Source organism: Demequina lignilytica (assembly GCF_030418375.1).
Lineage (GTDB): Bacteria > Actinomycetota > Actinomycetes > Actinomycetales > Demequinaceae > Demequina > Demequina lignilytica.
In genome coordinates, this window is sequence record NZ_JAUHPZ010000001.1 from 513,485 (window position 1) to 571,155 (window position 57,671).

Consider the following 57,671-nt stretch of genomic DNA (forward strand, 5'->3'; position numbering starts at 1 on the left):
CCTGCGTGGCCCCCGACCCTCTGGATTTGTGAGGCAGGCTTAATCACCATGATCGCTGTTCTCTGTCCCGGACAGGGTGCGCAGGCACCCGGCATGCTGGCTCCGTGGCTCGAGCTCCCGAGCGTCGCGGCGCGCCTGGGCGAGCTCGCCGAGGCCTCCGGCGTCGACATCGTCCGCCACGGCACCTCCTCGGACGCCGACACCATCCGCGACACCGCCATCGCCCAGCCCCTGCTGGTCGCCACGGCGATCGCGACGGGCCGCGAGCTGCTCGGCGGCGCCGTCCCCGCGCTGACCGCGGGCCACTCCGTCGGCGAGCTCGGCGCGGCCGCCCTCGCGGGAGCCCTCACCGACGCTGACGCGATGCGCCTGGTCACTGTCCGGGCGAACGCGATGGCCGAGGCCGCCGCATCGTCCGAGCCGACCTCCATGGCCGCCGTCCTCGGCGGCGTCGAGGAGGATGTCGCGGCCGCGCTCGCCGAGCACGGCCTCACCCCCGCCAACGTGAACGGCGGCGGTCAGGTGGTGGCCGCGGGATCCAAGGCGGCCATCGAGGCGCTCGTCGCCGCGCCCCCGGCGCGCGCCCGCGTCATCGAGCTCCAGGTGGCCGGCGCCTTCCACACCACCTACATGGCCCCCGCCGTCGCGGCTCTCGACGCGGCCGCCGGCGTCACCACCCCCGCGGACCCGGCGGCGATCCTGCTGTCCAACGCGGACGGTGCCCAGGTCGCGGACGGCGCGGACGCCCTCGCCCGCATCGTCCGCCAGGTCGCCAACCCCGTGCGCTGGGACCTGTGCATGGAGACCATGCTGGAGCTCGGCGTCACCGGTATCGTCGAGGTGGCCCCGGGCGGCGTCCTCACCGGGCTCGCGAAGCGGGCCATGAAGGGCGTGCCCGCCGTGGCGCTGAAGACGCCCGACGACCTTGCCGCCGCCCGCGAGCTCCTGGAGGCCTGAGAGTGACCACCCTGAACGTCCGTCGCGGACCCGAGTTCACGCGCATCCTCGGCCTCGGCGTCGCCCGCGGCGAGAACGCGGTGCCGAACGACGACCTGATCGAGCCGATCAACTCCTCCGACGAGTGGATCCGCAAGATGACGGGCATCGTCACCCGCGTCCGCGCGAACGAGGACACCTCGGTGATCGACCTCTCGGAGGCCGCCGCGCGCGACGCGCTCGCGCAGGCCGGCATCGACGCGTCGGAGCTGGACGCGGTGATCCTGTCGACCATCTCCTACCCGCGCATCACCCCCGGCGGCGCGCCCGTGCTGGCGGACCGCATCGGCGCGACGCCGGCCGCGGCCTTCGACATCTCGGCGGCCTGCGCGGGCTACTGCTACGGCATCGGCCAGGCCGACGCGCTGGTGCGGTCCGGGGCGGCCCGCAACGTGCTCGTGGTGGGTGCGGAGAAGCTGAGCGACTTCGTCGACCCCGCCGACCGGTCGATCTCGTACCTGCTCGGCGACGCCGCGGGCGCCGTGGTCATCGGCGGCTCCGACACTCCCGGCATCGGCCCCACCATCTGGGGCTCGGACGGCGGCGCCTCCGAGCTGATCAAGCAGAACCACACCTGGCTCGAGATCCGCGAGGACCGCGACCTGCCGTTCCCCACCCTGCGCCAGGAGGGGCCGTCCGTGTTCAAGTGGGCGTCCTTCAAGATGGCGCCCGTCGCGCTCGAGGCGATCGAGGCCGCCGGCCTCACGCCCGAGGACATCGACGTGTTCATCCCCCACCAGGCCAACCTGCGGATCATCGACCAGATGGTCAAGCAGATCGGGCTGCCCGAGAGCGTCGTGGTCGCGAAGGACATCGTCGACTCCGGCAACACATCGGCCGCGTCCATCCCGCTCGCCACCGAGCGGGTCCTGCGTGACGGCGTCGCGAAGTCCGGCGACGTCGCCCTCCAGATCGGCTTCGGCGCCGGGCTGGTGTACGCCGCGCAGGTCGTGGTCCTGCCGTAGCCGCGGCACCCCCAGTAAGTTCATATCCGTTCGCAACGAACACGGCGCACCGTGCGCCGCCGACATGAAGGAGAAGCACATGGCACTGTCCAAGGACGAGGTCCTCGCCGGTCTTGCCGAGATCGTCTCCGAGGAGACCGACATCGACACCGCCGAGGTGACCCTCGACAAGTCGTTCACCGACGACCTCGACATCGACTCGCTGTCGATGATGACGATCGTCACCCTCGCCGAGGAGAAGTTCGACGTCCGCATCCCCGACGAGAAGGTCAAGGACCTGGTGACCGTCGACGACGCGGTGTCGTACATCACCGAGGCGCAGGCGTAAGCCTCCGCCTCCTGCGCGTCCCATCCCCCTCATCACCTTCGGAGATCCCCCCATGAACGTCGTCGTCACCGGACTCGGCACCACCTCGCCCCTCGGCGGGGACGTCGCCAGCACCTGGGAGGGTGCCCTCGCGGGCCGCTCGGGCGTGCGCACGCTCGAGAACGACTGGGAGGAGAAGTACGGGATCCCCGTCACCTTCGCCGGCCAGCTCGTGGTGCCGCCGTCGGAGGTGCTGTCCCGCCCCGAGACCAAGCGCATGGACCCGTCCGCCCAGATGGCGATCGTGGCCGCGCGCGAGGCCTGGGCCGACGCGGGATCTCCCGAGGTGGACCCCGAGCGTCTGGGGAGCATCGTCTCCTCCGGCATCGGCGGCGTGTGGACGCTCCTGACGGCCTGGGACACGGTGAAGGAGCGGGGCGCCTCGCGCGTCCTGCCCCTCACCGTGCCCATGCTGATGCCGAACTCACCGACCGCGTACGTGTCGCTCGAGTTCAAGGCGCGCGCCGGCGCGCACGCCCCCGTCTCCGCGTGCGCCTCCGGCGCCGAGGCGATCGGCATGGGCTTCGAGATGATCCAGTCGGGACGCGCCGACATCGTCATCTGCGGCGGCACCGAGGCGGCGATCCACCCGCTGCCGATCTCCGCCTTCGCCTCGATGCAGGCGCTCTCCAAGCGCAACGACGACCCCGCGGGCGCGTCGCGCCCGTACGACGTCAGCCGCGACGGCTTCGTCATGGGCGAGGGCTCGGGCGTGGTGATCCTCGAGTCGGAGGAGCACGCCCAGGCGCGCGGCGCGAAGGTCTACGCCCGGCTGCTGGGCCTGGGCATGACGGCCGACGCGCACCACATCGCCGCGCCGGAGCCCAACGGCGCCGGCCAGACCCGCGCGATGGAGCTCGCCCTCGAGCGGGCCGGGCTCACCACCGCCGACATCTCGCACGTCAACGCGCACGCGACCTCGACGCCCGTGGGCGACATGATCGAGGCGCGCGGCATCCGGTCCCTGCTGGGCGCGCACGCGGACCAGGTGCTGCTGTCCGCGACCAAGTCGATGACCGGCCACCTGCTCGGCGGCGCCGGCGCGCTCGAGTCCGTCTTCACCATCAAGGCGCTCGAGACCCGCACCGCTCCCCCGACCATCAACGTCACCGAGCCCGACCCCGAGCTCCAGGTCGACCTGGTCCGCGACGCCCCGCGCGCGCTGCCCGAGGGTCAGACCGCGGCGATCAACAACTCGTTCGGCTTCGGCGGCCACAACGTGGCGCTGGTGTTCGGCACGGTCTGACGCCTCCCCCCGCAGCGTGCTCTGCACGGATCCGCGGGCGACACGCCGCGGACGTCGGGACGATGCGTGGCGCGCCTCAGCGTGTCGCCGCCCGATCCGTGCGGGGCATCGTGGGTCGGGGTGGCCCGGTCCGGTCCGGCGCCGGCTACGCGAGCCCGGCCTGCAGCCGCACCAGCGCCTGGTCGACGACGTCCGCGAGCGGCTCCTCCGACTTCTTCGCCCACCACACGGACGCGGCGAGCATGCCGGCGAGCACCGCGTAGGCCGTGGTCCACGGCTCGAGGGGCATGCCCTCGCCCTCGTGTCCTCGCGCGAAGTGCTGCGCGAGGGTGTCGCGCACGTCGCTCATCGCCGCGATGCCCGCGGAGAACACCTCGGGCGAGTCGCCGATGATGCGCAGGCGGATGCGCGCGTTCTCCTCGGCCCCCTCGGGGATCGCGAGCCCGTCGCGCATGACGTCACGCAGCCCGGCGATGCCCGGCGCGGGCGGCGACTGCTCCATCCGCCGGGAGATCCGCTCGTAGGTGGCGAAGAAGTCGCGCCACACCAGATCGTTCTTGGTGGCGAAGTGGCGGAAGAGCGTGCGCCGCGAGATCCCGGACGCGGCCGCGATGTCGTCCATGGTGACCGCGTCGAAGCCGCGCTCCGCGAACAGGCCGACGGCGATCAGCGCGATCGCATCCGGATCGGCGATCTGCGGTCGCCCGGGGCGGCGGTGCTCGGTCACGACTCCACCCTAGCGCGCAACGTCGTGCCTGGTCAGGTGGGCGTCGGCGTGGCCTGGTGAAAGCGGATGCGCCAGGCGTCGGTCAGCACCCAGAGCGACGACCGCAGCGCCGCGCCGCGCACCCCATGGTCCGGGGTCGAACGGTAGGTCACCTGCGCGACACCCGGCACCACCTCGACGGCCGCGAAGTCCTCGAGAGGCAGCCGCACGTCGATGTCCATCGGGTCCAGGTCGAGCGTCTCCGCCCGGGTCCACCGACGTCCGGAGTACCCGATCTCGACGAACAGGGGATCGAGGATCCGCTCCATGAATGCGTGGTCGAACCGGGTCTCCGCGCGCCACATCGCCTCCTCCAGCGCGTGGAGGGTGAGCGTCTGGTCGCCGGTCAGCGCCATGGTGGGGCCATCACCCGACCCGGTGGAGCCACCTCACGGGGGCGCCGTGCCCGGCGTAGCGGAACGGCTCCAGCTCGTCGTCCCACGCGGTGCCCAGCGCCAGGTCCATCGCGCGCTTGAAGTCCGCCATCGACCCGCCGACCTCCAGGGTCGCCCGGATCCGGTCCTCCGGCACCACGATGTTGCCGTGCACGTCGGTGACGGCGTGGAAGATGCCGAGCGACGGGGTGTGCGACCAGCGTCCGCCGTCACATCCGAACGACGGCTCCTCGGTGACCTCGTAGCGCACGTGCTCCCACCCGCGCAGCGCCGACGCGAGGCGCGCGCCGGTGCCCTGCTGGCCCTGCCACGACAGCTCGGCGCGGAGCAGGCCGGAGCCGGCGGGCTGGTCGGTCCACTCGAGCGAGGCGCGCGAACCCAGCACTCCCTGCGCGGCCCATTCGATGTGCGGGCACATCGCTCGAGTGGCCGAGTGCACGAAAAGGACACCGCGGGTGATTGCTGCCATGAGCCTTTTCCTTCCTGTGAGGTGCGTCTTCCCCTACGACCTCGAAGGAATCGAGCTGCGGCCACCGTGGTGTACGTGACCTATCGTGCCTCACGATCGCCGGTTTCGCCAGCACCGTGGCACAGTGGCGCCATGGCCACCACGAACGCCGTGATGACGGTCGCCCAGATCCGGGCGGCCGAGGAGCGGACGATGCACGCGGTGGCGGAGGACGCGCTCATGGACCGGGCCGCGGCGGCGGTGGCCGCCGAGGTCCGCCTGCTGGTGGCCGGATCGGACGGGCCCCGCGTCGCGGTGCTCGCCGGCTCGGGCAACAACGGCGGCGACGCGCTGCTCGCCGGAGCCCTGCTCGCCCGCGAGGGGGCGGAGGTGACGGCGGTCGCGCTCGGGTCCTCGGTCCACCTCCGCGGCCGGACGTTGCTGGAGGCCGCGGGTGGGCGCATCGTCCCGCTGGGAATCGAGGCGGACGCCGCCGTCGCGGGCGCCGACGCCGTCGTCGACGGCATCGTCGGGATCGGATCCCGGCCCGGCCTTCGGGACGATGCGGCGGCCCTGGTGGCGCGCATCGTCGCCCCGGTCGTGGCGGTCGACCTGCCCAGCGGGCTCGACGCCGACTCTGCGGCCGCCGACCTCGCCCACGTCCGTGCGGACGTGACCGTCACGTTCACGGCGCCCAAGCGCTGCCTGGTCGACGTTCCCGCGCGGGCGGCGGCGGGACGCGTGGTGCTCGCCGACGTCGGGATCGAGCTCGGCTAGCCCTTCGCCTCGAGCGACTCGCGCAGCTCGCGCATCGCCTTCTTGCGCACGTCGCGCTTGAGGCGGTCCAGGTAGAGCTTGCCGTCGAGGTGGTCGACCTCGTGCTGGATCAGGCGGGCCCAGATCTCCTCGCCCTCGATCTCGACCTTCTCGCCGTCGAGGTCGGTGCCCACGGCTCGCGCGTAGAAGGTGCGCTCGCACGGGTACCAGAGCCCGGGCACCGACAGGCAGCCCTCCTCGCCGAGCTCCTGGAGCTCGGTGGCCACCTCGACGATCTCGGGGTTGAGGATGTAGCCGATCTCACCGTCGATGTTCCACGAGAACGCGCGCAGCGAGACGCCGATCTGGTTGGCGGCGAGGCCGGCGCGACCCTCGTGGTCCACGGTCTCGACCAGGTCCTCCACCAGCTGACGCACGCGGTCGTCGATCTGGGCGATGGGTTCGCACGGGGTGCGGAGGACGGGGTCGCCGATCACTCGGATGTCACGCATTGCCATGCCGGTATTGTTCCATGCCCCCACAGGGGGCGTATCGTCGGAATATGACGCTCGAGACCGCGAGACTCCTGCTACGTCCGTTCGTCGCCGACGACGCCGACGACGTCCACCTGTACGCATCGGACCCCGCCGTGTGCCAGTTCACCGACTGGGGGCCCAACACACGGGAGCAGACGGAGCACTGGGTGGAGGGCGCCGCCGCGGCCGGCCTTCCCGCGCATTGGGCGGTCACGCTGAAGGACGATGCGCTGGGCTCGCGCGGCACGGTGAGGGCAGGCAGCGTCGTGGGCGGCATCGGCGTCTACGGCGAGGACCGGGCACCGATCCACGAGACGCCCGAGGTCCGCGAGCTGGGCTGGGTGATCCGCCGTGACCTGTGGGGCCGCGGCCTGGCGACGGAGGCGGTCCGCGCCGTGATCGACGCCCTGATCGCCGATCTCGAGATCCGCGAGGTGCACGCCCGCTGCCGACCGGAGCACCGCGCCTCGGCCAAGGTCATGGCGCACCTGGGACTCGAGCACGTGCGCCGCATCGAGCGCGACCTCGAGCGCGACGGCCGGTGGATGGACTCCGACCTCTACGCGCTGATCATCGAGCGATGACCGCGGCGCGTCGCTGGGAACGTGCCGACGTCGCCGCGTCCTGGCCCGTGCCCGGCGCCGCCGACGACAAGTACTCGCGCGGCGTCCTCGGGGTGATCGCCGGGTCCGAGGCGTACCCCGGCGCGGCTGCGCTGGTCGTGTCGGGCGCCGTCCGCGCGGGCATCGGGATGGTCCGCTACGTCGGCCCCCCGCGCGTGCAGGACCTGGTGCTGCGGCACCGTCCCGAGGTGGTGGTCCACCATCCGTCCGACGTGGCCGAGAGGCTCCCCCGCGCGGCGGCATGGATCCTCGGGCCGGGCGTGACGGACTCGCCGGAGCAGGAGGCGGCGATCGGCGCCGCGATCGCCGAGGGCTCCCCGCTCGTGGTGGACGCGGGCGCCCTGACGCACGTGGCGCGGGCGCGCGCCGCGGGCGCGAGGGCGATCGGCGCGGACCGCGTGCTCCTCACGCCGCACGCGGGCGAGCTGGTGCGCACGCTCGACTCGCTCCGTCATGACGTCACCCCCGCGGACGTCGAGCGCGACCGGGTCGGCCACGCGCGGCTCCTCGCCGAGGCCGCCCGCGCGACGGTGCTGCTCAAGGGCGCGGTGACCATGATCGCCTCGCCCGGCGGAGGCGTGATCGAGCTGCCCGAGGCGCCGGCGTGGCTGGCGACGGCGGGCGCGGGCGACGTGCTCGCCGGCATCGCCGGCGCGCTCCTGGCCCAGGGGGTCGCGGCGCCCGAGTCGGGCGCCTGCGCGGCCTGGGTCCACGCGCGCGCCGCGGAGCTGGCGTCCGGCGGGGGTCCGATCGCGGCGCTCGACGTCGCGGACGCGGTTCCCGCGGCCGTCGCGGACGCTCTCGACGGCCGCAGGTAGCCCGCCACGTTCGCGTCGGCGGCTCGCGAACCCCTGGACTCAGGAGCCGCGACGCGTGGCGATCCTGCGTGCCACCGCGGCGGCCATCGCCGCTCCCAGCGCCGCCGGGCCGATCACCCCGACAAGCACCGACAGCAGCGTCGCGACGATCTCTCCGTCGCCGAGCAGCGACATGACGACCATCGTGATCGCGAACGGCGTCGCGAGCGCCGACGCTGCCGCGGATTGCAGCAGGACGTGCCGGGACGGCTCGAGACCGGCGGCACGGTCGGCGTACCGTCGTCCGAAGACGACGGCGGCGAGCGGGACCACGCTGACGAGCGCGACCAAGGCGACGAGTCCGTCGACCATGGCGAGTATCAGGGCGCTCGTATCCGCCATCGAGTCGCCCGAGAGCGCCGCGTACAGCAACGCGCCGAGCGGGACCAGAACCAGGGTGGCGAGCAGATAGGAGAGCATGCCGACCGGCAGCGCCAGGCTCCTCAGGTCGTCAGGAGAGACACGTCGGACGGTTCGGCTCCCGTGCGCGAGGGTGTCCATGATGCACCTCCTCAGCGGCGGCGCGGGACGGCTGCGCCGTCACCTCCATCGTCCCACCACAGCGGCTGTCGGGCGCGCTCGCGACGGCCCGCCTACCGCCCGATGCCGAACATGACGACGGCCGTCCACCCCAGGACCACCACGTACCCGAGCACCCCCACCCAGACGGCCGTGCGGCGCGCGAACGGCGACTCGAGGATGCCGGGCAGCACGGCTCGCGTGAGGCCCGCCGTCAGGCCGCACGGGACGCCGACGGCGATCGCGGCGTAGAGCCCGCCCACCACGTGGAGCGGCTGCCCCATCGCGATGAACACCACGGGTACGACGGCCAGCAGCGCTCCCATGATCGCGAACGCCCGGCCGGCGGCCATGGGCGCGAGCCCGCGGGTGCGGGAGAACAGGACACGTCCGGCCGTGTGGGAGACGAGCACGATCCCCAGCAGCGCGATCGCGACGTTGGTGAACGCCACCCCGATGAACACCCATGAGTGCTCCTCACCCTGCGCATCGGGGGCGAGCGCGCTCACCACGGGTCCGCCCACGTAGGACAGGATCAGCGCGGACGCGCCGTAGACCGGGATGCCGATCGCGGTCGCGAGCCAGGCCGCGCTGGTCGCGCCGACGCTCGCCACGGGGTCGGGCGGGGACTGGAGCTCGGACACGGTGGCCTCCTCGGGTCGCCGTCTGCGGCGTTCTCGGCACCAGTGTGCCAGCGACCTCGATGCTGCGACAGGGGTCAGGACACCGGCGTCACGGTCACCGTGACGCGGTCACCGTTCGCGATCGCCTCCGCGCGCAGGATCGCCTGCTTGACCGGGAGCACGAAGGTCTTCCGCTCCTTCGACGGGAAGATGCTGGTGCGCCACCGCGATCCGCCGAGCGCCACGTCCACCTTGACCGCGCCGAATCCTCGGCGCGGCCCCTGCTGGGCGTCCTCGATCTCGTCGGCGACGTCGAAGGGCAGGTCCACGAAGGTCCACGCCGCGGACTGCGCCTCCCACCGGTAGAGGGTCGCCTCGAAGGTGTGCTCGGCCATGTCGCGAACCTAGCAGCGGGATGGGACCTCCGTCCCGGGCGGGACACCCCTCCGGGCATAGCGTGGAGGGAGCGGGCGTCACCGACGACGTCTCCGCGCGACCCACGCGCGAGCCGCCGGCGACGCCCCTGGAGGCGGGCGCATGACCCAGATTCGCATCCACGGACGCGGCGGTCAGGGCGTGGTCACCGCCGCGGAGATGCTCGCCCGGGCGGGCTTTCTGGCGGGCCACGAGGTGCAGGCGATCCCGAGCTTCGGCTCCGAGCGGACCGGGGCGCCGGTGGTCGCGTACTGCCGGTTCGCCGACGTGCCGCTGCGCACGCGCGAGCCGGTGCTGGAGCCGGACGTCGTGCTGGTCCAGGACCCCACGCTGCTGGGTCCGGCGCAGCCGTTCGCCGGGGTCCGCCCCGGCGGTCTCGTGATCGTCAACACCACCGAGGACGCGCCCTGGGTGCGCGAGCACGCGGGCGTCGGCGAGGTCGACGCGACCGTGGTGACGGTGCCCGCCACCCGGATCAGCCTCGACACGGTGGGGCTGCCCAAGCCGTCCGCTGCGATGCTCGGCGCGTACGCCGGGCGCGCGGACCACGTCACCCTCGCCGCCGTCCAGCAGGTGTTCCGTGACCGCTTCCCCGGCCGGGTCGGGGAGGCCAACGCGACGGCCGCCGCCGTCGCCTACGCCCACGTGCGCGGCGAGCCCGACCCGCGCATCGTCCCGTCCGCGGAGGTGTCCCATGCGTGAGGTGCTCGAGGGTTCTCAGGCCGTGGCGCGCACCGTCGCGCGGTGCCGTCCGGGCGTGGTCTGCGCGTACCCGATCTCCCCGCAGACCCACATCGTCGAGGCGCTGTCCGTGATGGCGCGCACGGGCGAGCTGCGCGACTGCGAGTACGTCAACGTCGAGTCGGAGTTCTCCGCGATGTCCGTCTCGATCGGCGCGTCCGCCGCAGGGTCGCGGGCCTACACCGCGACCGCCTCGCAGGGTCTCCTCTACATGGCGGAGGCCGTGTACAACGCCGCCGGGATGGGGCTGCCGATCGTCATGACGGTCGCGAACCGCGCGGTGGGCGCGCCCATCAACATCTGGAACGACCACTCCGACGCGATGGCGATGCGCGACTCCGGCTGGCTGCAGCTGTACGCCGCGGACAACCAGGAGGCCGCCGACCTCCACGTGATCGCATTCGCGACCGCCGAGGAGCTCGGCATCCCCGCCATGGTGTGCATGGACGGGTTCGTGCTCACCCACGCCACGGACGTCCTGGAGCTCGCGACGCAGGAGCAGATCGACGGCTTCCTGCCGCCCTACTCCCCCACCCAGGTGCTCGACATCGACCGGCCGACCACGATCGGCACCATGGCGGGCCCGGAGTCGTTCACGGAGACGAAGTACCTGCAGCACCTGCGGTTCCTCGACGCCGCCGACGTGGTCGAGGCCTGGTCGGACCGGTTCACCGAGGCGTTCGGTCGTGAGGCCGGAGGGCTCGCGGTCCGCTACGACCCCGACACGCTGGACCGCGACCGGTCGGCTCCCCCGGCGGGCGCCGAGGACCTGGTCGTGGTGGCCATGGGGTCGGTGATCGGCACCCTGCAGGAGGCGATCGCGCCGATGCGCGCCGAGGGCCTGCCGGTCCGCCTGGTCGGGATCTCCGCGTACCGGCCGTTCCCGCGGGAGGCGCTCAAGGCGGCGCTGGGCGAGTCGCGGCACATCGTGGTGATCGACCGGGCCCTGGAGCTGGGCTCGGGCGGCGTGCTCACGGGATGCGTCGGCCGCGCCCTCGCCGGCACGGGCTCCCGCATCCACTCCGTGGTCGCGGGGCTCGGCGGTCGCCCGATCCTCGAGGGCTCCCTGCGCGACGTCATCGCCCGGGCGCTGGCGGGCGAGCAGCGCGGGCTCGAGTTCCTCGACCTCAAGACGGGCGGCGTCCCCGTGCCGCCCGTGGGCGCGACGGAGGTGGCGCGATGAGCACGGTCCACATCCCGTTCCTGCAGACCGGCACCCTCGCCGTGGGCGGGAGGCTGCTGGACGATGCGGAGCGCTCGGTCCAGTCGCAGGCCGACCGACCGTCCTCGCTCACCCGGGGTCACCGTGCGTGTCAGGGCTGCGCCGAGGCGCTCGCCGCGCGCTGGGTCATGGACACGGCGGTCGAGGCGGCCGACGGCAGGCTGGTGGTCGCGAACGCGACTGGCTGCCTCGAGGTGTTCTCGACGCTCTATCCCGAGAGCGCCTGGAAGCCGCCGTGGATCCACTCGCTCTTCGCCAACGCCGCCGCCGTGGCGACCGGGATCGCGTCCTCCCTGCACGCGCAGGGCCGCGACGACGTGCGTGTCCTGGCCCAGGGCGGCGACGGCGGCACCGTCGACATCGGGCTCGCTGCCGTGTCCGGCATGTTCGAGCGCAACGACGACGTGCTGTACGTCTGCTACGACAACCAGGGCTACATGAACACGGGCGTGCAACGCTCGTCGGCCACCCCGCCCTCGGCTCGCACCGCGACCACGCCGGCCGTGGGCCGCCAGCCGGGCGCGCCCCAGGGCACCGGCAAGTCGATGGTGAAGATCGCGATGGCCCACGAGATCCCCTACGTCGCGAGCGCCACGGTGGCGGACCTCCGCGATCTTGAGGCCAAGGTCCGCACCGCGATGTCGATCCACGGCGCGCGGTACCTGCACGTGCTGGTGCCGTGCCCGCTGGGCTGGGGATCGAGCTCCTCGGAGTCGATCTCCCTGTCGCGGGCCGCCGTGCAGTCCGGGATCTTCCCCGTGGTCGAGGCGCGCGCGGGCGAGCTCACCGACGTCCAGCGCATCCGCGAGCGCATGGACGTCGAGGCGTACCTGCGGCCGCAGGCGCGCTTCGCGCACCTGTTCAAGCCCGGCGGCGAGGACGCCCTGAACCGCTGGCGCGCGCTCGCCGAGGCGAACATCCGTCGCTACGACCTGCTGGGAGGACGACCATGAGCGGCCACGACGCCCCTCCGACCCTGGGGCTGAGCACGGGTCCGGCGACCTCGCTGAGCTATCACACGGGCACGTGGCGCACCGAGCGGCCGGTCTACGTCGACCTCGCTCCCCCGTGCTCGCTGGCGTGCCCCTCGGGCGAGGACATCCGCTCCTGGCTGGGCTCCACCCAGGAGGGCGAGGCGGGCTTCGAGACCGCGTGGCGGCGCATCGTCGCCGCGAACCCGCTGCCCGCCGTCATGGGTCGCATCTGCTACCACCCCTGCCAGGCGGCCTGCAACCGCGGCGAGGTCGACGAGGAGGTCGGCATCAACGCGGTCGAGCGCTTCCTGGGCGACACCGCGCTCGAGCGGGGGTGGGCGCTGCCGGTGCCCACCGCATCGTCCGGACGCCGCGTCCTGGTGGTCGGATCCGGACCCGCGGGGCTGTCCGCGGCGTACCACCTGCGGCAGCGCGGGCACGACGTCACGGTCCGGGAGGCGGCCGCCGAGCCGGGCGGAATGATGCGCTACGGCATCCCCGCGTACCGGCTGCCGCGAACGGTGCTCGCCGCGGAGATCCGCCGCATCGAGGCGACCGGCGTCCGGATCGAGTGCGGCGTGCGGGTGGACAGCCTGGACGATGCGCAGGCCGAGTTCGACGCGGTGGTCCTGACCGTGGGGGCCGGGGTCGCGCACCACGTGGACATCCCCGCGGGCGCGGCGGCGAAGATCGTCGACGCGATCGACGTGCTCCGCGACGTGGCGTCGGGCAACGCTCCGCTGCTGGGTCGCCGGGTCGCGGTGTACGGCGGCGGCAACACCGCGATGGACGCGGCGCGCACCGCCCGGCGCCTCGGGGCGTCCGACGCGGTCGTGGTCTACCGGCGCACGCGCGAGCAGATGCCCGCGCATCCGACGGAGCTCGAGGACGCGGTCGGCGAGGGCGTCCGGGTGCAGTGGCTGTCGACCATCTCGGAGGTGTCGGGGCCGACCGTCACCATCGAGCGGATGGAGCTCGACGAGTCCGGCCGCCCGGTCGGAACCGGGGTGTTCGAGGAGCTCGACGCGGACACCGTGATGCTGGCGGTGGGCCAGGAGGCGGACCTGTCGCTGCTGTCCGGCGTGGACGACGTCGACGTGCGCGACGGCGTGATCGCCGTGGACCCCGGCACCCTGATGACGGGGCGCGACGGGGTGTTCGCGGCGGGCGACGCCTCGCCGGGATCCCGGACCGCGACGTTCGCGATCGGGCGGGGGGCGCGGGCCGCGGCCGCGGTCGACGCGTGGCTGGCCTCGCGCGTGCTGCCGGCCGAGCCGGTGGTCCGCGAGGCGGAGGCGTCCCGGCTCAACGCCTGGTACTACTCCGACGCCCCGAAGCAGCACCGGGCGGAGCTCGAGGCGGCCCGGCGCGTCACCGGTTTCGAGGAGGTGCTGGCGGGACTCGACGCGGAGCACGCGGTGTTCGAGGCGCGGCGATGCATGTCCTGCGGGTCGTGCTTCGAGTGCGACAACTGCTTCGGGATGTGCCCGGACGACGCGATCCGGAAGCTCGGCCCCGGGATGAGGTACGAGATCGACTACGACTACTGCAAGGGCTGCGGGATCTGCGCGGCGGAGTGTCCGTGCGGAGCGATCGACATGATCCCCGAGGAGCGGTAGCGCGATGCGTCCCGGGAGGAGATGAGGGTACGGAATCGGCTGATTCGTACTCTCATCACCTCACAGCGCGCGGCGGAGCGCGGCGAGCGCCGCGGCCACCACGGCGTCGGGTGGCAGCGTGGCGTCGACCGCCGTACCCGCCTCGTCGTCGTCGAGCGGCTCGAGCGTCGCGTACTGCGACGCGACCAGGCTCGCGGGCATGAAGTGCCCCTCGCGCGACGATGCGCGACGCAGGGCCTCCTCCTCCGTCAGGTGAAGGTGCAGGAAGGACGCGGTGGGAGCGCCGGCACGGATGCGGTCGCGGTAGGCACGACGCAGCGCCGAGCATGCGAGCACCAGGCCTCCGGATGCCTCCGCCTCCGCGAGCGCGGCACCGCAGGCGTCGAGCCAGGGCCAGCGGTCGTCGTCGGTGAGGGGGACGCCGGAGGCCATCTTGGCGGTGTTCTCGGCAGGGTGGAGGTCGTCGCCGTCCACGAACGGCACCCCGAGCGCGGCGGCGAGCGCGGCCCCGATGGTGGACTTGCCGGTCGCGGACGGGCCCATCACGACGATGAGAGGGGCATGCTGTGTCGTCACGTCGCCACGACTCGGAACTGATGTACCAGGCATGCAGGTACCGTACCGGGAGCCCCCGTCCATACCCGTTCTGCGTACAGTCCATCTGCGGGCCACGGGAGCCATGTGCACGTCATCGACCAGGCCTGCAAGTGGCTACTCGTGTTCAGGCAGCCGCGGCGCGGACCATCCAGGGTCACGACCGATGAGCGCGGCGCGCGTGACGGCGGCTGAGCCGAATCGATCGCGGACCGCGTCGAGGGCGGTGTCGATGCGCGCCCCGTCATGCCAGTCGATCGCGAGCTCGGGCTGCACCGAGCCGGCGCTGGTCAGCTGCGCGAGCGAGACGCCGATGAGGGTGACGCCCCGGCCGGAGATGTCGGGACCCGCCGCCGCGAGCAATCGCTGGGCGACGCCGAGCAGCACCTCGGTGCGATCGGTAGGCGCGGCGAGCGTGCGCGATCGGGTCGCCTTGGTGAAGTCGCCGTAGCGAAGCCTCAGGACCACGGTGCCGCACGCCGATCCGCGATCGCGCAGGCGCTTTGCGAGGCCGTCGACGATCTGCGTGAGGATCAGCCCGAGCTCACCAGCGGTGCACGACCGATTCCCAAGCGCGCGCTGCGAGCCGATGGATCCGTGGCGCCTGGTCGTCTCGACCGGCCGCGGGTCCCGGAGCCGGGCCAGCGCGTGGAGATGCGCACCGGCCGCCTTGCCGAGCCACTGCTCGGCGGTCGCCGCCTCGAGCTCAGCCAGCTGCCCGACCGTGTAGACGCCGTTGCCGTGAAGCTTCTCCGCGGTCACCGCGCCCACGCCCCAGAGCCGTTCGACGGGGAGTGGATGAAGGAACGCCTCCTCGCTCTCCGGCTCCACGACGAGGAGACCGTCGGGCTTGCTGACCGCGCTCGCCACCTTCGCGAGGAACTTGGTTCTCGCGACGCCCACCGAGATCGGAAGCCCGACCTCGGCACGTACGCGCTCTCGCAGGCGCACGGCGATCTCCTCAGGAGTCCCGACGAGACGGCGAAGCCCGCCCACCTCGAGGAACGCCTCATCGATCGAGACGCCCTCCACGTACGGAGTGGTGTCCCGGAAGATCGCGAACACTGCACGGCTCGCGGCCGAGTAGGCCTCCATGCGGGGAGGGACGACGATGGCGTCGGGGCAGAGCGCACGCGCCCGCCGCACCCCCATCGCGGTGCGCACGCCCCGGGCCTTCGCCTCATAGCTCGCGGCCACCACGACACCGCCGCCCACGATCACAGGACGTCCGCGCAGTGCGGGCTCGTCGCGCTGCTCGACCGAGGCGTAGAACGCGTCGAGGTCGGCGTGGAGCACCGTCGCTTCGCCGCGCATCCCACACCTCCCGTCGCCACACGCGCTTCCCGGAATGGTCTCACCCGGTCCCGACACCGCGTGGGTGCGCCGCAGCAACGGTCGACTCTGACCGCCACGAACACCGGTCAGTGCGGGAAGGATCTCGGCCGTGCTCAAGTCCTATCCCGCCGAGTTCCGTCGTGATCTCGTCGCGGTCACCCGTCAGGGCGGCTCGATCGCGCAGATCGTGAAGGACCCCGGCATCGCCGAGTCGTGCCTGCGTGTGGCCACGACTCGGAATTGACTGACCAGGGGCTATGCCGCGGCGCGGGAGTCCCCAGTCCATGCCTGATCTGCGTACAGTCCATTTCCGGACCCAGCACACTTGACGCATCTCATCTACCAGGCACGACACGTCCGCCGTGGATGCGCGCGCAGGCACTGGCGATCGAAGGACGCGGCACCCGCACCCGCGGTCCATGGGCTCCAGCGCACGGCGCACCGACCTGCCAGGCCTACCCGCATCAACTCACGCGTCACTGGGCATACCCGGCGATCCGTGGCGGTCAGCGTCAACGGATGCTGGGGCACACCCCGTCACTAGCGCTCCGGCCGCCAGCCTTCCAGGTACTTGTCGACAAGCAGAACGAGGGATGACCCGCCGTCCACCGATTGAAGCGTGTCCCGAGCCGAGCGGAGCGCATCTTCATCTCCAAGCACCTCTAGTAGCGCATCCCACGAGAGATGCTCTTCTTGCCGAAGGTTGCGCGACCCGAACGACTGAGACTGAGCCACAGACCTAGCCGAGAGAAACAGCGAGCGAATCTCGTCCACATTGGTGAACGTGAGCACCTCGTCGGAATCGTCCCCGTACTGTTTCAGGCTCCAGTACACGCGCAGCAGGTCCCACTCCTCTGACGGCACTGAGGACCGCGCCGCCGAAACACGCCCGAAGAACTCGGCCTCAAGGCGCTCAGCGAACTCTTCACTGACCAATTTGTGGCCCACGTGTTCGCGATGTCCTACGAACTGGATCAGTTCGAGTTGAGTCGAGTAGGACCGGAGTTCGGGGAAAATCGATGACACTGCTGCCTCGCGTTCCGCCTCGTCTTCGATTCGCTGGAAGAGTCGAAGCACGACGCGACCGACCACGATTTCCGGCTTATTGATATCCGTAAAGCCGCGCGGTGCGCGGACGGGGAACAAGGCAATCGCATTGAGGAGTGCGACGGAGGCCGGGACCACCATTTCAGGGGAGAAATCTGCGGAGTAGACCTCAAGCCCCTCAACCGTATCCTCCAAGTCTTCGGGCGCAAGTCCGTTCAAGAACCGTGCAAGTCCGTACTGGTCGGTGAGTAAGGTCGCCGCTCGCTCCGACTTTCGGAATGCGACGATGCCGCTCGGCGCGACGCGCTCGAAGTACATGGCAAGGAAGTCAATGTGCGCGACGCGGTGGTTGCGCCTCCAGACGGCCTGCCAGTCGTAGCCAAAACGGTTGTTCTCGATGTACTGGCGCGCGGCTGGGAACGTCTGCTTGATCAAGCTTCTTACGAGCTCCGCGTCGTCGCCCGCATCGTGGACGAGCGACTCCACCTCTGCCTTCTGTCGGCTATCGTCCCGTCGGCCCATGCCGAATGAGTCGTTGGTCTCCGTGAGTGTCGTTCTCATGGCCTGCAGTCGCTCGAAGATCTCGGGACGGAATACTCGGATGGCTTCTAGCACGACGAGGTCGACTCCCTCCACGTCACCGCCAAGCGCTCGAAGGGTCGATCGAGCCGACAGCTCTAGTCGCGTGACATCGCGCATGTTGGAGATCAGGGGTTCAACCACCTCGAAGAACACGTCAGACCAGGCGTCCCTGTTGAATCGGAGGTCCTCGACGTCTTCCAATACGCGGTTGAGGGCTTCGAATATCTGCGACCGCAGCACGTCGCGGGGGACGATTGGGAGATCAAAGTTCAGCTGGACGATCTTCTCGAGATATGCGCGGCCAGGCACGTTCGTATCGTCGAGTGCGGCTTCAACTCTTAGGCGATCGAATGCGAGGACGTAGATCACGTTGGGGAAGCTAGCGGTTAGTCGGACAAGTCTGAAGATGTCTCGGATCTCGTCGGTCGAAAGGCGATCGATATCGTCGATGACGATCACGACCGGGTCGTCGAGTTCCTCAAGGGCCTCAGCCACCTTGGTGCGGATTGGCTGGGCGCCGCGTTCCTTCCACCACTTGCGTGCGGTCTTGTATGACTTGTGGGCGCGATCCCACCACCCGCCGACGATCGGGAGAATCGCGATCGGGCTGAGCACGTCCCCGTACTCATCGAGGGCCTCCGCGATATCACCGAACTTGGACGTGCTGTTGACACGAAGTTCGGAGGCGATCTCCTTAAAGAACACGTCGACTAGTTGCTGCGCGCCAGAGAACATCCAAGGGTTGAAGTCGACCACCGCAAGCCTCGGCTCGGCGGCAAAGTCTTCCTTCATGAGGTTGACAAATGAAGACTTTCCGGATCCCCACGGTCCCAGGACGCCAACTACGGCACCCTCGGAAAGGTCGAGCCCGCGAAGGTCACGTGCGAAGGCGTGGGCAAGTTCGGCCCTGCCAAGGCGGTCATCCTTGGAGGACTTGATCGGGTTGTCGACGGGTGGCTTCTTCGCGTCACTCAACTTGGGCTCCTCTTCAGTGTTGAAGTGGTCTGGATTCCGTTCCGCTCAGTGAATCAGTCCGACAGCCGAAGCCGCGGCGTTTCGCCGGCGGCACACGCGCGCCGCGTTGCACAGCCAGGACGCCTAGGCACCGTTGCCTTTCACGATGTTGCAGATGAGGTGAGCTGGTTGGAGGTTCTGTCGCTCGTGCAACCCGCCTGAAGCTACTGGGTCGATGTGGTCCAGGGTCTTGCTGCGCGGGTCGGGCCATTTCAGGTTGGCGTCGATTGCGTCGCCGCAGATTCCGCAACGCCAGCCGGCCTCCTCGAATACCTCGAGCGGGTCCACCGATTCGGCAGCGCCCTCTGCAAGGCCGAGTGCTCGCATTCGCGCGAGGTATGCATTGCGTGCGGCCGTCGCTCTCTTCCGTTTGTTCGAGAGGGCGAGCCGTTCGGGTGTCCAGAGTTTGAGCACGGGGAATGGCGAGAACGCGTGCGCTTCCCACGTGAAGGTGCGGCCAGATGTGTCTACGTCGCTGATGAGTTCGATCCCGAAGTAGAGCTCGGTACCGTCGTCAAAGGTGAACGGGCGACCATGGGGCCAGGTGAACGCTCTGGCGTCGAGCGAGAATGCTCCAAGGAAAGCCTGGATGGTCTGCCGTCGGCGTCGGTCACCATGAGCCCGGTGAGACCACTCTCCAGATGGCGAGCGGCGAGGACACGATCGGGGTCGACCTCAAGCCGACCCAAGTAGGCCTCAACGTCGGTCGCGATGTCAGGCGCTTCAGCGAAGGCGAAGTACGCCGTCACATGGCCGTGCCGCTCGACCATGTCTCCGGCCTTGGGCCACCGCCCATGCTCGTAGGGAAAGGGTTCGGTTTCCAGGGTGCGAAACGTGCGGGGCGCTCGCGCGCTTCCTTCGGCGACCTCCGCCAAAGCGCGTGAGTCGGGAGCGAACTTGGGAGCGTCGCCCCGTTCTACTCTTCGCTTCCATCTCCGCACGAGCAGTGAGTTGCAGCGCAGAGAGCATACGTGGCGATCTCGATGCTTCCAGTGCGCCCTGGCCGGTATGGGCGATTCACATACGAGGCATGGTTCGCCGCCACGTGCGCGCGAAGCCTGCTTGAGCTCGCGGTCCATCCAACGGAAGTGCGCTTCCTCGGCGTCTATGTCCGGAACCTCTGGACCCATGCCCTTGTCTCCTATCGATGCGCCGGCGACAACCGATCCGGAAGCCGTCGCGGACGGTCCTAGCGAGCGCGGGCTGGGCGCGCGGTGGGCGGAGGCACAGCCGGCTGGAGGTAGTCGAGCATGATGGCGAACTCCCCTGGCGCGACACGGCGCAGGCCCAGTTCGCGTGCGCGGGCGTCTTTGGTGCCGTGGAAGCTGTCGTCGGTGATGAGCATGCAGGTAAGCCGTGAGACGGAGCCGATGACGCGAACACCGGAGTCTTTGGCACGGCGTTCGAGGTGGTCGCGTTCATGGTCGTCGCAGCCCGTGAAGACGACCTTGTCACCCACGTGAAGAGGTTCCCCCAGAACCCAGTCGGCAGGCAGGGGCCTGAGGTTCTCCCCCATCGCCCGATGGCGGGCCTCAAGCGCAGAATCGAGCAGTCGTTTGACTGAAGCCTTGGTGACGCCGAGCAGTTCTGCGATATCGGCGAGCTCTGCGCGCTCATCACGTGAGACCACGCCATCTTCGAGGGCGAGGAACGTCATTGCCCGCATGACGGCCCCGTGGCACGCGGCTACGTCGTCGGGGGTCATCTCTTGGGTGTCGATGAGCTCCGTCAACGCCTGCGCTTCGTCTGCGTCGATCACGCCGTCAGCGAGTGCATCACACAGGGTCTGCAGGTAGGGCAGGCACGTTTCGGGTGCGCCTTCGTCGAGCGCTTCAGCGACGAGAGAGCGGGAGAGGCGGGAGTACAGCGGTGTCGCCGTCTCGAGTTGGGCACGGCGTGCTGCGATGTTCTTGGCACGGCGCGCATGCACGTGAGGATCGACGGGAGTCGGCCGGCTCGCGGCGTGGCGCTGCTTGCGGTGGGCGGCACCCCAGTCGAACTCGGTCGTCTCGTCTGCAAGGTGTCTGACGGCGCGCCAAAGCGCAACGGTGGCCCGTGCGTCACCGAGCGCGGAGTGCGCACCGTCGTGGCGGTGGCCGACCGCTTCCGCGCATGTCGACAGGCGGTAGTTCGGTACGTCGAAGTTGTGGGCTCGTGCGAGCACGAGCGTGCAGTACCCGGTGCCGGACACATCCGCATTGGGATCCAAACGGAGGATCTCCTCGGCAAGGAAGCTGGCATCGAAGGTGATGTTGTGCGCGACCATCTCGGTGCCCTGCACCCGAGAAGCGAACTCCGGGAAGACCTGCCGGAAGTCAGGGGCATGACGCACGTCGGCATCCGTGATGCCGTGTACAGCACTCGCGCGAGGGTCTATCGGAACACCCGGGTTGATGCGCGTGGACCACTCATCGACGACCAATCCGTTGCCATCAACGCGGATGACGGCGATCTCGATGATCCGATCGCGCCTCGCGCTCAAGCCCGTGGTCTCGACATCGACAATCGAGTACGCCGGCGCGCCAACCCTCACCGAGGTCGGTCGCTTCTGCAGCTCGGTCTCGGGCATATCCGAGCTCCGACGATTGCGCCGGATCCAATCGAAGGCCATGGCTGACTCCCCCCGTCACCACCAGATTGCTCTCACCCTAGGTGGTACGCCCACGACTACCCGGGACCACGGTCACAGCGCGCGGCGGTCGTGCAGCGCCCCGGCTGCTCCAACGATGCGGACGGTGAGACGGTTCGGCTCATGCCGACGGTGTACCCGCAGGCGTGGGCGTGGACGTCGTGCACTCGCTCGCCGCGTAGGCGAGCACCTGCTTGCCCGGGATGTCACCGCCAGACGTGTGTGCAACGACGTCGTAGGCGCCCGGGGGTGCAGGCGGCGCGACAAACTGGAACCACAAGCTCAGAACTTCGTGGGGGCGTGGTCAACGGACAAGTGACATCCGATCTGTGGTGCCGGATGGTGCTTCCGGAAGGATGTGAGCTGCGCCCAAACCTTACCCCCGGTAGTTCCGTCGTGATGTCGTCGCGATCTGTGCGATCGACCCGCACTGACGGGCGACCGCGACGACATCACGACGGAACTCGGCCGGATATGTCTTGGGCACGGAGAACTTCGTTCCAGCACGGACCTAGATCCGTGGCGGTCAGCGTCAACCGATGCCGGAGCAGACCCCCGAATCCGCGAGGAGCTAGTGGCGCGACGGAGGGGCTTTCGTCGATGATGCGATAACGCCATGATGGTGTCAGCGCTGGGGCAGGTCGCGGTGGGGCGGCCTTTCTCGGCGACAGTCTGGGGGGCTGATGAAGGTCGCGTGGTGGCAGGTCGCCGTAGCGTGTGGGGTTCTGGCCATAGTCGGCGTGCTCGTCTTCTTCGCGCTGCGGGGTGACAGCCCCAGCGTGGCAGCCGCCTCAGCGTCCCCCACGCCGCACGCGACAGGGCCCTCGGCAAGCGACGCACCGCTGGACCGGCTCGCCGACCTGGAGTCTGGTCTGGTGTCGCAAGACCCTGCCGAAATCGAACAATGGCTGGCCCCCGATGTCGCCGAAGCGTGGCAAAGCGAAGGCGGCACACCCCTCCTGGCGGCGGGCTCGACCATGTCCATCGACGCGGCGACGTGGACCGAGTCCGACGGGTTCGCCTCCGTCGACGCGACCATCAGCGGCCCCGAGCCGATGGTGTCGACGCTCTTCCTCGTCGATGTGGACGGCCGATGGCTGCTCGCAGGCACCGAGGAGAACTGACATGACCAGGCTCCTACTCGTGCTGACCACCCTCGTACTCACCGCCGCCGCGATGGTGGTGCCGGCAAGCAGCGCGTCGGCAAGCTACCGCCTGTACTGCAACCCTGACGGCGACTCGCGGCAGATCGTCGTCCTCGTCCACGGCTTCAACTCATCGCCTGGCACTTGGGACGACACGTCAGACGAGATCCTCACCGGCGGCGGCGACGACTCATGCGTGGTGAAGTTCGACTACGCCGACTGGTCGACCAACTGGGTCACCAACAGCCACATCGGGCCAGAACTGGCGACCTTCATCGAGACCTGGTCCTCGACGTCTTCCGCTGGCGGCGGAACCGGCAAGGTCGTCATCGTCGCCCACTCCATGGGCGGACTCGCGGCACGATGCGCACTCGACGTCCAATGCAGCGATGGCCACGACGTCGCCGACAAGGTCGCACACATCACGACCCTCGGCACCCCCAACACCGGATCCTCACTACGCGGCAGCGACCTCACCCCCACCGCGAATCAGGTAGCGAAGGGCCTGTCCGCCCTATGCAGACTCCCCAACCTCGCCGCCGTCGCCGCCAACCTTGTCGGAATCTGCCAGCTGATCGAAGACCTCGGAACATCGGAAGCGACCAAGGCCTTCACCCCCGACTCGCCCGAACTCCGTGCCCTGCCACACCTGCCAGACAATTTCCCGCTCTATGCGATGGCCGGCCAGGTCAACCTCCGCACCTCCCTGTTCGGACACGTCGTCGACAATGTCGGCTCCATCGGCGACCTCGTCGTCGGAGTCACCTCCGCCCACGACGAAGCCACCACCGTCACCACGGGGACCGACGCCGACACCGCGACCATCGCCTGCGGCAACCTCGACATCCCTTCAACCGCATCGCTCCTCCTACTCGGTGGCACCTTCGCTGCCGCCGACATCTGGATCGACATCAACTGCCACCACGTCAACGAAACCACATCCGACCTCTTCCTCTACCCCGCACGCCACCGCATCCAAGACACCATCGACGCGACGGCTCCGACCATCGTGTTTGGGCCCGGCGCAAGGATCAACGGCGCGTTGCTCACCGAAACCGACGCGGTAGCGCTACTGACGAACACAATCGGCAGCGATTTCGAGCAGTTCGAGGAGTACTGCCAAGGTCCGATCACGTTCTACTCGTGGCGCTCACAGGGTGTACTTCTTGAGGCTTACGCGGAGGAACCCTACGTCTCGTCGTGGACCCTGTCCGAGCCGTCTGAACCGGCCTTGGCCGACTTGGTAACGGCAGATGGGGTGCGTGTCGGCGACAGTGAATCCAAGCTCGTGTCTCTCTACCCCGACATCCCCCCCGGAAAGGGCTTCTTCGACTACTCACCGATCGATGGCCGCTCGTACTTCCCGGACGGCTACTACTACTTCGTCACCGTGGACGGACTTGTAGAAAGCGCAGCAGGCGGCGGCCTGTGCACATGGGGATGACGCGACCCCATAGCGACCGCGTCGGCGCGCGCTAGGCAACGAGTTGTCGCGCATGTTTGGCGCGGTGTTCCGAAGTCTGGGTCCCTGGCACCGTCGACCTCGGCCTCGATTCGGGGTCGCTCCGTACGCGCCTGTGCCTGAGTGCGTTCGACGTCCGCGCGTTGGCTCACCACGCCCAGCCGCTCCAACCGCCCTCGACTTGTGTGCACTTCCGAGATTCGACGGCATCACGCGTGCCCGCCGGGCTGACGAGCCTGCGCCACTTTGCCCCGAATCGGGCCGTGCCGGAGTCACGTCGTAGCGGCACGGGGAAGCCGTCAAGGAGTACGTCACCCATAGTGCCAACGCAGTCATTGTCGATCAGGCCCAGCGGCGGAACCTCAGTCGTCGACCCCAGGATGTTGAGGCCGATGACCGTCTCGCGGGACTCGTCTCCCATCCAGTCGACGCGTGCGGGCGGGTCGTCGCGCACCCAGCTCGGCCCGAGCGTGGCGTCATCCACGGACAGTCGACCGATGCGCGAATACTCGATGGTTCCGCCGTCCACCAGTGCACCGTCCAGCTGCAGTGTGTCGATGTCGCACTCCCTGATGGTGACCTGGTCCGCCTCCACCTCGGTCAGATCACAGGTCGAGAGCCTGGCGCCTCCGACCTGGAGGGCCTTGACCGTGAGGTGCTCGAGGTGGAGTGCGACCCTGGGTGCGTCGTGATCCAAGGCCATGCCGACGATGGAGACGTCTCCGTGGACCGTGCTCCTCGAGATGTCCACTGAATCGGCCTGAGTTTCGTTCCACTCAGTTTCCCTGTCCGGCAGGTACCGGCTGGGGTGATTCGAGGTCAGCGTAGTAGGCCTCCTCGACCTCGAGCGGTGTCCACATCCCGAGCTCGCCGTGCAGGCGTCGATGTCTCCACCACGTCATAACGGAAGGGTCTGCCCCGGGCGCCCGTTGCGGTACGTCGGACGTCGCGCGCCGTCCCTCGTTGCGCGGAACAGGCTGCATGCAGTTGGCGACGGCGAAGATACGCTAGAGCGCACGTAACGCTGAGGGGAGCCTACGAGCGCATGGAGGACAGCAACGCCGCATCGCCGCGCGAAGAAGAATTCGCGACTGCCGTGGGCAAGATGTACCTCGCGGCGACCAAGGAATGGCGTAGCGCGCTCATTGACGTCAGCGGCAACAACCGCCTCTTGTACTTCCGCAAGACGCAGTCGATGATCGACCTGGCCGAGGCGCGACCGGACGGTGTCCAGAAGCTCCTCACGGGCGCGGCTGTCCGCCTGGCGGACCTCTTCCCGGCGGGCCCACAGTTCGATAGCGCGAAGCGTGCGTGCGCCCTGCTGGAGCGCAAGCAGCGTGAGTCACGCGAGGAGTACGGCGTCTCGGTCGCCTATATCGCCGTCGGCCTCGCATCGTGGGACCTGTCAGCCAGCCCTGCGATGACCAAGGCGGAGTCCGACGACGTCGCCGAGCCCGTCGCCAGGCTTCGCGACCGCCGTCCTTCTGCTCCCGTCATACTCCGCCCGCTGGAGTTGTCGATACGCCGCGGCGCTCAAACCTCCTGGGAGCTTCGACTCGACGAGGAGTTCCAACTCAACGGGGTCCTCCAACACGTCATCAACGCCGACAAAGTCCGCCTGCCCGATGACGATACCTACGGCATTGACGACCCCGCCCCGGGCGCAGTCGACATCGCCCTCAACACGATCCGCGAGCGCTGCGCCGACATTGCCGACTTCACCATCGACGACGAGATATTCCTGGGCACCTTCAGCTACATGAAGCAGACCATGGTGAACGACGTCGACGACGAGACGGCAATCGCCGTGTCCGACATCGTCGCCGCGCTGGCCGGAGACCGTCACGCTAGCGACCGTGCCCGCCATCAGGCAGGCGACATTTCCGAACGACAGCCCGACTACGAGCCCGTCGCCTCCGAGTTCCTTGTCCTCGACGCCGACTCCAGCCAGAGCTACGTCATCAACGCAGCCCGCGCGGGCCGCAACATGGTGGTCGAAGGTCCACCCGGAACAGGCAAGAGCCAAACGATCGCGAACCTGATCGCGTCGCTGACAGCGGACGGCAAGCGAGTGCTGTTTGTGGCGCAGAAGCGCGCCGCTATCTCCGCGGTCTTGGATCGCCTCGACCGGGCGGGGCTGGCGCACCTCGTGTTGGACATGTTTGCCTCCACGGGGTCGCGACGCTACATCTCGGCGGAACTGCGCCGCGTCCTCGACAGCCAGCACTCCATCGGCCGACCTGACGTGTCGTCGCTCGAGTTCGCACTCGACGCTGCACGGGGCCAACTCGTCGGACACCACGACGCACTGCATCGCGACGACCATGCGTGGGGCGTATCGGTTCACGAACTTCGCTCCGCCACCGCCGCCACCCCTGAGGATGCGAAGCTGGACGTGCGCCTGCCCGGCTCACTGTTCAACTCCTGGACCGCGACTGACCTCGACCGGTTCTGCCGCGAGGCTGATGACCTCGCAGCGATCGGAGCTCTCGACCCCGAATGGGCGGCCGACAGCATGTGGAGCCGCAACTACATCACGGGCACAGACCAGCTGCAGTGGGTCACCGAGACCGTGCAGCGCCTCGCCGGCATCGACATCCCCATGATTCGAGCCGACGCCGAGCGGTGCGCCCGCGCCATCGGGTACGCGCCTCCCACCACGTGGGAGCAGGCCCGCGTCGCCATCGGACAGAACGAGCTCTACCAGTCCCTGCGCGCTGATGCCCCACAACTGTTCGACCCGTCGGTAAGCGCCGACGACCTCAACGCGATGAGCGCCGCCCTAGACCGTGGCGAGCGCAAACGCCTCGGCATCGCCCTGAAGTGGGGCGAGCGCCGCACCCTCAAGGCTCGCGCCGCTACGCTGACCCCAGACCTCGACAGCCGAGCACGCAAGAGCGTCGTCAAGAGCGCGGCCGCTTACGTGAGCCTGTGCCGCGCCGCCGGTACGGCACCGACGCCACCGCAGCTTCACACGACCACATCCTCCGTCGACGACACGCTCAACGGTCTACGCCTGCTCCAAGCCGCAGTCCCCGGGGTGACGCTCGAGGCCCTCTCGCTCGATGATGCGATCGCTACCCTCAGCCGCGCTGCCGCGGACTCGCGCCGCGGCCAGATGCCACGCGTTCATGCCATCGAGCAGGACTTCCACACTGCCGGCCTGGGGGTGCTCCTCGACGCGCTGCGACGCGAAGCCGCCACACGTGTGCCGCGGTCGACACCGCCGAGCACCACGGTCCGGTGGGCCGTTCAGCGCGCCGTGCTGGAGATGGCCGAGATGATGTCGCCGTGGTTGTCGAGCTCGAACGGCACACTCCTCAACAACGCCACCGCCGAGTTCCGCGTCAACGACGTCGAGCACCTGGTCGCGAACGCCGCACGGATCCGACGAGTCGCTGCCGAGCGGTTCCGCGACGCACTCGACCGCTACCCCGAAGAGCACCAGCTCCTCAAGACCGAGGTGACCCGCAAGCGCAACTTCCGTGCGGTCCGCACCCTGTTCCGCGAAGCACCTCACGTGGTCCAGGCGGCCAAGCCAGTGTGGGCGATGAGCCCCCTGCAGGTCTCCCGCGTCCTCCCGCTCGAGCAGTGCTTCGACGTGGTGATCTTCGACGAGGCGAGCCAGGTCCGCCCCGCCGACGCCATCCCCGCACTCATGCGCGCTTCCCAGGCCATCGTCGCTGGCGACAGCCGGCAGCTCCCGCCCACCGAGTTCTTCACCAAGGTCCTCGAGGACGACAACGCTCGGGAGGATGAGGATGAGACCGCCTCCCTCAGCGACAGTGCGGTCGCCGAACGTCCCCAGATGCGTAGCGAGACCTTCACCCGCGACGCCGAAAGCATCCTGTTCGCGATGGACCGTCTCCTCGCCGGTCAATCGCGACGCCTGCTGTGGCACTACCGGTCACGCGACGAGCGTCTCATCGCTGTGTCCAATGCCGGTGTCTACGACCACTCGCTCACCACGTTCCCCGCCGCCGACAGCTCCGACGTCATCCGCCATGTCACCGTCGAACCGTCCCCCGGCATTCGCAAGACCACCAACAGCCCCGAACTAGAGGTGGCAAAGGTCGTCGCACTCGTACGTGACCACGCGACAGCGCACCCGGACCGCACCCTCGGCGTCATCACCTTCGGTGTGCAACACCAGCGCCGCATCGAAGACGCCCTCGAGGCCGCCGCCCTCAGCGACGCCACGCTGAGGAACCTGCTTGACCAGACCTCGGATGAGCCGTTCTTCGTCAAGTCGATCGAGCGTGTCCAGGGCGACGAGCGTGACTCGATCATCCTGACCGTCGGGTACGGCAAAGGACTCGACGGCAAGCTCCGCTACTTCTGGGGCCCGCTCCTTCAAGAAGGCGGCGAGCGCCGCCTCAATGTGGCGATCAGCCGTGCCCGCGCCCACATGACACTGGTTACCAGCTTCGAAGCCGACGATGTCGCCCCCGATGCGCACCCGTCAGCGGGCTTCCGCCTCATGGTCCAGTTCCTGCGCTTCATGGCAAGCGGCGGACAGGACATAGGCGACCTGCCCACCAAGGACGTCGCGCTCAACCCGTTCGAGATCGACGTCCGCGACCGCCTCACCCGCGCAGGCATCCCCCTCGACTGCCAAGTCGGCGTCGGCGGCTACCGCATCGACTTCGCCGCCCGCCACCCCGACAAGCCCGGCAAGCACGTCCTCGCGATCGAAGCCGACGGAGCCTCCTACCACTCCGGCCACACCGCACGTGAGCGAGACCGCCTCCGCCAATCTCTTCTCGAAGCACGCGGATGGCGCTTCGTCCGCATCTGGAGCACCGACTGGTTCCGCGACCCCGACGCAGAGGTCGAACGCATCCTGACCACCTACCGCGAGGCAGTCGACGATGGCACGGCAGCGACCGACGAGCCGCCAGGACCGATCGCGGAACCAGCCAACTGGAGCGAGGACACCACCCGGGCGACGGTCACCAAGCCTCGCCTGGTTCGCGGCCAGCCCATCACGGACTACTCCCATCAGGATCTCGTGGCGCTAGTGCGCTACTTGAGAAGCGACGGCGTGCTGCGCACTCGAGACGACGAGTTCCTCGCCGTCATGCGAGAGCTCGGCTTCACCCGGCGCGGTACCCGCATCACCACAGCGATCACGGCCGCGCTGGACGACCGCGCCGGCTTCGCAGCAGGCGACAGTGCCGGCAGGGTCGCCCACATGACGGCGAGACCCGGCGCAGGAGCCCGGAAGGAGTCGAAGCCAGCGCCGTCGGGAGCGTCTGAGCGCTCCAAAGCCACCGCGCCACAGACTCGAGAGGTGCCCCGACGGCCCGGCGCACCGACCACCACCAGAGACGTAGAAGTGCCAGGAACGGACGACCTCTCCCGGGCATGGCGGACCGGCGAGGCGTACAAGCTCACTTTCGACGGAGTCGTCACGCCCCTCGAGGGCGGTCAAGCATTGACGGAGGCCGTCAGCCGAAACGTGGCAGTCCGCGTGCTCGCGCGCATGCGAGCGATGCGACCCGATGGCGGAAGGTTCAAGGTCGACCGATCAGGCCTGATGGTCACACTGGTCGACGACGAGGTGGTCTTCGTCACGCGCGTCACCCGGGCTGACTGGTTTCCGTCTCACTGGGCCTAGATGAGCCTGGGGTGCCAGAGCGGAACCTGGTCTCGCTGACTCCACGTTGGGCGCCGGCGAGGGTCCTGCGGCCGTCTTCGCACCGTCGCCGAAAAGTAAGGGTGCACGGCGGTGCACCGAGTGTGGCGCGCGCATCGGCGGTGATGTGTTCTGGCATTGCCCAGATACAGATCACGGAGGTGATTACGATGAACCCCACAATCCTCATCGCGATTCTCGGAATCGCGGTGTTTGCGTTGCCGTACCTGCGGAGCCATGTCTATCCGGTCATTCGCACGTACGTATCGGAGCTGGCTGGCGCATCGCGGCCGTCGACCCCGCCCCGTTGGAAGGCGAATGCCGACACGCGATCCGCGGTCGTTCACGCGATGACCGCGTCCCTTGCGGATGCAACCGAACTCGGCTTTGACGGCGCCGTCATCCTCCCGCCGGTGTCGCTCAACCTGACGGCGCCACTCCCGGTGGCAAACGTGCTGAGGGACAACGAGCAAAGGAACGAACTCGCACGTCGAGTCAATGCCATGCTGCCGGGCGCGCTGCGGCAGCGTCACGGACGGCGCCTCGTAGGCGACCAGGACCTGGCGGGCCGCTGGACCCTCGAGGCGGTGACTGTCGGGACGCTCGCAGTGGCGGTGTCTGAAGTCTCTCCTTCACCGGATCCGCATGTCTCGTCGGGCGCGCAGCCTCACCGACGCGAGGACCCTGGCCACCAGGTCGCGCCGTCCGGTACTCGAACTGGGGCGCCCACGAGCCGCACGAGTACCGCCCCGCCCTTGACGCCCGGCTCTGACCAGGAGAGGTTCTTCGCCGAGGTGCGGCAAGCCGGCCGCGTGTCGCGTCGTTCAGGCGTGGTCCGTGGAAAGTACGTAACCATCGGCCGGCGCGGCGAAGCTGACATCGAAGTGCCGTCGTCGCTCCCGCACGGAGTGGCGGCGCAGTTCGTGGTCGATCGTGAAGGTCGCATGCGGCTGGACGATCTCACACCTTCGGGCGCCGTGATCGTCGATGGTTCCCCCGTCGCGTCCCACTCGATCCACCACCTCGACAGCCCCGTCGAAATCACCTTCGCCGGCGCGCCCGAGTTCGCGGTGCGTGTCGCCCACGCCGTGCAGTCAACGAGGCGGGAGGCGCGGCAGACCGAACGGTATGTGGCGTCGTGGGAAGGTGCCAACGACTAGGACGTCGACCCATCCTGGTGGCGGTCGCGACGCGGTAGGCGTCGAGGCCGCCACCGCCACGATCGAGCCCATTTCTCGGACAGCGGCGGCCCGAAAGGGCTTGGGACACCGCTTCGGGCGATCACCGCTGCTGCTGCGCCGAGGTAGCCGCCCGGCGGTAGAGCACGAACAGCCACCTCCAACCGTGCCACGGAAGCCGGGCGCGACGCGAGGACAGCGGCCGTCTCGTGCGGAAACGACACCAGCAGTTCCGCAGCCGCTCCTTCGATCCCATACAGCGGGGCGTCCCCCACGGTCCAGAACTCGCGGACTACGCGGTGCGCCGATCCTGCCCACCGGCCGGTCGCCAGCGCGAACGCCCATGGATCGGCGAGAATCGTGGCTAGTTGAGTGCGGCGAGCATAACGGGTCATGTAGGTGTCGAAGTAGTCCGCGAGCATCGCCAGTTCGGCTGGCGTCGCACGACCCACGTCCGGCGAGTCGCTGTCGTAGCGCCGCGAAAGACTCGACAACATCGCGTCGTAGATCTGGTGCTCGTCAGCGCCGCTCCGACGCGCAAGCGCGACAGCATCGCCGCGACTTTGGACAGTCGGGTCGCGGAGCAGCCGCGCCGCCAACGACGCCGTCCAGTCAATCGGCAGGGACCGCACGTACGAGTCGTCAATCTCACCACGCACGACACGCTCGGCGAGCGAGTCCATGCACAAGTCAAAGCGCAGGCCCGTTGCACGGCGGGCCGCTCCAACAAGCTCAACCGTGCCTAGACTCATGGGATCGCGTGAGTCCTCGTCCCTGTGTCGCAGCCAGGCAAGCAGTTCTGAGACAGAGCCCACGTCACTTTCTGCGGCTGGTTCATTGACGATCGACTCGGCCGCGCTGAGGTAGGCACCGTAGCCCTCCGAGTGTGGAGAAGGCGTGCCGCCGAGCACTAGCGCGGGACCTGACGTGAGAGGAGCCAAGTTCTGAGTGGCGAAGGAGACACCCTCGACTAGCGGTGAGGGAAGTATGGCCAACGCGGACGCCAGCTCGCCTGCAGAGAACCGAAACGCACCCACTCTATGAGTGCTGAGGACCTGCAGAACCTGGGCCACCGCCTCGGGGCTCACTCGCGATGGCGCGGTGGCCGCTGCGGTCGGCAAGTGCAGGGACGTGGAGGGGGCTGCGTCGACGGGCCAGTCGAGGGTGTCCGCGAGCCGGCAGGCATAGTTGATTGCATCTACGGCACGGAGTTCACCGTTTCTGGCGCATACGACTTCAGCGACGTATCTGCCGGGCCTACCTGCCGGGTCGTTGCCAAGATAGCGCTTCATCACCAGGATCGGGCCATACGCGTGATCACGGACATATGCGTACGATGCCTCGCCGTTGCCGGCACCGTCGCGTCCGACAACCCGCTCGAGCGGTGTGGCACGGATTGACCGCGGGTGCGGCCAGCCGTCCGAGACGCCGACGACTCCGAATCCGCTTCCCTCGAGGGTCTTTGTGGCCCACGAGTAGACCAGCACTTCCAGCCCTGGCAGATCAGTCTCAGTCATGGTCCGCAACCCTGTGGCGCATGAGCGCGATATGGATGAGGTCGACCGCCCGTCGCGAACCGTCGGGGTCGGGCGCTGGCCGCACTTCGTCCACCGCCACGGCTTCGTCGTCGCGCGCGTCCGCTCCCGCGCCAGCGATCGAGCACAGGAAGACGGGTCGCGCGATACCTCCGGCAGCATCCAACAAGGGCGCTGCTTCACTTCGGACAAGGAAGGCCGCCAACTGCTGTTGCTCGACCGCAAGGATGTCCTTGCTGCCCGCGGCGCCACGCCTGTTCGCGCGAAGTTCCCGCGGAAAACCGGTCGACACGGGGTACCGGTCGCACTTCGTCAAGGCGAGGACTACGGTCTGGCGGAGCGTTGCCAGTCTCATGTGCTTTCTCACCATGGCGATGCCGTCAGCCATAGTCTCAGGGTCCTGGACACCTATCGAGTCGACCTTCTCGCGGTAGACGCCGAGCTCTGGGTGGAGGTAGAACCTCGGCAACGCCGGGGGCGGCACTGCGAACACGATGACGTCCGTCTTACCTAGCCAGTTCAGACCGACCTTGTTCTCCGCAGTAGGCCAAACCTCCTCACCGCCGGTGTTGTAAACCCATACCGATCCTGGAAGCTTCGCGGATCCCTTCGGGCGGACTTCAACTCGCAAGACCTGCCGACGGTCGAGCGGGCTGGTGATGTCGGCGTTACGACCCCATCGTTGACGATCGATCGGATCCGGCTCCAAGCTGTACGTCGTGGTGCCGGCGCGGGAGCAGTCGCTCGCGATGGCCTTGATGATGTGGTCTTTGCCCGACAAGTGGGGACCGACTATGGCCATCACGACCGCGTTGTGGGGCGGGATCGGATGCGGAATCGAGCCACTGCAGTGGGGGGAAAGCCCAAGACGATGCCAGTCGGCGTCTTCGTCAAGCGTCATCGCGGCAGCGGGCTTCGCCTCGGCTCCGTCGTCGCCCAACCAGACGATCCCGTCGAGTCCGTCAGCGCTGAACCGGGCGTCGCATTGAATACATTCCGTGCGCTTACGAGGCATTGGCGTCCCCCGTCATATCGACCGGAGCATTATCAAAAAGCTTGATTCCCTGTGCCACGGACTGAACTAGGTCAGTGGCGAACCAATCATTGGTCAGCATGTTCCCGTCCGAGTCTGTTGCCCACAGCACCAATGACCACGAGTCATCGGTGGTCTCGCCTGCGAATTCTGCGATGACAAAGCCATCCCACTTGGGCACGTCCGCGCCGTCCTCGAACGTCCACCATGCCTGCCATGTGTCGGTCTCCCATGCGTAGGGTTCCTCGGTCTCTGGTCTTGCCGATGACCCCGCGGGCTGGTGGCGCAATGCCAACTGGAGCGACCGAATCTGACCCGAGTCGAACCCCTGCTGGAGGTAGATCGGCCAAACACAATCGGTCCACTCGAGGACCCTCGGTCTGCCGTCAGCGGCGAGTGGCACCTCCATGCTTTGAGCCACAGCGCCGAAATCGGCATCTGCGTCGCATGCGTCTCCAGCGGCAATTGAGTAGAGCGTTGAGTCGACGACGTCACTCGTCGCTCCCTCGATCGCTCCTAGCAGCACGAACACGTCGGCATCGATGGCAGACCGATCAGTCTCGTTGCAGGACTCTTCGACGACCTGCACGATGACATCGGTCGTGCCGATGCCCTCGACTGATGCGAGCGCCCGTTCGAATCGTATGCGGGCGTTGTCTGGGACGGATGTGAGGACGAAACTACGCTCACGACTGTAGCTGTCGTCGGGTCCGTCGCTCCATGTGGAGCTCTCCCACGTGCGACTGCCCGAGCCGTAGCGGACAGGGGTGCCACGCTCGCCATCGGGGACCAGCACCCGATCGTCGCCCGCCACAGCTTGTGCGTGCTCGGAGGGCGCATCAAGATTCTGGGATGCTGAGACGCTTGCAGCGACGCACTCGTACTTCAGGTTGCTCAGTTCGACCGCTCGTACGCCCTCGCCAACAACATCCGTGTCGCTCCCCTGGGCGGAACTGCTGGCAACTGCCCAAGCGGTGTCTGCCGCGTCCTCGATACATACGATCGAGGACGCGGGAACACCGGCAATTGGATTGGCGCACGCGAGACTCGCATCACTCGCATCAGCCACATCAGTCGAATCATCCGCGCTCTGCGCGGCGGAGTCGCGGACGCTCGTGAACACGTACGACGACTCTCCGAGCAGGAGCGTATCCAGCCCAGCGATGCCCACGACCATGACTAAGAGCGCGGCAATGCCAGAGTAGAAGGCCTTGACCATCCGGGCCGTCCACGTCGTCATGCGCCGCTGGCGTGGACTCCGCCGGATCTCGCGCACAAGCATTTCGCAGGCCGGCGCCAAGGCCACGAGCACGACCACCGTCATCGCGAGTTTGTGCAATCCGCCAATCTTGCTCAGCTGCCACGCCGCCACGCTCGTGTGCGCGGTCCACCAAGGCCAGGCAAGCGCGACCATAACTCCTACGACAACGATGGCCGGCACCACAGTGGCGAACCAGACTCCGAGCGGACGCGTCCGCGCACCGACCCTCAGCCGACGCAGCAGCGGGACGCGCGGCGGCGCGAAGTCCGCAAGCGTTGCCAGCAGGTGGTTCTCATTCAGCTCAGCGAGGGCTTCTTCGACTCGCAGGTCCTCGTGGGTGCGGACCTCAGACGCACCGTCGTCGCTCGCCTGAGGCAGAGCATCTGCCATTGCGCGGGCGTGGGACTCGACGATGTTGCGAACTTGCTCTCGATGTCCGTCGCTAGCGACCTGCTGGCGGCGCCATCCCGCATGGCCGTCAAGAATCGCGTTCAGGGTGGCCACCAAGGCATCGGTCGTCGCATCATTTGGCAAGGTGTCGAGGAGCCGATCTGCGGCGCGCTCCGGGAGACGCCAAGAACGGTAGGCGTGCGCGACGTGGCGCAGGTATTTCACCGGCTCCCCGGAACCTTCATACACCAGAGGAGTTTCGACTCCGCCCGTAGCGATCACGAACGCAGATACTGCGACGGCGTACGCCTCGTCCGGGAGGCCACACGGCCGCTCCCCACGGAGCACGTCAAGCGGCGTGACGAGATCCAACCCATGGGTCATGCCGTCGGTCTCTGCGGCGCCCGACGCGACCCAGGCGTGGTCGAAGTCGACGAGCGTCACGGTTGCCCGCCTGCCGCGAACAAGGTCGCGGGGGAGCAAGAGATTGTCCGGATGGCAGTCTCTGCTCGAAATGTCGACGCGCTCCGCCTGAAGGATCGCCTGCAACCCGTCGCGCAGGACGATCGCAGCGAGTTCCTTAAGCGCTTCGCGCTTCGCCTCGTCATCGAGGGCGTTTCCATCGCGGATGGCTTCAGCCTGTTCGAGCGCTGACTTCCCTAGTGCCTCGAGGACGAAAACGAGTTCCCGCACCGATCCTGGGTCAGCGGGGTCTGCGAGGTTGAGTATGCCGAAGCACTTCGCGAGGCGCGACGGATGCGTGGTGCAGTTTCTGAGCGCGCGGTACGCATCAAACTCCCGGCCTGCTTGCCGTCGAGCTTCCGCGTGAGCGAGGTCGAAGCGCTTTACCATGACCGGTCCGTAGATGGTCTCGAGTCCTGAGTCTTCCGGCCATTCCGCTGGCTGAATGCAGGTACCGTCGCGAAAGCCGCTGATGTCCTCCCAATCGAAGTCGACGACAGAATCGTTCGGGAATCGCGGGTGGGGCCGGAGAACAGAGTCTCGGGCGGGTGCGGGCCGCCCGCCGTTGCCACCTGTGGTCACATTTCCTCCACTACTGCCACCACGATCGTGGCGTTGTCTCCAAGGTCGCCCGATTCGCTGGGCAGGTGCTCTGCGGCGGCGAGCACGATCGCTTCGGGCGCCCGATGCCGACGCACCGCTTCAAGGAGAATCGGCATCGTCAAATACGGCAGGAAACCGTCGGTCGCCAGCACAATCACGTCTCCGGGGAGCGCCCGCTGCACTTGGATGTCGGCGGCACCCACGGGGCCGGACAATCCCATGAACCGCGTGAGGCGTGCTTCGTCGCCCAGGGCGGGCACCCCGCCCTGGAGTGACTCTTGCGCAGCGCGGTTGTGGGCGGCGCTTTGAGCGAGAATTGACCCCCCTCGGATCGAGGTGGCAACCGAGTCACCCAGTGAGACCATCCACAACATGCCCGTGGCGTCGACCGCCGCCGCCAGGAGCGTCGTAGCAGCTGCTGGAGTGACGTCTCCTCCCGAGTAACGGAACACCTCAAGTCCGCGTGCGACCTCGATGGCGGTCAGGCCTCCTGATGCAGGCGGCGACAGTACTCGTGCGGCGTGATCCACGACCGCGTCAGCTAGCGCACGCGCCTCAGAGCTCGAGCCTGCACCGTCGGCGAGCGCCACCACGTTCCTCGTGAGGAGGTATGTGTCGTTCTGACGAGTCCGGACACCCTTGTCCTGCACTGCACTCGAACTGAAGCGCCACCCGCTCATGAGTTCACGCTCCTTTCGAAGGCGTAGGAACGACGCCTCGCTGACGGAGCATTGAGAGTGCTCGACGCCGCGCGTCGGGACTCTGCATGGCCGCGAGAGCGCTGTCGTACTCGTCCTCGCCTTGGTGCGGGTCAAGGCCAAGGTAGGCACCGACGCTGCACCTCTCATCGTCGACTTCAGCGTCGCGGAGCACGCCGTACACGACGCGGACGAGTTCATGCATCTCTCGGAGCTGGCCGCCGCCGGGCCCAGCGGGATCCTTCCGCTTCTCAACCGCGGCGAGCATGGCACCGAGGTCCCGCGCTGCGCCCTCATCTCCGTAGAGCCGACCGCGCAGTTGTGAGTTGACCTCGTCGAGGAACTCGACGTGCAAGGCGAGGCGCATGCTCGCCCGATCAACCGAGTCGTGCGAGAGCGCCCCCATCTTGAGCATCTGTTCGCCGATGCGACCGAGGCGGACGACACCTCGATCCTCGATGTCGAGCCCGAGGTCGTTGACGGGGATGCCGAATCGCTGGCAGGCGTTGGTGAGGTAGCGGTCGACGCTACCTTGCCTGTACGCGGCATTGCTCTTGAGCCCGAGGACGCCCTCCATGAGCCGCACGACGGGCCACTCCTCGCCCGCTACTGCCCGGTACTCGGGCTCGAGGCGGCGCGCGGCGACCGCCCCCGAGATCGCCGTGGCGAATTTGGGCCTATTAACCTCGAGGTCATCGCGGAAGTCAGCGATTCGTCCCGTGTCGTCTCGCCGGGTAGGAATACGGCTCGACCGCTGAACGATCTTCGCTGCCAGGGGCGAGTCGCCCTCGTTGCCGATATCGCTGACGGTGCATCGGATTCGCTCGCCGAGAGTCGTCCCGCTACCGGTGACGTAGCCCGCGACAACCTCGTCGCCCGCGCCGACCAGAACCGACGCGCGCGAATCGAACTGGCCGCGCAGATCGCCGGCGCCTGTGCGATACCCGACCCTCCAATCGTCGTGATGAGCCTGATGGCTGGCGCGCGCCCTGGTGTCAGAGAGTTCAAGCACAAGCGCGATCCCGGGCGCCAGTCGCTCTCCGGGGCGTCCACGTCCGTCCTGCCCGAGGTACTCGATCACTACGGTGTGGCGCTCGCGTGCGACCCAGGGCTCGCTTCCGACGACGAGTGTGACGTCGGGTCCTTCAGCGATGGCAAGCTCAGGCTCCCAGGAGCCTTTCACCTTGCGCTCGAAGGTGAAAGTAGCGCGCCGCGGCCCCGCGACAGGACCCGGTTCGACCCGCAGTCGTCGCTCCGCGCCATCGACCGGTTGGCTCTCCCAGCACGAAGCCCGGGCCAGAGCCTCGATCCACTCGCCACGCTCGAATACTTCCAACGTCACGACGTACGGCACGGCGGTCAGAGCCCCTTCCCGCATGCCAGATCGGAGACCTCAGCCGGCATGCCCCCCAGCAGGTCGGCGATGGCTACTGTCGCTGGGTTCGCGCCTCCGTACGCGACATCACGAATCTGGACCACCGTGACCTTGTCTCCCACCACAGTAGCGGCCCAGTACACCACTCGTGAAGAGGAAACTTCAGCACTTACCTGCGCTGTTCCGCTCTTGCCTGCCACCGGGAACCCCAGGGCTCTGAGCGCCTGCATGGTGCCGTATTCGCCCGCCACTGCGCGCGTCATGCCGTCGAGAACCTCGCGCGCGACGTCTGCCTCAAGATCTCCCGAGCCGAGCACCTCTACGGCACTTTCTTGAAGTCCGCTTGCCGTGCACTTCCCTGCCACCAGATGCGCCTTAGGCGCGTCGCGTTCCCCGGCCGCGGCGGAGATGACGGACAGACTCGAAGCGATCGACAGGGGCGTGGCACGTACTGACTCCTGCCCGAAGCCCGTGCGTGCCAGCCCCCCCGCGGTGACGCTGTCGCTGATGCCGGACGTGACACCCGTGGCAACCCCCGCGTCGTACGACAGGGCCCGATCGACTCCGAATACTTCGCTGAGCGAGAGTGAGAGCGCGTCCGCGCCCATCTCGACTGCGAGCTGCGCGAAGACGGTGTTGCAGCTCTGCTCAAGCGCTCCCTGCACGCTCGTGTCCGCGCAGCGGGAGCCGTCGATGTTGCTCACGCGCTCGCCATTGACGACGTACTCGCTCGCGACGTCGCCACGGGTTACTACGCCCGCTTGCAGTGCAACCGCGGCGACGAGCGGCTTGAATACCGAGCCCGGAGCGACTGCTTCGTATGACACCTCGGACTCTGGAAGGTTCTCCGGGTCCCAGGTAGCTGGATCCGCGAGGCTCGTATCGACGAGCGCCAGAATCTCGCCGGTGACTGAGTCGAGCACGATCGCAGAGCCGTGTTGGCCAGCAAGCGAGTCTGCCGCGGCCTGCTGCCAACGCGAATCGATCGTCGTGACGACGTCCGCGGGCTCGCACCTGTGGGGCGTGACGGCGTCGGTCATCCAGTACCACCACTGTGAGTCCGCACCGCACGTGAGCGTGGCGCGCTCAGCTCGTTCCAGTCCCGCCGTGCCGCGGGTCCCGAAGGATGCACCGGTGACCGCGGCCGCTTGCGCCCCCCAGGGGTAGATGCGCTGCCCACGGCTGCCGTCAGCCGTATAGTTCGTGGTCGCCAGGACCTCACCATCACGGGTGACGATGTCGCCGCGTGCTCGGAAGTCGGAAAACGCCGCGCGCGGCGCGACGCTCACATAGCTGACGAGCGCGCCGACCAGCACGACAGCAACAAGCGCCGTCACGACGCGCACCGGCTCGTTGCTCGGTAGGGCGTCGTGTGAACTGGCTCTGTCCCCGACAGATGCCGCAGCGATGGCCACGGTGATCACGGTGGACATGAGCGCAGAGCCGGTGAAGGCCAGGAATGGCACGCTCATCCCGGTCAGTGGAAAGACACCCCACGCTCCCAGCGCCATCCACGCTGCTTGAACTGCTGCGCCGACGAGTAGTCCTGTCGACACGAAGTCCAACATGTGACGCGCCACATTCCGCATGATCAGCACCCTTAGGGAAACGAGCAGCGTGATCATCGCGACGACTGCAGTTGCCACGCCCAGGTCGGCATTGATCACCGCGACGGCGTAGTCAGAACGCGCCGCAGGAATCGATGCGGCGAGCGCGGAGCTCCCCCATCCACCCCCGACAAGGCCACCCTCATCGGCTGCCGCCTTAGCGATGGCGAGCTGGAAGCCGGGGTCCTCGACTTCATCGAAGCGCGACAAGGCAAGCGCCGCGGCGGTACGAACGGGCGCGACGTAGGTCCAGGCAACGGCGACAGTCAGAACCACTCCGGCGAGCACCGCTACGATCGGCCACTTCCGTCGTCGGGCCGGGACCCCAGAAGCGAGCACCCCGCCGACGACGGCCACCACGGTCACCAACGTCGGTCCGATGTCTGCGACGAGTGACAACACGATGTAGAGGCCGCAGATCAGGCCGGCAATATACACGCGCAGGCGGTCTGCGCTCGATCGGTACCGCAACGCGCCCGTCATCAAGAGAGACCACAGCACGATAGCGACCCCCACAATCATGATCCGAGTGAACTCGCCAACCTGGACCGAGAGCATGCCCAAGTCCAGGCGTCCGCTGCGGACATCGCCGCGCCACAGCGGCGCCACTCGAGCCAGCAGCGCGACCGACGCGGCGACAAGCGGGATCCACGTACTCATGGACGCATCGATGCGGGGCCGAACGTACGCCGCAGTCAAGGCGACCAATGCAAAGAAGAGCCCTGCGGCCAACACGAGCCTCGCAGCGGCACCAACCTCCACGGCGCCCAGCCTCAGCTGGACAGCCGCACCCAGGACCGCGAGGCTCCACAGGGCCGTCACGGGTCCGTGTGCTGCGCGCGCGAGCACAGTGAGCGACAATGCCGTGGCGACGACAAATGCTCCCGCCAACAGTGCCCTGCCGGAACCGTCAAGGTCCGGGACGATCAGGACCGCCAACGCACCCGGAACAATAGGCCATGCCCCGACGGCAGTCATCACTCTGTGCTGCATGAGCGCCCTCCTCTCGTTACATTGCGAGAATCTCGAGCGCACGGGTCAGTTGTCATCGCCGCATGCACCCCGGTGCACGAGCGCGCGGACATTGCGGGCTCGCTTCCCAAGAGCCCACCAACAAGCGAGCCCCACCGGGGATAGGGCGCTTGCCTCAAGGCGCTCCAACGGCTCTGCGACTTGTGTGCATGTCCAAGATTCGACGGCATCACGCGCGCCCGCCAGGCTGGCGAGCCTGCGCTACTTTGCCCCGGACCGGGCCGTGCCGGAGTCGCGTCGGAGCGGCACGGGGAAGCCGTCAAGAAGGAGATCGCCCATAGTGCCAACGCAGTCGTTGTCGATCAGGCCCTGCGGCGGAACCTCAGTAGTCGACCCCACGATGTTGAGGCCGATGACCGTCTCGCGGGACTCGTCGCCCAACCAGTCAACTCGTGCAGGCGGGTCGTCGCGCACCCAGCTCGGCCCGAGCGTGGCGTCATCCACGGACAGGCGACCAATGCGCGAATACTCGATGGTTCCGCCGTCCACCAGTGCGCCGTCAAGGCGAAGTTCGTCGATGTCACACTCGCGGACGGTGACCTGGTCCGCCTCCAACTCGGCTAAATCGCACGTCGAGACCCGGGCTCCCCCGAGGTGCAGGGCCTTGACCGTGAGGCGCTCAAGGTGAATAGCGACCCGCGCTGCCCCGTGATCCAAGGCCATGCCGAAGATAGAGACGTCTCCGTGGACCGCGCTCCATGAGATGTCCACGGCCGACAGCGCCGGCTCAAGATCGATCGACACTTCGCCCTTGAGGTCGGACCCGAGCAGCCCGACGAACGAGCAGCCGACCAGGCCGCTGATGCTGACGCCCTGCGTCGCGGTGAGGACGGGCAACCGGACGGCACCGATGTGTCCGGAGACTCGCACCCGTCCGCCGCGCACGGTCACGCCGACACCGTCAATGCTGTGACACCGGAGCTGATCGAACAGCGAGACCGATCCTGCCGCGCGTTCGGCTTCGAAGTGGAGGTCGCCTTCCTCGCCTGTGAGCTGGAAGTGGGGGCGGTCGTCGTCGAGGGTCGCGAGGTGCTCGGCGTCCCCGCACTCGATGGTCGCGTGGCTGAGTTCGACGTCACCGGCGACCCACGCCCCAGAAAGAAAGCGATCGCTTCTGATGTGGACCTTGCTGAGGTCCACGTCAGGCAGGTATGTACGAGCGAGCGTGAGGGGAATCTGCTGGTGGTCCCATCTGTCCCCGGAGCTGGCAAGGAAGCGTTCGCGTATCTGATGCAGGATCTCGCGCCGCACAGACTCGTCATCCGCGTCGAAGGCCGGCTCACCGTCAGCGTCCCGTCCGGGGTGGAGGCGCAAGTATGCGCACGCCAGGTCCATCACAGCCCGGCGTTCATGCGGGATGGCGTCCCCCCGGGCGAACAGGGACGATGCCGCCGCGATTCGCGCGGCCGCGCCGCCCGAGGCGAGGCGTGCGGCGATCGCCTCGGCCGCTGCATCGTACGTGCCAGGCGCTGAAGTCACCGCTCAGCCTCCCCCAACGTCGGCCAGACCTCTCCCCATGTGGTCGCGAAAGCACTGCTCGGCATCGAACTGAGGGGATCCAGCAGCCCCAACGGCGGCAATCCGAGGCTCACCGACTCGACCGTCCATGGCTCGTCTACACCGGGTCCACCGACGCTGAACCCATCGAGCGCCAATGACTCTGCCGAGACGTCGATCCAAGCGCTCGAGGCGGCTCGGGTGCCGGCGAGTCGGAGGTCACCTGACACTGTGCTGTGCGACAGCGCGAGCGTGTCGACGCGGCAGCGGTGCACCTCGAGGCTCGCACGCTCGTCGGACGCTGTCGCCGCGAGGATCACGCCACTGACCTCGAGGTCATCCAGCTGGCACCGTGACACCAGGATCGAGCCCGCCATGCGGACATCATGTAGACGGATGGCGCTGGCGTAGAGGCGACGCATGACGATGCGGGACTCGAGCGCAGGATCGCTGACGCTGAGAGCGTTGAAGTGCCCACCGATGACGCGGAGGCGTCGTGCAGCGACCCCGCGGACCTCAAGGTCGACTCCCCCGCAGTCACGGATCAGCACCTCTCCGCCCGAAGCCGCCAGTCCGTCCAGCACCATTCGTGTGGGCCACGTCGACTCCCACAGAAGGACTCTCCGTACGCTCGCGCCACCCAGCAGGGTGACTTGGTCCTGCTCGCGCGGCAGTCGGTGCTCCTTGCGCCCTTGCGCCTCGAAATGGCAGCCGACAAAGGTCACCGCACCGGGGAACGTCGCGTTCTTGAAGGGAGCGGCGGCGAGGAAGCGGATGTTCTCGAACAGCGGGTCAAGACCGAAGAAGCAGCCCTCGAACGACAGACGAGACTCGCCGATCACGGTGTGACACACCCAGTAGATGCGACCCCACACCTCCACCGCTACGTCGCGAGCCTGCAATTCGGCATCGAGATCAGGCCCCGACACGTCTGGCTCCGTACGAAGGTAGGCGAGAACGATGTCCATCGCGTCGGGACTGAACAGGGGCTGCCGCTCGGCGAAGCGCCGGATCTCGTCGAGCACGAGCGGTCTCGCCGCCGCGGGCGCCTGCGCAAGTGTCGACTCGAACTCCTCGAGCACGAACAACTCGGGATAGACAGCCATGAGCGCCCCTCTAGCAAAGCCGGCCACGCTCCAGCCCTCGCGCACCCGGCTTCCCCATGCTGGACCACCAGGCATGCGACACGCCAGGCCAAACGGTGGGTCAGGTCAAGATGTCACCAGTCAGTGCGGCAGACCCGATGCCCTATCGAGCGAGCGACCGCAAGTTGTTGCTCGGGCCTTCGTGACGCTGGCGTGAGAAGGAACGTGCAGTCATAAGAGACTTGGGAGCCTGACTGAGCTTGTCTCGCCCGAGCGGCTTACGGCGCCATGCTCGAACGCTCCCGGTCAGATTCACTTGGCCATGTAGACCTTGCGCGCTCCTGAGGCCTCGGGCGTTGATACGTACGCTACTCCGACATTGAGCTTCTCAATCTCTTGGCTGAGGTCCGTTCCCTGGCGCCCCCGGAGGAACTTGCTCACTGACTTGGATGCGGGGTAGTTGGTCCGGAATACGATCTTCGTTCCTGCGTTGCCAAGGACGTCCGCATGGAAGTCGTCGACATTTTGGCTTGCGACTACGACTCCCGCGCCATATTTGCGGCCTTCTTTCATGAGCTTGGGAAGCGTGACGTCTTTCGCCATGCGATGGGCTTCGTCGAGTACGACTGCGAGCTTCATGGAGCCGTCTTGGGGCCACCGGAACATCTCGCGGTAGACCTTGCGGAGGATGAATGATGCCGCGACCCGCTGGACCTCCTCGGTCAGGCGGCTGATGTCGACGACGAGTCCGTGCTGGTCTGGATTGAGGATGTTGAAGCGCTCGGCCTCTGTCGGCACGAACAACCCGAAATCGGTGAAGGCGCGCAGGCGGGCGACCGCGTTCTTCCCTGCCTGCTGGCCCTCGAGGCTAGTCAACGCGTCGACGAAGTCGTCGATGGTGGGTATCGACGCACCGGGGTCGAGCGCCTTCCAACCGTGGTCGGCGAATGCATGCCGCAGGGCGTTGTAGACGTTGTCGCGCTGGATATCGCCGAGTCCCGCGACGTGCCCGAGGATCTCGGCGATCTCCATGGCGTTGGTGTTGATCGGTCGGCCAGGTTGGACGTCAGGCTCGAATGGGCTGAACGGGAGTCCTATTGCGGCGTCGAGGACTCTGGCACCTTCCGGGGGTTCTGCCGCCATGTCGCCGTGGAAGTCGAACACGAGGGCCGGCAGGCCCCCGGAGGCGAAGTCCCGGATGATCTTGCGGGTGGTAACCGACTTGCCCTGGCCCGGGATTCCCAGGATGAATGCATGGGGGCTGCCCTTGGTGCTGACTGTCCAGCTGGCCTCACTGCCCGTCGCGTCCTGTCCGAGGACAACCCGTACTTCAGTGGCGGCGCGATTCGGTGGCTCGCCCTCGATTTCAGCCGAGGAGTCGCGGGGCTCTGGCTCTTGAGCCGGCTCCTCGCCGTCGCGCGGGGTCTCGACCTGAGCGGCGGGACGCGCGGACGGTCCAGGTTCGCCGGAGTCGGGTGCGACCGTGGCGTCAAGTTCGTGCACCATGGGCTCAGCCTCCACGAGCCGTCCACCGTCGACAGCCGCATTCGTGAATTGCGAGGCGGCGTCTTCCGACCCGGATTGGGCACTCTCCCAGGCCGCCTCCGTCTGCTCGGCAAGCGTGGTGAAGCCGACGTCGGTGAGTGCTGCACCCGTGATCACGGTCATCGGCGTGTCGTTGTACTTGCGCTTGAAACCGTGGTCGCCCTCGATGCTGATGACGTAGCCCTGTGTCGAAATGTCGGCGTTCTCGCGGTTCTCGCTGACACGGTCGATGTAGCGATGGATGTCGGCGATGCGTTCCGAGGCAACGATGCCGTTGGCGTGTGCCCGGTCTGCGTAGTGGTGGAGCAGGCTTGCCAGTCGCGCGCGTTGGAGGTCGGAGTCGACGCGCGGCGGGTCTGAGAAGAACCTGGACGCGAGCAGCCGGCGAGTGTCTTCGACTTGTTCAACGATGCGCTCGGCAAGGGCATCGGGAAGGTAGGCCTCCTTGCGTGCCTTCACCTCGACGCACTCGATCTTGAATGAACGCTGGCCGATCCGGACCAGCAGGAGGTCACAGCGCCGTGCCTCTCCTACGTCACGGAGCGCGGCACCGAAGATCTCCTGGTGTGCGTCCACCGGCACGACGATGACGTCCTCAAGCTGGCCGCGGGCCTTGAGGTAGACCATGAGCGCGGCCAGTGAGACCGCCTCACGTGCCTGGGAGTTGTCGCGCAGGAGGCGTAGCGCCAATCGACCTGAGACCAGAGACAATGTTTCGAGGACCTTGCCGACGGACTGGTCGACATTCGACAGACCAAGCTCGGTCATCGCTCGGTCCAGCAGCATCTCGACTTCGTCACGGTGGGTGGTGGTGACCGTGAGCCGGTCGCCGATGCCCTCGACGAAGTCCGGGGCGTAGTCGAGGATGTATGGCTGGTCGAGCAAACCGTGTCCGAAAAGGTCGGCGCCGATGTAGCGGTCGAGGCCGATGACCCAGTCGGCGCGGTCGTGCGCCTTCCTCACGATCTCTTGGCGGTCCTCGTTCAGATTCACGGCGATCGTGGGCATTTCGCCCTCGGGAGCGCCTTGGTGGCGGGCGATCGCGCGTTGATGGGTGCGATGGACGACGCTCACGTCCGATTCCGTCGCGCCTGCCGCTGGGCCGAGGGCCGGGTAGCTAACCCATGTCTTCGATGGGCCCGTCGAATCGGCTGGCTCCGTCACGATAGGGACGAGCAGGCCATTTGCTGCGGGCTTGCGCTCCTGTGCGGGTCGGAACTCGACTGTCGGCTCATAGACGTCCTGAACGACGGCGATATGCGCCTGTGTTTGGTCGCTCGCTACGGCATCGAGGGGCCGGACGCGAAGGGACATCGCGGGCGTGAGGTGGTTGCTTTCGCGGCCAAACTTCCGGCTGCGAAGTGCGGTCTGCAAGTCGACCAGTGAGGGCACCGGCTTGACGTAGGCAGCGCTGTCTGAATAGGCGATCACTTCGAGTCGGTGCGCCTCAACGTCGTCGTCACCGCCTGCTCGGTCCGCGCTGACGTCGTGCGCGAGTGCGCCGGCGACGAGGTCTCCGGAGCCGGGATTGACCGCGAGGGCGCGCAGGGCCTCGCCTGGCTGGTGGGCTAGCTCGTACGCGTCGATGCGTTCTGCGACGAGATCGGATGAGGCACGCAGGGTCGAGGAGGTGCGGTCAAGGCCCAGGACCGTACATACGGCTTCGGCGCCGCTGTCACGGTCGAGGTCCCCTGGAACAAGGTAGACGCCCGATCCGAAGGTCAGTTCCTCGGCGTACACCGCAACGTTGCCGTCGGCATCGAGCAAGGTGAAGGGGAGGTTCGCTGGGACGATTTGAGTAAGGAGCGTCGCATCCAGGGTCGCGGCGCGTGCGGGTGCCGGGTTGATCTCGATGAGCTGCTGGGCCCAAGCTCGCAGTGCCTGGTCGTGCATGCCGATCCAGTTGATCCTCAGCGGGTGGGTCGGCAGGACGACCACGGCGTGGACAGTCCGGTTGGCTCGCTTGACTCGGATGGTGGCGGTGTCAAGCAGGAGGAGGCCGCGCAGGGTTGCGCCGGTCGCCTGGTCGAGGGCGCGTTTGTAGGTGGCTGCGTAGTTCTTTGCCAGGGTGAGGATGTCCTCGTTCCAGGCGAGCGACTCGGCTGTGTTCCTGGTGCTGTCGGCGCTGATGGCCTCGAAAAGCTCAGCACGTGCTTTGGCGAGTGCGCGTGGGAGGTCAAGAGGCACCGCATCGGATGCGGTGTCGAGGTCGAGAGGCGCTCCGTAGGCCCCCCGCAGGACGCGGTGCTGGGCGGTCGCCGGTGCGCTGAGCGCTTCGCGTTGGAGGCGCACCAGGATCTCGCTGACACGGACCTGGATCGACCTGCGGTTGCCCAGACGCAACCCGAACACGCCACCAGAGAGATCCCACATCACGAGGTCTTCGCCGAGGTCGTCTTGACCTGCTAGCGCTGCGTGAAGGGCGGCCTCGGGGACGCTGACGGCGGCGCGTCGGAGGAGCTTCGCCTCAGGCGCGTCCTTGATCGCAATCTGGAACCACTGACTGTCGGCGGTTGCCTCTTCGCCGTTGTCGAGAGCGATCTCTTCGCCGTTCGACGCCAGAGGTGTCACCGATGCCACGAACATGTTCCCGGAGTCGAGATCGTCGACCGTAGCTTCGACCTTGACGGTCGCGCGGCGCACCTTGCCATCGGTGTTCTTGACTGTCGCAACGGCGAGAGGCTCGGACTCGGCTTCGCGGAGATCTTCAGGTTGCCGCACTTCGATGCGCCACCGCGCAACGGTCTCGACTACCGCCGGTGAGGTCTTCCATTGCACGACGAGCGACCCGCCGCTGTCTTCGGCGACCTCGAGGAGAAGCTGTGCGTCGCTTCCGAGCTTGAGCTTGCTGGAGCGTTCGAGCGTTCCGTCAGGCTTTCGGAACGGAGCCACTTCGAGGGATTGAAGGTCCTGGCTGACGGTGTCTGCGAACCTCCAACGATCGAAGGTCAGGTCGCCTTCATTGAGACGGCGTGCCCAGCGCGTCGGCGTCGCAAGTTCTGCGCCCAGCTGATCGAGGAACTGCCGCAGCGGCGCTCGCCCACTGCCTTCCTCGATTCCGGCGCTTGTGAGGCGCTCGTCGATCGAAGCGGCGGGGCGCGCCGGCCGGCTGATCGCCGCGACCGCGCGCCGGTTGCGGTCCAATCGAGACTCGAGGTCATCTCCAAGATCGGGGATGAGGCCAACCCGCCAGAGGTTCCTTCCGAATGAGTCGAAGGTTGGCTCGACGACCAGTTCCGCAAGGAACCGCAGCCAGGTCTCCTTGCTCCCTCCCAGGCGCTTCGCTTGTCGGTCAGCCAGGTCACGAACCGCCTCGACCGGGATGGAGTCGAGGACGGCCTTCTCGGCGCGATGGAAGAGGTCCGCAGACGCGATCCGCTCGAACGAGTTGTCGAGAGAACTCGCAGCGTGCCCCTCCCCCGCGGGCACGAGCAGGAGCAGCGCCCTGTGCTTTCGGTTCCTGAGCTCGATCGCCTTCTCCGGGGCGATTTCGATGCCCTCGACCTGCGGCTGCGAACGCAGGATGAGCACATCGGCTTGATCGCTCAACAGCGCGTGCACCGAGGCGGTCAAGTCCACAGCGAGGTTCGAGTCGACGCCATCGATGCGGACACAATGTCCCGGTTCTGCCCCGTCTATGTGACGGAACAGCTCGGTAGCGAGGCCGTCGATGAGGACCTGAGTGCCGGTTGTCTCGCTCACGGTGTGTTCTCCCTCGTGGAGACCACATCCCTGGGTCTCGTGACGTACTGGGCGCTGAAGTCGTCGGACAGGCCCTGGAAGCACCCCAAGAGCTTGAGGCGCCCGGTGAATGCGTTGAAGTTCTCTTGCGCTCCCGCGCGTGCGGTTGCTGAATCGAAGTCGGCCGGTGGGCGGTCGATGAGGATCCCGAACCGGGATTCGAGCCGTTCGAGCACGTCGCGAACGGGCAGCTTCGCGTGGGTGGTCGTTCCGTCTTCGTCGGTGAAGCACAGGCACAGGAGTGTCGTAAGCACCTCGTCGGATGGGGCGTATCTCCACGTGCTGCGCACTCGCAAGGTGCCCGAAAGCATCCCGTACGACTTGGCGATTCCACCGGTGTTGTGGAACCACTTGATCTGGTTCTCTAGGCCTCGTTTGCGAAGCGCCTCGACGAGGATCGCCGCAAGCTTGTCAGCGTTGCTGAGCGATTGAGCGTTCATCACGCCTTCGACGAACTCTCGCTCCTCGCTTCCCTCTGCCTGCATGCCGCGGATGGTTGGCAGGATCGAGAATCCGAGTCCAAAGTTGATGCCCTCGTGGTTGTGCAGGCTCGCTGCCCAGCGCAGCCGTTCACCCGGATCGTCATCGGCTGGCGGATTGAGTCCAGCGGCTTCTGCCGCACGGTCGAGTTCGCGAATCAGCAGGCGGTCGCGGAAGAAGGTCCGTAGGATCTCCAGATCCCGCTGGACGCAAAGGCTCGCGACCTCATCGGAGGGGCTGCCCTTGCGCCGCACAAAGTCGCAGTACATCTCCAGGGCGGGCGTATCGTTCGTGTCGCCGGACAGGAGGGACCGGACCACGCGAGCGGTGACGAGCGGCAGCTGGAACAGCCGCAGCGCGATGAGGGCGCTGACGTGGGTGAATGCCTCCGCCACCGGCATGGCGGGGCCGTATTGCCGTAGGAACGCCACGAGATCGTGCCCGAGTGGGTCGATCGCAGCTGGCACCGCCAGAGGCAGGAACGTGCGGTTCGCGTCCTTGGGGTTCTGACTTCCAGTGAAGCCCTCGAGGAACCGCAACGCCAGTAGCGTGTCGATGTCCACGTTCGACGTGCCATCGTATGCCGGCGCGTGCCATGGCATCTCTCCAAGCGCGACACCGGCACCGAATGTGTCGACGAACAGCTTCTTCACTCGAGCGGTATCCGCCTCCGCGCCACCCAGGACTCTCCACACGCTCTGGTAGGTGACAGTGTCGGCCCGGCGGTTGCGGTTTGCGGTCTTGGGAAGTCCGCTCCGGTAGGAGGCGATCGTCAATGGGCGGATGTAGCCCATCTGCACGGCGTCGCGGCGGCGTCCCACGCGTTCCTCGCGCAGCACTGATGCCCGGATCCAACCATCGAGCACGTCGAGCCCGTCCGCGCCGTCGATCCCTGCGATGTGTTCCGACTCCGAAAGTGCCCAGAGGTATTTGTCGTAATCCTTCGTGTCCACGCGGGAGCTGGCGTACAGGCCCCTCTTGACCGCCATCTCGAGGATGCGAGTCAGCATGCGGTCGATGTCTGTGTCGTTGAGCTCAACCGGGATCACGGTGGGGGTGACGAGGCTGGTTTGCTCCTTGGGGAGGACGATCTTCACTGCACGGACTCCATCTCGATGTTCCCCTCGTGGACCCGCGCCGACGTGACGGAGCCGGAGGAGTCGACGATCTGGGCCGACTGGGATGGCCGTCGCTTCAGCTGGTTGACGAAGCTGTCGATTTCTTGCCTGGTGGCGTCGGCGCCCACATCGTTGACGATCTCGCCATCTGCAGCTCGCAGGATGATCTCAACGGTGTCGAGGGTCAGATTGAGAACCGCTCCCTGAGAGTGGGTGAGCAGTAGTTGATCCTGCATCGTCTCGATGAATTCGCCATCCACCGTGGGGGCGTCGACGTCGAACTCGGATGCGGGGACCGTGTGCAGGATGGCCCACTGTGCGCCGTCCGCGCCGCTGCTCATCGCGAGCCCGGAGTCGCCGTAACCGAATGCGCCCGCGAGACGGCTGATGCCGAGCAAGATGCGATCGCGCGCCTGTGCTGCGCCTTGGCCGCTGAGCATCCCGATAAACTCGTCGAGGTACCGGAACGTGCGCAGATCGGCGGGCTCGATCTGGTCCGTCCGGACGGCCCCCAGACGGAAGTAGAGAGCTCGCGCGAGTTGTTCGGGGTTCGCGATGTGGGCTGCCCGCGGGTCGGACTTGAGCGTACGGAAGGCGCGGTCGACCTCAGGCGCCGGGACCCTTGCCGGATCGAGGCTTGCCCACTCCTGGACGAGGTAGTCCCCCGAGTCCGCCGAGAAGGCGAGGTCGTATGTTGCCGAGGCCTCCCGGTACAGCGGGTTCTGCCCCTCACCCCTCAACCGGTGGACATCGTCGCAGGTCAGGTTGCCGGTGAGGATCCACGCGATCGCCGAGCGCACGTCCCGGAATGTGGCGCGGCGCCGACGACGCAAGTGGCTGATCTGGACGAGCTCGCTGAACGTGGCTGCACCCTCGTCCGCGAGGAGGTTCCTGTTCGCAAGAATCGGGCAGCTCGCCTGCGCGGCGCAGGCGCGGCACACCTCCCACAGGGGCTCGGCGACCATCGTGGCGAGGACTTCAGCGCCCAGGCCCGGAGCCGATCCTGTGTCGGCGAGCGTGCGTCGCTTGAGGTCGATGAGAACGACCCCGCTGCCGTCGTAGGGCTGGCCGTCGAGCTGGTCTTGGATCGAGAACCACCAGTGCTCGTAGAGGTCGCTGTTGTCGACGAAGAACTGGTTGAGGCGGCCGTCGTTCACGGCGAGGAGTGCGGTGGCAGGTTGGCCTTCAAGCACGGGGGTCAACGCGCGATTGACAAGCTCGTTGGAGGTCATGTCCCCGTGGGATTCGCTGGCATCGAAGATGGCGTAGTACCGATGGCCGTCGAGCTCAAGAGTCCATCCGGCGTCGTCCGAGTCGATAACCGTCGCTCCGCGGGCTAGCAGCTCTTCGCCGAGCTTGACGAGCACGGAGGTCTTTCCATCTCCTGGATTGCCGCTTAGGAGCACGACGTCGAATTCTTTGGCGAGGACCTGCGGCAAGAGTCGCTGGTCTAGGAGCGTGGGGACGTAGGTGTCGTTGGCGAACTTGTCGTCCAAGCCCCGGTTGCCGGCGTTGCCGCCTGCCGCCGCCCGGTAGAGGCGTCGAATCGCGGAGACGTTGAGGTTGATTTGTGGTTCCAGCTCGACGTGCGTCTCAGATTCGACGTCGTCAACGACTCCTTCGGCGTCGGTGGGTGTGACGCGTCGCGCTGCGACCACCAGTCCGCGAAACGCGGTCGCCGATGCGGGCCGGGCGTCGGGCTGCTCCTGCAAGGCGTTGAAGAACACGTCGAGCAGCGGCGTGCCCTCGGCTCCCCAGGCTTCGCGCTCCTCCTGCGTAGGCGGATGGACTTCGACGCGATCGCCGTCGACGACGAACGCGTGTCGACCCAGCATCGCGAACGCCATCGACGCGGCGAACCCGAACAGGTCTGCCGAGGCTGTCATACGGCTTCCGCGTCGCACCTCGGGCGCGGCGAACTTAGGGTTCCATCCCGCCGCGCGTAGCCCGATCGCTGATGAGAGTCCGAAGTCGATCAGCTTCGCGCTGCCAGTACTGCTGGTGTCCTCGATGATGTTTGACGGTGTGACGTCGCCGTGAACACGGTCCTTTGAGTGGATGTACGCGAGTGCATCAAGGACGTCCAGTGCGGTCGTGCGGATCTCGTCGGCGCTCCGGTCGATCCCAGGTTCAGCCAGGCTCGCTCCCTCGACATACTCGGATACAAGGTAGGCGGGCGCGTCAGCGAGCTGCATGTCGTAGACGCGCCCGCACTTGTCGTGGGTCAGCGTGTCCGCGGCATGGAACTCCGCCCTGACGTGATCAGGGATGAGCTCGTGGAACTGCTTCAACACGCGTGTGAGCTCTGCGCGCTTGTCGTAAACCTTCCACGTCTGCGCGAAGCCACCAGATCCGAGGCTGCTGACGATCTCGTAGCGGCCACCGATGACCGCGCCCACCTGGAAATCGCCCACGGAGTCAGCCGTCACCGGAGGAGCCGACGGCGCCTCGATCCTTGTCGCCATCTCGGACGCGGTGGGCCGGCTAGAGGCGGCGCCCTCGAGTCCCTCGATAAGAGCCTCGGACCAAGGGTACAAGTCCTCCAAGGCTGAGCGAGTGTCGTCGAGCGCCATGTCCGTCACGTCTCGGCCGAGCAGCCAGGCAGCGAGCGAGAGGGAGAGGCTAAATACGTCAGACGGTGGCGTGGCGAGCCCGACGTCGGCTGCAGCTTCCGGTGCGCGGTAGTCCTCGCTGATGTCGTAGTCGGCCCAGGTGTAGATCGTCTGCTGGCCCGTGATCTTGGCGAGATGGAAGTCGCTGAACTTGACGAGCCGATTCTTCCCCAGCCAGATCCTCTGGGGGTGAAGGGCGCGATGCACGAGGCCGGCCTCGTGGACATCCTCAAGCGCCTCGAAAGCGTTGCGCACGACCCGTGTGGCGTCGGCGACGCCGATGACGCCGTTGTCTCGAGGAGTCGTCTGTGTCTGCACATCTCGCCAGAGCGTCCAGCTTTGTGCAGGGGGAATTACCGGGACCACAAAGAAGCCATGGGGTCCGCTCTCGAACGGTGGCAGCGCGCGCCAGGTTCGCCCCAAGTCTGCGATGACGTTGATCGCCTTGAATTCCCGCACGAGGTACTCGTGCGGGTCGCCTAGTTGCCTGAGCTGCTCGACGGGGTAGCACTTGAGGATGACTGGCTCGCCGGTGATCGGCGCACGCGCCTCAAATGCCTTCTCGGTGCCTGCGGCCGGGATCTGGCTGATGACCTTGTAGTTGCCTATGCGGTCGCGCTTCTCGGCCGGGGAGAGACCCTCAAGGTATTGCAGCAACACGGGCCTCGTCGCACCCAGAGTCATGGGCTCGCGCTCTTCGAGCGCAAGCATCTCTTCGGCGGCCTGAGGCAGCGTCCAAACGCGCTCGTTCTGTTCGAAGTTGCGACCCGACTGGACGTTTACTCCGTCGTAGCTGAGCACGACAGCGGCGAGCACCCGCTTGCCCTTGAGGGCCTTGTAGCCATTCACCTTGTCCCTGAGCAGGCCGGCGAGCTTGCGGGATACGGCGGCGACCTGAGCAACCGGCGAGTGGCGCCGATCGCCTTGTACAAGCCAATAAACATCATCGACGATGATTGTCGGACCCCAGTGCTTCTCTTCTACTGCGAAGATGAACTTCTGGCCGACCACGATGAAATCGACATCGTCCTTGTTGGGTCCGGCAAGCTTGCGCCCGACGTAGATGACCCAAGTGTCGGGAAGCTCACGCGCAAGCCATTCGGCGGTCTTGCGTTCGCCCGGGCCAACGTAGTCGTCCATCAATCGGATCTCAGCCATGGCTAGGCCTCCAAGTCGAAGTCATCCGGCCACATCCAACGCTTCAGGGTGTCCTCGCCGACGTGACGAATCCGCTCCAAGTAGGCGTTGTCACGCGAGTACGTGATGACCAGCCGGTCCTTCGCTCGCGTCATGCCAACGTAACCGGTGCGGCCTTGCTGCACATCGTCGTCGCTCGATCCATCGGGCAGGCTCTCCAGGCCGACAAGGAAGACGACGTCGAAATCGATCCCCTTGGCCGAATGGACCGTTAGCACCTTGACTGTGGGTTCGCTCAGGTCGAGTTCCGTTGCCTGATTCGCCCACACGACATCGACTGGAATACCCCGGCTTTGAAGCGCCTTGGCGACGGTGCCGACGAGGAACTTGCGTGTGACGAGCACGCCGATGTTCTGGAAGGCGACGTTCTCGCTCGTGGACAGCTTCGCGATGTCGTGTGCGACGGCATCACCCTGGCCCGACTTGGTGTGCGAGTAGACCAAGTCGACCGGAGGACCGTCGAAAGCGGTCGCGACCCACGGAACCTTGCTGTCGTCGCCCAGAGCCGACGTGACCTCCAAGATCTGCTTGGTTGAGCGATAGGCCCGTCCGAGCCTCAGGACCTGCACGTCGTCGCGCCACGCCTTCAGCTCGTCGATGCCGCTCTCGAATCGGTACAGCGACTGCTTCGAGTCCCCTGCCAGCAATGCGCCGCCGCGACCGGGGTGCAATGCGGCGAACGCTGTTTGGAGCCACGGGAGCCAGAAGTCCTGCGCTTCGTCGACGAGCAGGGCATCGATTGCAGGCGATCGCTCTAGTGCGGGGATAGCGCGCGCAGCGTCAGATGCGGCCTTGCCGGGGTCGCGCATATCCACTCGGCGTCCCATCGAGTGCACGAATCTCGCGAAGGTCGAGACTTCGACGTTCGGGTACGAGCCCACGAGCTCCTGGAGATACGGGACGAGCATGCGGTTGTAGCAGAGGATCTGGATTCTCCACTCCGGGTGGTCACGCGCCAGCCGCTGCGCGCGCGCTACCAGGACGATCGTCTTGCCAGAGCCAGGTGGGCCCTCGACGACACCGACCTCGCCGGCTGTCAGGGCCTCGACAGCCGTCACCTGATCGGCGTCGAGCCGCAGTCTCGCCGTCGCACGCTCGTCCGACGTTCGGTCCGTGAGATTGTCGCGTCTCGGAATGGGGACCTCGAGAGCTGGAGTGAACGCGGCGCGAATTTCGTCCGCGACTCTTTCGTCGATCGGGCGCGGGCGCAATGCCGCTGCCCAAGCGCCCGTCAGCGCATCCGAAGTCGTCACCGCGCGACGATCTGTGCTCGTCGCACCAGGGTCGACGACACGGCGGTCAATCGCGGTCCGCCTGATCGCGGGGATCTCTTCTCGCAGAAGCTCGAGCTTCCTGTTCAGCTGGACGGCCGTGTCGGTCTTTGTGCCATAGTCAAGGGCCACGACACCTTTGACGGGATGATGTGCAAGAAGCTGCGGCCGGACGCCCTCGTCGTCACGATGCGTCTCGAAGCCTTGCGCAGCAAGAGCCTCGGCTGCGGCGTCCATCGTCTCGGTCGAACTCACCCCAAGTCCCCCCCTGCGCCTCAGTGCGCGTACGAAGCCATCCAGTTCCGGACCTCCGAGCCTACCGACGGGCACTGGCGACGCGATCCACGGACGCACACGAATGCAGGGCTCCCGGCCCCGCCGCTATCAACACAGTGCATGACGACAATGCCCAAATCGCAGCGCCTACGTCGGCGCGCTGATCGAGAGAACTCGTGCCGAAACCAGAATCCATGGCCCCCGCCCTGGTCAAACACTGCCGGTTTCGGCACACACTAGCGACGAGGATCGACAGCCCAGGTACCGACTCGCGGGAACGGCGCGGACCCGATTGCACCTTTGCGATTTGCGGCTTTCCCCGCGAAGCGCTGCTCAAGCGCAGAGGGAGCCGCACCGCCCGACGACAGGGTCTGCCCCAGGATCGGTTGACCGGTCAACCGATCCTGGGGCAGACCCAACTGCCGCCTGGGCGACTGAAAGCAACTTGGCTGGGCTAGCATCCGCTGCGCGCCAGAGGTGCCAGCTCGGTCTTGGCGGGCGAAGCGGAGACATGATGGCTCCGCTCCGCCCGCCGGCACTTCCGTATCACGCGAACCTCACGCGTTCTTCCGCGCCAGGATGCCGATGCTGCAGTCGTCTCGCGTAGCGTTTCGGATGCGCGTTCCGATGAACTTTCGAAGTTGCTTCTCCCAAGTGGGGTTCCTGACCTGGAACTTCGGCGCACTAGCGACGTGCTCGAGCAGTTTGTCGCAGGCGGGTGCGAATGTCCTTGATCCCCAGCTATAGAGGCTAGAACCTGTGCCATCGCTCATCAGCACGAAGCCTGTGACTCCGTCGAGTGAGCCACGTGCGAGCCGTATCCGAGACGCTGCATCTGACGACGTGATGAAGGTCGTCTGATTCGCGAACTCTGCGTTGTCGGGGGCCGATGCCACTTCGATGCGGCCGTTTCTCTGGATGCCGATGACTCCATCGCCGAGATGCGCGAGAAAGTAGCGATTATCGTGCGTCGCGACGGCCAGGAAGGTTGCCGCCATATCTCTGGCGTCGATGCGGTGCCGATCAGCGGCGTGCGCTGCTCGTTCGCGGAGGTAACCGACGAGCTCAGCGGCTACCGTCGCCCCGTCGTCGCACTCCACGAATCGCTTGAAGTGGTCTGCTAGGTAGGCGGAGCCGGCCGACACCGCTAGCTGAGCGCCTACGGCCGCGTACCCCGCGGAACCGGCCCCATCGGAGAGGCAAAGCACCTGGACACCCTGACGAGACATGTACGAGGTGCGGTCTTGGCAGGGCGTGCCGTCAGCGGCGTGCGAGCGGCCCCGAACCTGATAGTGGAACTCCCGGAAACGCAAGTTAGAGTTTCCAGCCGGAGACATCGGGATCGGGGGTGACATCGTCTCCAGGCGCGTCGCCAGAGGCCTGCGAGACGGACTTGGACAGCCACTCGAAGAACTCGCGGAACTTGATTCCCTGAAGCCTCATGGGGTCTCTCCTCGGGCTGAACATTGCGAGGGCGTCCATGCTTGCGTCTGCGCCGATCGCAATTGCGAACACCGAGAGCTTCCGCCCGGCTACGAGTTCGTTCACGCGTTGGACCGCCCGCGTGAGCTCCTGGGGGCTGCCGTTCGGTTTGCCATCGGTCATGAGCACGAGCCAAGGTTGGTTGTACTGGACGCCGGTGTCCCGGTACATAGCCTTCCGGCGGTCGAGGGCGTCGAGGGCCATGTTCACGCCTTCGCCCATGTAGGTCATCCCCCCAGCTTCGAGTTGGCGAATCGGGCGCTCCTGCAAACGGTCGATGCCTGCGAACTCTGCGATCATCCCGGCTCCGTCGTTGAACTCGACGATGCACAACTCGACGGCGTCGTGCGCCTCCTCGTCTTCGTCTACCGCGTTCACGAAGAGTTCGATTCCCGCGGCTAGTTCGTTGATCTTGTCGCCTGCCATCGACGTGCTGGTGTCAATGCACAGGGCAACTGGCACGCGGAGCGTGTTGTTTTCGATAAGGTCCTGCATTCCGATGTCAAGCGCCATTTTTCGTGCCTTTCGCTGGTTGGGGCTGAAGTGCTGCTAGGAAAACCACTTCTTCAGGCGCGCCAAGAGGCCGCTCTGTTGCGAGTGCGTCTGCCGCGCAGTTTGAGGTCGGGCATTCGCGGCGGGCTGCGGGCGACGCGGAGTCT

General features: G+C 67.3%; 45 protein-coding genes (1 of these 45 cut by a window edge). 17 read left to right on the forward strand and 28 right to left on the reverse strand.

Annotated features, from left to right (window positions below):
* Positions 1 to 48 precede the first annotated feature (48 nt).
* The 4 genes from QQX13_RS02300 to fabF all read left to right on the forward strand — a co-directional run bounded on the left by QQX13_RS02300 (position 49) and on the right by fabF (position 3,574).
* Entirely contained in the window at positions 49 to 957 is a 909-nt protein-coding gene (locus QQX13_RS02300; RefSeq protein ID WP_301152353.1) for an ACP S-malonyltransferase, read from the forward strand.
* 2 nt (positions 958 to 959) lie between these two features.
* The gene (locus QQX13_RS02305; protein ID WP_301120432.1) at positions 960 to 1,961 is read left to right on the forward strand and encodes a beta-ketoacyl-ACP synthase III; all 1,002 of its coding nucleotides are present in this window, start codon (positions 960 to 962) and stop codon (positions 1,959 to 1,961) included.
* Between the two features lie 79 nt (positions 1,962 to 2,040).
* Complete coding sequence (locus tag QQX13_RS02310; RefSeq protein ID WP_301120430.1) at positions 2,041 to 2,289, forward strand: acyl carrier protein; 249 nt, start codon at positions 2,041 to 2,043, stop codon at positions 2,287 to 2,289.
* A gap of 52 nt (positions 2,290 to 2,341) precedes the next feature.
* On the forward strand, positions 2,342 to 3,574 hold the full coding sequence (gene fabF / locus QQX13_RS02315; protein WP_301120428.1) for a beta-ketoacyl-ACP synthase II: 1,233 nt from the start codon (positions 2,342 to 2,344) through the stop codon (positions 3,572 to 3,574).
* Between the two features lie 145 nt (positions 3,575 to 3,719).
* Here the strand turns inward: fabF and QQX13_RS02320 are convergent, their stop codons facing one another.
* Genes QQX13_RS02320 through QQX13_RS02330 form a run of 3 tightly spaced genes read right to left on the reverse strand, consistent with a single transcriptional unit; the run spans position 3,720 to position 5,204 of the window.
* The gene (locus QQX13_RS02320) at positions 3,720 to 4,301 is read right to left on the reverse strand and encodes a TetR family transcriptional regulator (protein WP_301152354.1); all 582 of its coding nucleotides are present in this window, start codon (positions 4,299 to 4,301) and stop codon (positions 3,720 to 3,722) included.
* 32 nt (positions 4,302 to 4,333) lie between these two features.
* The gene (locus QQX13_RS02325) at positions 4,334 to 4,696 is read right to left on the reverse strand and encodes a nuclear transport factor 2 family protein (RefSeq protein WP_301152356.1); all 363 of its coding nucleotides are present in this window, start codon (positions 4,694 to 4,696) and stop codon (positions 4,334 to 4,336) included.
* A gap of 10 nt (positions 4,697 to 4,706) precedes the next feature.
* The gene (locus QQX13_RS02330; protein ID WP_301120422.1) at positions 4,707 to 5,204 is read right to left on the reverse strand and encodes a DUF3145 domain-containing protein; all 498 of its coding nucleotides are present in this window, start codon (positions 5,202 to 5,204) and stop codon (positions 4,707 to 4,709) included.
* A 132-nt stretch (positions 5,205 to 5,336) separates the two neighbouring features.
* On the opposite strand from QQX13_RS02330, the gene QQX13_RS02335 reads away from it, so the two are divergent.
* Positions 5,337 to 5,960, forward strand: coding sequence for an NAD(P)H-hydrate epimerase (locus QQX13_RS02335; protein WP_301152357.1), 624 nt, complete (start codon positions 5,337 to 5,339; stop codon positions 5,958 to 5,960).
* Here QQX13_RS02335 and def read toward each other — a convergent pair.
* Complete coding sequence (def, locus tag QQX13_RS02340; protein ID WP_301120418.1) at positions 5,957 to 6,457, reverse strand: peptide deformylase; 501 nt, start codon at positions 6,455 to 6,457, stop codon at positions 5,957 to 5,959. The two genes, QQX13_RS02335 and def, sit on opposite strands and share 4 nt — an antisense overlap.
* A gap of 44 nt (positions 6,458 to 6,501) precedes the next feature.
* Between def and QQX13_RS02345 the strand changes: the two genes are divergently transcribed.
* Positions 6,502 to 7,059 (forward strand): GNAT family N-acetyltransferase, encoded by a 558-nt coding sequence (locus QQX13_RS02345; RefSeq protein ID WP_301120416.1) that lies wholly within the window; start codon positions 6,502 to 6,504, stop codon positions 7,057 to 7,059.
* The gene (locus QQX13_RS02350; protein ID WP_301152358.1) at positions 7,056 to 7,916 is read left to right on the forward strand and encodes an NAD(P)H-hydrate dehydratase; all 861 of its coding nucleotides are present in this window, start codon (positions 7,056 to 7,058) and stop codon (positions 7,914 to 7,916) included. The genes QQX13_RS02345 and QQX13_RS02350 overlap by 4 nt, the downstream gene beginning before the upstream one ends.
* Before the next feature lie 39 nt (positions 7,917 to 7,955).
* Here the strand turns inward: QQX13_RS02350 and QQX13_RS02355 are convergent, their stop codons facing one another.
* The 3 genes from QQX13_RS02355 to QQX13_RS02365 all read right to left on the reverse strand — a co-directional run bounded on the left by QQX13_RS02355 (position 7,956) and on the right by QQX13_RS02365 (position 9,492).
* Positions 7,956 to 8,456 carry a hypothetical protein gene (locus QQX13_RS02355; protein WP_301152359.1) on the reverse strand — a complete coding sequence of 167 codons (501 nt, stop codon included), beginning with the start codon at positions 8,454 to 8,456 and terminating at the stop codon, positions 7,956 to 7,958.
* 92 nt (positions 8,457 to 8,548) lie between these two features.
* Positions 8,549 to 9,118, reverse strand: a complete 570-nt coding sequence (locus tag QQX13_RS02360) for a hypothetical protein (RefSeq protein ID WP_301120410.1) — start codon at positions 9,116 to 9,118, stop codon at positions 8,549 to 8,551.
* 74 nt (positions 9,119 to 9,192) lie between these two features.
* Positions 9,193 to 9,492 carry a DUF1905 domain-containing protein gene (locus tag QQX13_RS02365; RefSeq protein ID WP_301120408.1) on the reverse strand — a complete coding sequence of 100 codons (300 nt, stop codon included), beginning with the start codon at positions 9,490 to 9,492 and terminating at the stop codon, positions 9,193 to 9,195.
* 142 nt (positions 9,493 to 9,634) lie between these two features.
* Between QQX13_RS02365 and QQX13_RS02370 the strand changes: the two genes are divergently transcribed.
* The 4 genes from QQX13_RS02370 to QQX13_RS02385 are packed head-to-tail and all read left to right on the forward strand — an operon-like array spanning position 9,635 to position 14,088.
* Complete coding sequence (locus QQX13_RS02370) at positions 9,635 to 10,234, forward strand: 2-oxoacid:acceptor oxidoreductase family protein (RefSeq protein ID WP_301152361.1); 600 nt, start codon at positions 9,635 to 9,637, stop codon at positions 10,232 to 10,234.
* Entirely contained in the window at positions 10,227 to 11,456 is a 1,230-nt protein-coding gene (locus tag QQX13_RS02375; RefSeq protein ID WP_301152363.1) for a hypothetical protein, read from the forward strand. Before QQX13_RS02370 ends, QQX13_RS02375 begins: the two co-directional genes overlap by 8 nt.
* The gene (locus QQX13_RS02380) at positions 11,453 to 12,448 is read left to right on the forward strand and encodes a thiamine pyrophosphate-dependent enzyme (protein WP_301120397.1); all 996 of its coding nucleotides are present in this window, start codon (positions 11,453 to 11,455) and stop codon (positions 12,446 to 12,448) included. The genes QQX13_RS02375 and QQX13_RS02380 overlap by 4 nt, the downstream gene beginning before the upstream one ends.
* Positions 12,445 to 14,088: an NAD(P)-binding protein gene (locus tag QQX13_RS02385; RefSeq protein WP_301120395.1), complete on the forward strand. Its 1,644-nt coding sequence runs from the start codon at positions 12,445 to 12,447 to the stop codon at positions 14,086 to 14,088. Before QQX13_RS02380 ends, QQX13_RS02385 begins: the two co-directional genes overlap by 4 nt.
* Before the next feature lie 60 nt (positions 14,089 to 14,148).
* Here QQX13_RS02385 and QQX13_RS02390 read toward each other — a convergent pair whose 3' ends face one another.
* Both QQX13_RS02390 and dinB read right to left on the reverse strand, forming a co-directional pair.
* On the reverse strand, positions 14,149 to 14,664 hold the full coding sequence (locus QQX13_RS02390; protein WP_301152365.1) for a gluconokinase: 516 nt from the start codon (positions 14,662 to 14,664) through the stop codon (positions 14,149 to 14,151).
* Positions 14,665 to 14,799: 135 nt separating this feature from the next.
* The gene (dinB, locus tag QQX13_RS02395; RefSeq protein ID WP_301152366.1) at positions 14,800 to 15,996 is read right to left on the reverse strand and encodes a DNA polymerase IV; all 1,197 of its coding nucleotides are present in this window, start codon (positions 15,994 to 15,996) and stop codon (positions 14,800 to 14,802) included.
* A 130-nt stretch (positions 15,997 to 16,126) separates the two neighbouring features.
* Here dinB and QQX13_RS02400 point away from each other — a divergent pair, with 130 nt between their 5' ends.
* The gene (locus QQX13_RS02400; RefSeq protein WP_301152368.1) at positions 16,127 to 16,261 is read left to right on the forward strand and encodes a hypothetical protein; all 135 of its coding nucleotides are present in this window, start codon (positions 16,127 to 16,129) and stop codon (positions 16,259 to 16,261) included.
* A gap of 296 nt (positions 16,262 to 16,557) precedes the next feature.
* On the opposite strand, the gene QQX13_RS02405 is transcribed toward QQX13_RS02400, so the two are convergent.
* Together QQX13_RS02405 and QQX13_RS02410 are read right to left on the reverse strand one after the other, a co-directional pair.
* Positions 16,558 to 18,621: a KAP family P-loop NTPase fold protein gene (locus QQX13_RS02405; protein ID WP_301152369.1), complete on the reverse strand. Its 2,064-nt coding sequence runs from the start codon at positions 18,619 to 18,621 to the stop codon at positions 16,558 to 16,560.
* Between the two features lie 123 nt (positions 18,622 to 18,744).
* On the reverse strand, positions 18,745 to 19,074 hold the full coding sequence (locus tag QQX13_RS02410) for an HNH endonuclease (RefSeq protein ID WP_301152370.1): 330 nt from the start codon (positions 19,072 to 19,074) through the stop codon (positions 18,745 to 18,747).
* Between the two features lie 227 nt (positions 19,075 to 19,301).
* On the opposite strand from QQX13_RS02410, the gene QQX13_RS02415 reads away from it, so the two are divergent.
* Positions 19,302 to 19,544 carry a hypothetical protein gene (locus tag QQX13_RS02415; RefSeq protein ID WP_301152372.1) on the forward strand — a complete coding sequence of 81 codons (243 nt, stop codon included), beginning with the start codon at positions 19,302 to 19,304 and terminating at the stop codon, positions 19,542 to 19,544.
* 305 nt (positions 19,545 to 19,849) lie between these two features.
* Here QQX13_RS02415 and QQX13_RS02420 read toward each other — a convergent pair whose 3' ends face one another.
* Complete coding sequence (locus QQX13_RS02420) at positions 19,850 to 21,271, reverse strand: exonuclease domain-containing protein (protein WP_301152374.1); 1,422 nt, start codon at positions 21,269 to 21,271, stop codon at positions 19,850 to 19,852.
* Positions 21,272 to 21,972: 701 nt separating this feature from the next.
* Between QQX13_RS02420 and QQX13_RS02425 the strand changes: the two genes are divergently transcribed.
* Complete coding sequence (locus QQX13_RS02425) at positions 21,973 to 22,413, forward strand: hypothetical protein (protein WP_301152375.1); 441 nt, start codon at positions 21,973 to 21,975, stop codon at positions 22,411 to 22,413.
* A 19-nt stretch (positions 22,414 to 22,432) separates the two neighbouring features.
* The gene (locus tag QQX13_RS02430) at positions 22,433 to 23,878 is read left to right on the forward strand and encodes an esterase/lipase family protein (RefSeq protein ID WP_301152377.1); all 1,446 of its coding nucleotides are present in this window, start codon (positions 22,433 to 22,435) and stop codon (positions 23,876 to 23,878) included.
* 166 nt (positions 23,879 to 24,044) lie between these two features.
* Here QQX13_RS02430 and QQX13_RS02435 read toward each other — a convergent pair whose 3' ends face one another.
* Complete coding sequence (locus tag QQX13_RS02435; RefSeq protein WP_301152379.1) at positions 24,045 to 24,647, reverse strand: hypothetical protein; 603 nt, start codon at positions 24,645 to 24,647, stop codon at positions 24,045 to 24,047.
* 294 nt (positions 24,648 to 24,941) lie between these two features.
* Here QQX13_RS02435 and QQX13_RS02440 point away from each other — a divergent pair, with 294 nt between their 5' ends.
* Complete coding sequence (locus tag QQX13_RS02440; protein ID WP_301152381.1) at positions 24,942 to 29,516, forward strand: PDDEXK-like endonuclease domain-containing protein; 4,575 nt, start codon at positions 24,942 to 24,944, stop codon at positions 29,514 to 29,516.
* A gap of 188 nt (positions 29,517 to 29,704) precedes the next feature.
* Positions 29,705 to 30,694, forward strand: coding sequence for a hypothetical protein (locus tag QQX13_RS02445; RefSeq protein WP_301152382.1), 990 nt, complete (start codon positions 29,705 to 29,707; stop codon positions 30,692 to 30,694).
* Here QQX13_RS02445 and QQX13_RS02450 read toward each other — a convergent pair.
* The 15 genes from QQX13_RS02450 to QQX13_RS02520 all read right to left on the reverse strand — a co-directional run.
* The gene (locus tag QQX13_RS02450; protein ID WP_301152384.1) at positions 30,691 to 32,229 is read right to left on the reverse strand and encodes a hypothetical protein; all 1,539 of its coding nucleotides are present in this window, start codon (positions 32,227 to 32,229) and stop codon (positions 30,691 to 30,693) included. The two genes, QQX13_RS02445 and QQX13_RS02450, sit on opposite strands and share 4 nt — an antisense overlap.
* Positions 32,222 to 33,148, reverse strand: a complete 927-nt coding sequence (locus QQX13_RS02455) for a hypothetical protein (protein WP_301152386.1) — start codon at positions 33,146 to 33,148, stop codon at positions 32,222 to 32,224. The genes QQX13_RS02450 and QQX13_RS02455 overlap by 8 nt, the downstream gene beginning before the upstream one ends.
* Before the next feature lie 103 nt (positions 33,149 to 33,251).
* The gene (locus QQX13_RS02460) at positions 33,252 to 35,783 is read right to left on the reverse strand and encodes a hypothetical protein (RefSeq protein ID WP_301152387.1); all 2,532 of its coding nucleotides are present in this window, start codon (positions 35,781 to 35,783) and stop codon (positions 33,252 to 33,254) included.
* A 188-nt stretch (positions 35,784 to 35,971) separates the two neighbouring features.
* Positions 35,972 to 36,676 (reverse strand): protein phosphatase 2C domain-containing protein, encoded by a 705-nt coding sequence (locus QQX13_RS02465; protein ID WP_301152388.1) that lies wholly within the window; start codon positions 36,674 to 36,676, stop codon positions 35,972 to 35,974.
* A gap of 4 nt (positions 36,677 to 36,680) precedes the next feature.
* Positions 36,681 to 38,048, reverse strand: coding sequence for a hypothetical protein (locus QQX13_RS02470; protein WP_301152389.1), 1,368 nt, complete (start codon positions 38,046 to 38,048; stop codon positions 36,681 to 36,683).
* Positions 38,049 to 38,053: 5 nt separating this feature from the next.
* Positions 38,054 to 40,669, reverse strand: coding sequence for a penicillin-binding transpeptidase domain-containing protein (locus QQX13_RS02475; RefSeq protein ID WP_301152391.1), 2,616 nt, complete (start codon positions 40,667 to 40,669; stop codon positions 38,054 to 38,056).
* 240 nt (positions 40,670 to 40,909) lie between these two features.
* Complete coding sequence (locus QQX13_RS02480) at positions 40,910 to 42,187, reverse strand: hypothetical protein (RefSeq protein ID WP_301152393.1); 1,278 nt, start codon at positions 42,185 to 42,187, stop codon at positions 40,910 to 40,912.
* Positions 42,184 to 43,311 carry a pentapeptide repeat-containing protein gene (locus QQX13_RS02485; RefSeq protein WP_301152394.1) on the reverse strand — a complete coding sequence of 376 codons (1,128 nt, stop codon included), beginning with the start codon at positions 43,309 to 43,311 and terminating at the stop codon, positions 42,184 to 42,186. Before QQX13_RS02485 ends, QQX13_RS02480 begins: the two co-directional genes overlap by 4 nt.
* A gap of 291 nt (positions 43,312 to 43,602) precedes the next feature.
* Positions 43,603 to 48,537 (reverse strand): ATP-binding protein, encoded by a 4,935-nt coding sequence (locus tag QQX13_RS02490; protein ID WP_301152395.1) that lies wholly within the window; start codon positions 48,535 to 48,537, stop codon positions 43,603 to 43,605.
* Positions 48,534 to 50,153 (reverse strand): methylation-associated defense system protein MAD7, encoded by a 1,620-nt coding sequence (mads7, locus tag QQX13_RS02495; protein ID WP_301152397.1) that lies wholly within the window; start codon positions 50,151 to 50,153, stop codon positions 48,534 to 48,536. Before mads7 ends, QQX13_RS02490 begins: the two co-directional genes overlap by 4 nt.
* Positions 50,150 to 53,944, reverse strand: a complete 3,795-nt coding sequence (locus QQX13_RS02500; RefSeq protein WP_301152398.1) for a protein kinase domain-containing protein — start codon at positions 53,942 to 53,944, stop codon at positions 50,150 to 50,152. Before QQX13_RS02500 ends, mads7 begins: the two co-directional genes overlap by 4 nt.
* 2 nt (positions 53,945 to 53,946) lie before the next feature.
* Entirely contained in the window at positions 53,947 to 55,491 is a 1,545-nt protein-coding gene (locus QQX13_RS02505; RefSeq protein WP_301152400.1) for a 3'-5' exonuclease, read from the reverse strand.
* Between the two features lie 596 nt (positions 55,492 to 56,087).
* Positions 56,088 to 56,885 carry a PP2C family serine/threonine-protein phosphatase gene (locus tag QQX13_RS02510; protein WP_367305451.1) on the reverse strand — a complete coding sequence of 266 codons (798 nt, stop codon included), beginning with the start codon at positions 56,883 to 56,885 and terminating at the stop codon, positions 56,088 to 56,090.
* On the reverse strand, positions 56,845 to 57,525 hold the full coding sequence (locus tag QQX13_RS02515; RefSeq protein ID WP_301152402.1) for a vWA domain-containing protein: 681 nt from the start codon (positions 57,523 to 57,525) through the stop codon (positions 56,845 to 56,847). The genes QQX13_RS02510 and QQX13_RS02515 overlap by 41 nt, the downstream gene beginning before the upstream one ends.
* A 36-nt stretch (positions 57,526 to 57,561) precedes the next feature.
* A protein-coding gene (locus tag QQX13_RS02520) for a protein kinase domain-containing protein (protein WP_301152403.1) crosses the window boundary here: on the reverse strand, positions 57,562 to 57,671 show its 3' portion. The gene runs 2,095 nt beyond the window's last position; the window shows 110 of its 2,205 coding nt (coding positions 2,096–2,205); its start codon lies off the right edge, out of view; the stop codon is at positions 57,562 to 57,564.

Bases quoted from the DNA above. Each gene is read 5' to 3' on its own strand.
- QQX13_RS02310 (WP_301120430.1), top strand. From the start codon at position 2,041: ATGGCACTGTCCAAGGACGAGGTCCTCGCCGGTCTTGCCGAGATCGTC.
- QQX13_RS02505 (WP_301152400.1), bottom strand. From the start codon at position 55,491: ATGGACGCCGCAGCCGAGGCTCTTGCTGCGCAAGGCTTCGAGACGCAT.
- fabF (WP_301120428.1), top strand. From the start codon at position 2,342: ATGAACGTCGTCGTCACCGGACTCGGCACCACCTCGCCCCTCGGCGGG.
- QQX13_RS02455 (WP_301152386.1), bottom strand. From the start codon at position 33,148: ATGACGCTTGACGAAGACGCCGACTGGCATCGTCTTGGGCTTTCCCCC.
- QQX13_RS02300 (WP_301152353.1), top strand. From the start codon at position 49: ATGATCGCTGTTCTCTGTCCCGGACAGGGTGCGCAGGCACCCGGCATG.
- QQX13_RS02375 (WP_301152363.1), top strand. From the start codon at position 10,227: ATGCGTGAGGTGCTCGAGGGTTCTCAGGCCGTGGCGCGCACCGTCGCG.
- QQX13_RS02425 (WP_301152375.1), top strand. From the start codon at position 21,973: ATGAAGGTCGCGTGGTGGCAGGTCGCCGTAGCGTGTGGGGTTCTGGCC.
- QQX13_RS02355 (WP_301152359.1), bottom strand. From the start codon at position 8,456: ATGGACACCCTCGCGCACGGGAGCCGAACCGTCCGACGTGTCTCTCCT.
- QQX13_RS02475 (WP_301152391.1), bottom strand. From the start codon at position 40,669: ATGCAGCACAGAGTGATGACTGCCGTCGGGGCATGGCCTATTGTTCCG.
- QQX13_RS02515 (WP_301152402.1), bottom strand. From the start codon at position 57,525: ATGGCGCTTGACATCGGAATGCAGGACCTTATCGAAAACAACACGCTC.
- QQX13_RS02370 (WP_301152361.1), top strand. From the start codon at position 9,635: ATGACCCAGATTCGCATCCACGGACGCGGCGGTCAGGGCGTGGTCACC.
- QQX13_RS02335 (WP_301152357.1), top strand. From the start codon at position 5,337: ATGGCCACCACGAACGCCGTGATGACGGTCGCCCAGATCCGGGCGGCC.
- QQX13_RS02365 (WP_301120408.1), bottom strand. From the start codon at position 9,492: ATGGCCGAGCACACCTTCGAGGCGACCCTCTACCGGTGGGAGGCGCAG.
- QQX13_RS02385 (WP_301120395.1), top strand. From the start codon at position 12,445: ATGAGCGGCCACGACGCCCCTCCGACCCTGGGGCTGAGCACGGGTCCG.
- QQX13_RS02330 (WP_301120422.1), bottom strand. From the start codon at position 5,204: ATGGCAGCAATCACCCGCGGTGTCCTTTTCGTGCACTCGGCCACTCGA.
- dinB (WP_301152366.1), bottom strand. From the start codon at position 15,996: ATGCGCGGCGAAGCGACGGTGCTCCACGCCGACCTCGACGCGTTCTAC.
- QQX13_RS02415 (WP_301152372.1), top strand. From the start codon at position 19,302: ATGGCGAGCGGCGAGGACACGATCGGGGTCGACCTCAAGCCGACCCAA.
- QQX13_RS02460 (WP_301152387.1), bottom strand. From the start codon at position 35,783: ATGGTAAAGCGCTTCGACCTCGCTCACGCGGAAGCTCGACGGCAAGCA.
- QQX13_RS02445 (WP_301152382.1), top strand. From the start codon at position 29,705: ATGAACCCCACAATCCTCATCGCGATTCTCGGAATCGCGGTGTTTGCG.
- def (WP_301120418.1), bottom strand. From the start codon at position 6,457: ATGGCAATGCGTGACATCCGAGTGATCGGCGACCCCGTCCTCCGCACC.
- QQX13_RS02450 (WP_301152384.1), bottom strand. From the start codon at position 32,229: ATGACTGAGACTGATCTGCCAGGGCTGGAAGTGCTGGTCTACTCGTGG.
- QQX13_RS02485 (WP_301152394.1), bottom strand. From the start codon at position 43,311: ATGGCTGTCTATCCCGAGTTGTTCGTGCTCGAGGAGTTCGAGTCGACA.
- QQX13_RS02465 (WP_301152388.1), bottom strand. From the start codon at position 36,676: ATGAGCGGGTGGCGCTTCAGTTCGAGTGCAGTGCAGGACAAGGGTGTC.
- QQX13_RS02380 (WP_301120397.1), top strand. From the start codon at position 11,453: ATGAGCACGGTCCACATCCCGTTCCTGCAGACCGGCACCCTCGCCGTG.
- QQX13_RS02510 (WP_367305451.1), bottom strand. From the start codon at position 56,885: ATGTCACCCCCGATCCCGATGTCTCCGGCTGGAAACTCTAACTTGCGT.
- QQX13_RS02345 (WP_301120416.1), top strand. From the start codon at position 6,502: ATGACGCTCGAGACCGCGAGACTCCTGCTACGTCCGTTCGTCGCCGAC.
- QQX13_RS02440 (WP_301152381.1), top strand. From the start codon at position 24,942: ATGGAGGACAGCAACGCCGCATCGCCGCGCGAAGAAGAATTCGCGACT.
- QQX13_RS02325 (WP_301152356.1), bottom strand. From the start codon at position 4,696: ATGGCGCTGACCGGCGACCAGACGCTCACCCTCCACGCGCTGGAGGAG.
- QQX13_RS02420 (WP_301152374.1), bottom strand. From the start codon at position 21,271: ATGGCCTTCGATTGGATCCGGCGCAATCGTCGGAGCTCGGATATGCCC.
- QQX13_RS02350 (WP_301152358.1), top strand. From the start codon at position 7,056: ATGACCGCGGCGCGTCGCTGGGAACGTGCCGACGTCGCCGCGTCCTGG.
- QQX13_RS02500 (WP_301152398.1), bottom strand. From the start codon at position 53,944: ATGGCTGAGATCCGATTGATGGACGACTACGTTGGCCCGGGCGAACGC.